General features: G+C 69.1%; 52 protein-coding genes, 2 tRNA genes and 1 pseudogene (1 of these 55 only partly in view). 22 read left to right on the top strand and 33 right to left on the bottom strand.

The features are described from left to right. The 3 genes from mlaD to DXK32_RS13670 all read left to right on the top strand — a co-directional run. On the top strand, positions 1–284 hold the 3' portion of the coding sequence (gene mlaD / locus DXK32_RS13680) for an outer membrane lipid asymmetry maintenance protein MlaD (protein ID WP_114859011.1). 202 nt of this gene lie to the left of the window's left edge; only the last 284 of its 486 coding nucleotides appear in the window; its start codon lies off the left edge, out of view; the stop codon is at positions 282–284. Between the two features lie 171 nt (positions 285–455). Continuing rightward, entirely contained in the window at positions 456–725 is a 270-nt protein-coding gene (locus DXK32_RS13675) for a hypothetical protein (RefSeq protein WP_114859010.1), read from the top strand. Positions 726–829: 104 nt separating this feature from the next. After that, complete coding sequence (locus DXK32_RS13670; RefSeq protein ID WP_247877134.1) at positions 830–1,297, top strand: DUF2155 domain-containing protein; 468 nt, start codon at positions 830–832, stop codon at positions 1,295–1,297. Between the two features lie 21 nt (positions 1,298–1,318). Here DXK32_RS13670 and aat read toward each other — a convergent pair whose 3' ends face one another. Then, a complete protein-coding gene (gene aat, locus DXK32_RS13665; RefSeq protein WP_114859009.1) occupies positions 1,319–1,960 on the bottom strand; it encodes a leucyl/phenylalanyl-tRNA--protein transferase in 642 nt (213 codons plus the stop codon). A 125-nt stretch (positions 1,961–2,085) separates the two neighbouring features. Between aat and DXK32_RS13660 the strand changes: the two genes are divergently transcribed. Continuing rightward, on the top strand, positions 2,086–2,739 hold the full coding sequence (locus DXK32_RS13660) for a ribonuclease T2 family protein (RefSeq protein WP_114859008.1): 654 nt from the start codon (positions 2,086–2,088) through the stop codon (positions 2,737–2,739). 289 nt (positions 2,740–3,028) lie between these two features. Here the strand turns inward: DXK32_RS13660 and accC are convergent, their stop codons facing one another. The 5 genes from accC to DXK32_RS13635 all read right to left on the bottom strand — a co-directional run bounded on the left by accC (position 3,029) and on the right by DXK32_RS13635 (position 7,719). Next, entirely contained in the window at positions 3,029–4,372 is a 1,344-nt protein-coding gene (gene accC / locus DXK32_RS13655) for an acetyl-CoA carboxylase biotin carboxylase subunit (RefSeq protein WP_014241156.1), read from the bottom strand. 20 nt (positions 4,373–4,392) lie between these two features. Next, a complete protein-coding gene (accB, locus tag DXK32_RS13650) occupies positions 4,393–4,842 on the bottom strand; it encodes an acetyl-CoA carboxylase biotin carboxyl carrier protein (RefSeq protein WP_114859007.1) in 450 nt (149 codons plus the stop codon). A 23-nt stretch (positions 4,843–4,865) separates the two neighbouring features. Beyond that, positions 4,866–5,315: a type II 3-dehydroquinate dehydratase gene (gene aroQ / locus DXK32_RS13645; RefSeq protein WP_014241158.1), complete on the bottom strand. Its 450-nt coding sequence runs from the start codon at positions 5,313–5,315 to the stop codon at positions 4,866–4,868. A gap of 125 nt (positions 5,316–5,440) precedes the next feature. Continuing rightward, a complete protein-coding gene (locus DXK32_RS13640) occupies positions 5,441–6,193 on the bottom strand; it encodes a substrate-binding periplasmic protein (protein ID WP_247877133.1) in 753 nt (250 codons plus the stop codon). A 62-nt stretch (positions 6,194–6,255) separates the two neighbouring features. After that, positions 6,256–7,719, bottom strand: coding sequence for a dynamin family protein (locus tag DXK32_RS13635; RefSeq protein WP_114859005.1), 1,464 nt, complete (start codon positions 7,717–7,719; stop codon positions 6,256–6,258). Between the two features lie 185 nt (positions 7,720–7,904). Here DXK32_RS13635 and DXK32_RS13630 point away from each other — a divergent pair, with 185 nt between their 5' ends. Together DXK32_RS13630 and DXK32_RS13625 are read left to right on the top strand one after the other, a co-directional pair. Then, complete coding sequence (locus DXK32_RS13630; RefSeq protein ID WP_247877132.1) at positions 7,905–8,918, top strand: cation diffusion facilitator family transporter; 1,014 nt, start codon at positions 7,905–7,907, stop codon at positions 8,916–8,918. A 69-nt stretch (positions 8,919–8,987) separates the two neighbouring features. Further along, positions 8,988–9,539 carry a hypothetical protein gene (locus tag DXK32_RS13625; RefSeq protein WP_114859003.1) on the top strand — a complete coding sequence of 184 codons (552 nt, stop codon included), beginning with the start codon at positions 8,988–8,990 and terminating at the stop codon, positions 9,537–9,539. Between the two features lie 196 nt (positions 9,540–9,735). Here the strand turns inward: DXK32_RS13625 and DXK32_RS32140 are convergent, their stop codons facing one another. Both DXK32_RS32140 and DXK32_RS13615 read right to left on the bottom strand, forming a co-directional pair. Then, entirely contained in the window at positions 9,736–10,128 is a 393-nt protein-coding gene (locus DXK32_RS32140; RefSeq protein WP_162801173.1) for a hypothetical protein, read from the bottom strand. A gap of 103 nt (positions 10,129–10,231) precedes the next feature. Beyond that, positions 10,232–12,670 (bottom strand): methyl-accepting chemotaxis protein, encoded by a 2,439-nt coding sequence (locus DXK32_RS13615; protein WP_114859001.1) that lies wholly within the window; start codon positions 12,668–12,670, stop codon positions 10,232–10,234. A gap of 501 nt (positions 12,671–13,171) precedes the next feature. On the opposite strand from DXK32_RS13615, the pseudogene DXK32_RS13610 reads away from it, so the two are divergent. Continuing rightward, positions 13,172–13,453: pseudogene (locus DXK32_RS13610) on the top strand (helix-turn-helix domain-containing protein); the annotation flags it as partial. 504 nt (positions 13,454–13,957) lie between these two features. Here DXK32_RS13610 and DXK32_RS13605 read toward each other — a convergent pair. Beyond that, positions 13,958–15,133, bottom strand: coding sequence for a hypothetical protein (locus DXK32_RS13605; protein ID WP_114859000.1), 1,176 nt, complete (start codon positions 15,131–15,133; stop codon positions 13,958–13,960). A gap of 173 nt (positions 15,134–15,306) precedes the next feature. Further along, positions 15,307–15,903 (bottom strand): DUF882 domain-containing protein, encoded by a 597-nt coding sequence (locus DXK32_RS13600; RefSeq protein WP_051657771.1) that lies wholly within the window; start codon positions 15,901–15,903, stop codon positions 15,307–15,309. Between the two features lie 332 nt (positions 15,904–16,235). On the opposite strand from DXK32_RS13600, the gene DXK32_RS13595 reads away from it, so the two are divergent. Continuing rightward, on the top strand, positions 16,236–17,474 hold the full coding sequence (locus DXK32_RS13595) for a L,D-transpeptidase family protein (protein WP_114858999.1): 1,239 nt from the start codon (positions 16,236–16,238) through the stop codon (positions 17,472–17,474). A 66-nt stretch (positions 17,475–17,540) separates the two neighbouring features. Here the strand turns inward: DXK32_RS13595 and DXK32_RS13590 are convergent, their stop codons facing one another. After that, the gene (locus tag DXK32_RS13590; protein WP_114858998.1) at positions 17,541–18,125 is read right to left on the bottom strand and encodes an HPF/RaiA family ribosome-associated protein; all 585 of its coding nucleotides are present in this window, start codon (positions 18,123–18,125) and stop codon (positions 17,541–17,543) included. A 48-nt stretch (positions 18,126–18,173) separates the two neighbouring features. Next, entirely contained in the window at positions 18,174–18,467 is a 294-nt protein-coding gene (locus tag DXK32_RS13585; protein ID WP_114858997.1) for a DUF2934 domain-containing protein, read from the bottom strand. A 215-nt stretch (positions 18,468–18,682) separates the two neighbouring features. Between DXK32_RS13585 and DXK32_RS13580 the strand changes: the two genes are divergently transcribed. Continuing rightward, positions 18,683–20,014 (top strand): polysaccharide deacetylase family protein, encoded by a 1,332-nt coding sequence (locus DXK32_RS13580; protein WP_247877131.1) that lies wholly within the window; start codon positions 18,683–18,685, stop codon positions 20,012–20,014. Between the two features lie 30 nt (positions 20,015–20,044). Here DXK32_RS13580 and DXK32_RS13575 read toward each other — a convergent pair whose 3' ends face one another. From DXK32_RS13575 to treZ, 5 genes are all read right to left on the bottom strand, one after another. After that, positions 20,045–20,410, bottom strand: coding sequence for a hypothetical protein (locus tag DXK32_RS13575; protein WP_114858995.1), 366 nt, complete (start codon positions 20,408–20,410; stop codon positions 20,045–20,047). A 102-nt stretch (positions 20,411–20,512) separates the two neighbouring features. After that, positions 20,513–20,845, bottom strand: coding sequence for a hypothetical protein (locus tag DXK32_RS13570; RefSeq protein ID WP_162801172.1), 333 nt, complete (start codon positions 20,843–20,845; stop codon positions 20,513–20,515). 516 nt (positions 20,846–21,361) lie between these two features. Next, positions 21,362–22,537, bottom strand: a complete 1,176-nt coding sequence (locus DXK32_RS13565; RefSeq protein ID WP_162801171.1) for a PAS domain-containing sensor histidine kinase — start codon at positions 22,535–22,537, stop codon at positions 21,362–21,364. 260 nt (positions 22,538–22,797) lie between these two features. Then, complete coding sequence (locus DXK32_RS13560) at positions 22,798–24,858, bottom strand: amylo-alpha-1,6-glucosidase (RefSeq protein ID WP_114858992.1); 2,061 nt, start codon at positions 24,856–24,858, stop codon at positions 22,798–22,800. Continuing rightward, positions 24,851–26,818 (bottom strand): malto-oligosyltrehalose trehalohydrolase, encoded by a 1,968-nt coding sequence (treZ, locus tag DXK32_RS13555; RefSeq protein ID WP_247877130.1) that lies wholly within the window; start codon positions 26,816–26,818, stop codon positions 24,851–24,853. The genes DXK32_RS13560 and treZ overlap by 8 nt, the downstream gene beginning before the upstream one ends. A gap of 113 nt (positions 26,819–26,931) precedes the next feature. Between treZ and DXK32_RS13550 the strand changes: the two genes are divergently transcribed. Further along, positions 26,932–27,678: a ThuA domain-containing protein gene (locus DXK32_RS13550; RefSeq protein ID WP_114858990.1), complete on the top strand. Its 747-nt coding sequence runs from the start codon at positions 26,932–26,934 to the stop codon at positions 27,676–27,678. 5 nt (positions 27,679–27,683) lie between these two features. On the opposite strand, the gene DXK32_RS13545 is transcribed toward DXK32_RS13550, so the two are convergent. From DXK32_RS13545 to DXK32_RS13530, 4 genes are read right to left on the bottom strand one after another with little or no spacing between them, the layout of a single operon-like run. After that, the gene (locus tag DXK32_RS13545) at positions 27,684–27,938 is read right to left on the bottom strand and encodes a hypothetical protein (RefSeq protein WP_114858989.1); all 255 of its coding nucleotides are present in this window, start codon (positions 27,936–27,938) and stop codon (positions 27,684–27,686) included. A 14-nt stretch (positions 27,939–27,952) separates the two neighbouring features. After that, positions 27,953–29,131 carry a zinc-dependent alcohol dehydrogenase gene (locus DXK32_RS13540; RefSeq protein WP_114858988.1) on the bottom strand — a complete coding sequence of 393 codons (1,179 nt, stop codon included), beginning with the start codon at positions 29,129–29,131 and terminating at the stop codon, positions 27,953–27,955. After that, positions 29,128–29,868, bottom strand: coding sequence for an SRPBCC family protein (locus DXK32_RS13535; protein WP_114858987.1), 741 nt, complete (start codon positions 29,866–29,868; stop codon positions 29,128–29,130). Before DXK32_RS13535 ends, DXK32_RS13540 begins: the two co-directional genes overlap by 4 nt. After that, a complete protein-coding gene (locus tag DXK32_RS13530) occupies positions 29,865–30,299 on the bottom strand; it encodes a DUF3775 domain-containing protein (protein WP_114858986.1) in 435 nt (144 codons plus the stop codon). Before DXK32_RS13530 ends, DXK32_RS13535 begins: the two co-directional genes overlap by 4 nt. A gap of 231 nt (positions 30,300–30,530) precedes the next feature. On the opposite strand from DXK32_RS13530, the gene DXK32_RS13525 reads away from it, so the two are divergent. The 4 genes from DXK32_RS13525 to leuA all read left to right on the top strand — a co-directional run bounded on the left by DXK32_RS13525 (position 30,531) and on the right by leuA (position 34,447). Next, positions 30,531–31,190: an alpha/beta hydrolase gene (locus DXK32_RS13525; RefSeq protein ID WP_114858985.1), complete on the top strand. Its 660-nt coding sequence runs from the start codon at positions 30,531–30,533 to the stop codon at positions 31,188–31,190. A gap of 75 nt (positions 31,191–31,265) precedes the next feature. Then, positions 31,266–31,640: a CidA/LrgA family protein gene (locus DXK32_RS13520; RefSeq protein WP_114858984.1), complete on the top strand. Its 375-nt coding sequence runs from the start codon at positions 31,266–31,268 to the stop codon at positions 31,638–31,640. Continuing rightward, positions 31,637–32,359: an LrgB family protein gene (locus DXK32_RS13515; protein ID WP_014241185.1), complete on the top strand. Its 723-nt coding sequence runs from the start codon at positions 31,637–31,639 to the stop codon at positions 32,357–32,359. Before DXK32_RS13520 ends, DXK32_RS13515 begins: the two co-directional genes overlap by 4 nt. A gap of 390 nt (positions 32,360–32,749) precedes the next feature. Next, positions 32,750–34,447: a 2-isopropylmalate synthase gene (leuA, locus tag DXK32_RS13510; protein ID WP_114858983.1), complete on the top strand. Its 1,698-nt coding sequence runs from the start codon at positions 32,750–32,752 to the stop codon at positions 34,445–34,447. Between the two features lie 209 nt (positions 34,448–34,656). On the opposite strand, the gene glyS is transcribed toward leuA, so the two are convergent. From glyS to DXK32_RS13495, 3 genes are all read right to left on the bottom strand, one after another. Beyond that, complete coding sequence (gene glyS, locus DXK32_RS13505) at positions 34,657–36,744, bottom strand: glycine--tRNA ligase subunit beta (protein ID WP_114858982.1); 2,088 nt, start codon at positions 36,742–36,744, stop codon at positions 34,657–34,659. A gap of 4 nt (positions 36,745–36,748) precedes the next feature. Further along, on the bottom strand, positions 36,749–37,651 hold the full coding sequence (locus DXK32_RS13500; protein ID WP_114858981.1) for a glycine--tRNA ligase subunit alpha: 903 nt from the start codon (positions 37,649–37,651) through the stop codon (positions 36,749–36,751). Positions 37,652–37,740: 89 nt separating this feature from the next. Further along, positions 37,741–38,010, bottom strand: coding sequence for a hypothetical protein (locus DXK32_RS13495; RefSeq protein ID WP_114858980.1), 270 nt, complete (start codon positions 38,008–38,010; stop codon positions 37,741–37,743). A 193-nt stretch (positions 38,011–38,203) separates the two neighbouring features. Here DXK32_RS13495 and DXK32_RS13490 point away from each other — a divergent pair, with 193 nt between their 5' ends. Next, on the top strand, positions 38,204–38,431 hold the full coding sequence (locus DXK32_RS13490) for a type II toxin-antitoxin system HicB family antitoxin (protein ID WP_038526563.1): 228 nt from the start codon (positions 38,204–38,206) through the stop codon (positions 38,429–38,431). A gap of 169 nt (positions 38,432–38,600) precedes the next feature. Here the strand turns inward: DXK32_RS13490 and DXK32_RS13485 are convergent, their stop codons facing one another. Genes DXK32_RS13485 through DXK32_RS13475 form a run of 3 tightly spaced genes read right to left on the bottom strand, consistent with a single transcriptional unit; the run spans position 38,601 to position 40,486 of the window. Further along, positions 38,601–39,473 carry a S49 family peptidase gene (locus DXK32_RS13485; protein WP_348981593.1) on the bottom strand — a complete coding sequence of 291 codons (873 nt, stop codon included), beginning with the start codon at positions 39,471–39,473 and terminating at the stop codon, positions 38,601–38,603. Between the two features lie 51 nt (positions 39,474–39,524). Further along, positions 39,525–40,268 carry a tRNA1(Val) (adenine(37)-N6)-methyltransferase gene (locus tag DXK32_RS13480; RefSeq protein WP_205215712.1) on the bottom strand — a complete coding sequence of 248 codons (744 nt, stop codon included), beginning with the start codon at positions 40,266–40,268 and terminating at the stop codon, positions 39,525–39,527. A gap of 2 nt (positions 40,269–40,270) precedes the next feature. Further along, positions 40,271–40,486 (bottom strand): DUF2007 domain-containing protein, encoded by a 216-nt coding sequence (locus DXK32_RS13475; RefSeq protein ID WP_094301984.1) that lies wholly within the window; start codon positions 40,484–40,486, stop codon positions 40,271–40,273. Positions 40,487–40,596: 110 nt separating this feature from the next. Here DXK32_RS13475 and DXK32_RS13470 point away from each other — a divergent pair, with 110 nt between their 5' ends. The 4 genes from DXK32_RS13470 (at position 40,597) to DXK32_RS13455 (ending at position 42,646) form a co-directional block, all read left to right on the top strand. Then, positions 40,597–41,613, top strand: a complete 1,017-nt coding sequence (locus DXK32_RS13470; RefSeq protein ID WP_114859030.1) for a polyprenyl synthetase family protein — start codon at positions 40,597–40,599, stop codon at positions 41,611–41,613. Between the two features lie 109 nt (positions 41,614–41,722). Beyond that, a tRNA-Pro gene (locus DXK32_RS13465) sits at positions 41,723–41,799 on the top strand. A gap of 221 nt (positions 41,800–42,020) precedes the next feature. Continuing rightward, positions 42,021–42,097, top strand: a tRNA-Pro gene (locus tag DXK32_RS13460). A gap of 135 nt (positions 42,098–42,232) precedes the next feature. Continuing rightward, the gene (locus tag DXK32_RS13455; RefSeq protein WP_114858977.1) at positions 42,233–42,646 is read left to right on the top strand and encodes a hypothetical protein; all 414 of its coding nucleotides are present in this window, start codon (positions 42,233–42,235) and stop codon (positions 42,644–42,646) included. 4 nt (positions 42,647–42,650) lie between these two features. Here the strand turns inward: DXK32_RS13455 and DXK32_RS13450 are convergent, their stop codons facing one another. Continuing rightward, on the bottom strand, positions 42,651–43,040 hold the full coding sequence (locus tag DXK32_RS13450; RefSeq protein WP_114858976.1) for a carboxymuconolactone decarboxylase family protein: 390 nt from the start codon (positions 43,038–43,040) through the stop codon (positions 42,651–42,653). A gap of 249 nt (positions 43,041–43,289) precedes the next feature. Between DXK32_RS13450 and DXK32_RS13445 the strand changes: the two genes are divergently transcribed. Then, complete coding sequence (locus tag DXK32_RS13445) at positions 43,290–45,425, top strand: hybrid sensor histidine kinase/response regulator (protein WP_114858975.1); 2,136 nt, start codon at positions 43,290–43,292, stop codon at positions 45,423–45,425. Between the two features lie 12 nt (positions 45,426–45,437). Here the strand turns inward: DXK32_RS13445 and DXK32_RS13440 are convergent, their stop codons facing one another. After that, a complete protein-coding gene (locus tag DXK32_RS13440; protein WP_114858974.1) occupies positions 45,438–45,626 on the bottom strand; it encodes a hypothetical protein in 189 nt (62 codons plus the stop codon). 161 nt (positions 45,627–45,787) lie between these two features. After that, on the bottom strand, positions 45,788–46,018 hold the full coding sequence (locus tag DXK32_RS13435) for an SMc00767 family acetate metabolism repressor (protein ID WP_014241201.1): 231 nt from the start codon (positions 46,016–46,018) through the stop codon (positions 45,788–45,790). A gap of 381 nt (positions 46,019–46,399) precedes the next feature. On the opposite strand from DXK32_RS13435, the gene DXK32_RS13430 reads away from it, so the two are divergent. Beyond that, positions 46,400–47,281 carry an NAD(P)-dependent oxidoreductase gene (locus DXK32_RS13430; RefSeq protein ID WP_114858973.1) on the top strand — a complete coding sequence of 294 codons (882 nt, stop codon included), beginning with the start codon at positions 46,400–46,402 and terminating at the stop codon, positions 47,279–47,281. Positions 47,282–47,528: 247 nt separating this feature from the next. On the opposite strand, the gene DXK32_RS13425 is transcribed toward DXK32_RS13430, so the two are convergent. The 3 genes from DXK32_RS13425 to DXK32_RS13415 all read right to left on the bottom strand — a co-directional run bounded on the left by DXK32_RS13425 (position 47,529) and on the right by DXK32_RS13415 (position 53,470). After that, positions 47,529–48,932 (bottom strand): FAD-linked oxidase C-terminal domain-containing protein, encoded by a 1,404-nt coding sequence (locus DXK32_RS13425; RefSeq protein ID WP_114858972.1) that lies wholly within the window; start codon positions 48,930–48,932, stop codon positions 47,529–47,531. Between the two features lie 264 nt (positions 48,933–49,196). After that, entirely contained in the window at positions 49,197–52,805 is a 3,609-nt protein-coding gene (locus DXK32_RS13420; RefSeq protein WP_114858971.1) for a hydantoinase B/oxoprolinase family protein, read from the bottom strand. Between the two features lie 110 nt (positions 52,806–52,915). Next, positions 52,916–53,470, bottom strand: coding sequence for a GNAT family N-acetyltransferase (locus DXK32_RS13415; protein ID WP_114858970.1), 555 nt, complete (start codon positions 53,468–53,470; stop codon positions 52,916–52,918). A 321-nt stretch (positions 53,471–53,791) separates the two neighbouring features. On the opposite strand from DXK32_RS13415, the gene DXK32_RS13410 reads away from it, so the two are divergent. Continuing rightward, complete coding sequence (locus DXK32_RS13410) at positions 53,792–54,529, top strand: TerB family tellurite resistance protein (RefSeq protein WP_114858969.1); 738 nt, start codon at positions 53,792–53,794, stop codon at positions 54,527–54,529. The last annotated feature ends 92 nt before the right edge of the window (positions 54,530–54,621 follow it).

Below are 54,621 nucleotides of genomic sequence, written 5' to 3'. Positions count from 1 at the left end.
TGACGCTCGACCCGAAGAGCTATCAGGCGGTCGTGCACATGTCGATCCACCCGGACATCAAACTGCCCAAGGACACCGCGGCGGTCATCGCGTCGGAAAGCCTGCTGGGCGGCAAGTTCCTGTCGCTGGAGCCGGGTGGCGAAGAAGACATGCTCAAGCCGGATGGTCGCGTCGAGTACACGCAGAGCACCCCCGGCATCGAGCAGCTCCTGGGGCAGGTCATCTTCTCGCTGCAGAACATGAGCAAGCCCGGCCAGGAGGGCGGCGAACCGCCCAAGCTGTAAGCGCCGCACACGGAAACGACGAACGAAGGGGCCTCGCGGCCCCTTTTTTCGTTTGCGCCATCCACTTTTTCCCAATCCCCTTCGGAACAGCCGCGGCCACGCTGACGTTTCTCTCCGCAGACCCAACACGGCACACCCATCACGCCAGACCCATCACAAAGGAGATCCGCGATGAAAGCCCGTTATCTGGTTCTCGGCCTCGCCCTGTTCGCCGCCGCCTGCGGCGTCAACACCGAGGAGAAGGCCGCCAGCGGCGCCCTGGGCGGGGCTGCGGCGGGTGCCGTGGTCGGCGGGCCGATCGGCGCGGTGGTCGGCGGGGCCGCCGGCGCCGCGGGCGGCACCGCCACCCAGAAGGTCGAGGAGAAGGATGGCACTGCTGGTCCGTCCACCACCAACGCTCCCTACGGCGGCACCCGCCCCAGCGGCAGCATCACCCAGTAAGCGGCTTCGACAAAGCGGTCACGGAGTAGACGGGGAGACGCTTCCGGGATAGAAGGCTGTCGGGTTTCGGCCCACGCCGTTCGACATCACGGAAGCGATCCCCAGTGACGACGATCCAAGTGACGACGACTCCGAGAAGCCTCATCGGCCCGATCGATGGCAAACGCGTTCGCGGCGCGGCCCTGGCGGCCGCGCTGCTCTGCCTTCCGGCCCTGGGGCTGAGCAGCCTGACCGGCCCGGCCGCCGCCGCTCCGGTGCCGGAGGAGATGGTCAGCCGCCCCGCCGCCAAGCTGCAGGGGCTGGACAAGATCACCGCTCGCACCTCCACCTTCACCATCGCGGTCGGCGAGACCAAGGCGCTCGGCAGCCTGCGCATCACCCTGCGCGCCTGCAAGGAGAACCCGCCGATCGAGACGCCGGAGACCGCCGCCTTCCTCGAAGTGATCGAGAACAAGCCCGGCGAGCAGGCCGAGCCGGTGTTCAGCGGCTGGATGTTCGCCTCCAGCCCCGCCCTGTCGGCCATGGAGCACCCGATCTACGATGTCTGGGTGCTGTCCTGCGAGGGCGACTGAGCCCAGACCGGGCCCCCGCCTTCAGCCCCCCGGACCGAACAACGCCGTGACGGCCGCCTGCTGGTCGACGCCGACGAAGTCCGTCGGCACCGCCAGGGCCGCGGCCAACCGGCGGCGGTACTCGGAGCGCGGGATCTCCACGGCGCCGAACTGGCTCAGATGCTCCGTCACGAATTGCGCGTCCAGCAGCGTGTAGCCCGCCGCCCGCAGCCGGGCGACCAAATGCACCAGCGCCACCTTGCTGGCGTCGGTGACGCGGCTGAACATGCTTTCCCCGAAGAAGGCGCCGCCCAGCGCCACGCCGTAGAGGCCGCCGACGAGGTGGCCGCCGCTCCAGCATTCCACGCTGTGGGCGCAGCCGCGCTCGTGCAGTTCGGTGTAGAGCCGCAGGATGTCGCCGTTGATCCAGGTCTTGGGTCGCTCCGGCGTCGGTTCCGCGCAGGCTTCGATCACCGCGCGGAAGGCCGTGTCGAAGCGCAGGTCGAACGGACCGCGCCGCACGGTCTTGCGCAGCTTGCGCGGGACGTGAAAGTCCTCCAGCGGCAGGACGCCGCGCCGTTCCGGATCGAACCAATACAGCTCCTCGGAGTCGGCGTTCTCCGCCATCGGGAAAATGCCGGCGGCGTAGGCGCGCAGAAGCAGCGATGCGGACAGTTCGATCATCGCGGACACTATAGCCGCTCGCCCCCTCGCCCCAGCAACGCTATCTCAGCGCACCACTTCCGCGCGACAGCCCGCCCCCACCATGGTATGCAATTTCAGAGCGTTCCCTTGGAAGGAATTCCATCATGAAGACGGTTCTGTCGGCCATCACCGTCGCGGTGGTTGCGCTTCTCTCAATGACCGGCGCGTCATGGGCGCAGCGCAGGGCGGAGCCCGGCACCTTCGACTATTACGTGCTCAGCCTGTCCTGGTCGCCCACCCACTGCGCCAAGAATCAGGGCGATGCCGATCCCGACCAGTGCGGGGTGGAGCGCAAGTTCGGCTTCATCGTCCACGGCCTGTGGCCGCAATACAGCAACGGCGGCTACCCGGCCACCTGCACCCGCGACCGCACGGTTCCCCGCGCCGTGGTGGACGCCACCATGCCGGTGATGCCCAGCGTCGGGCTGATCGTGCACCAATGGACGAAACACGGGACCTGCAGCGGCCTGCCCGTCACCGACTATTTCTCCCAGGTCCGCAAGGCCTTCGCCAAGGTCAAGATCCCCGAGGCGCTCCAGGCCCCGAAACCCGACCTGTCGATCCCGGCGACGCAGGTGGAACGCCTGTTCGTCCAGGCCAACCCGGGGCTGGAACCGGAGTCGGTGGCGCTGGTCTGCTCCAAGCGCGACGTGGCCGAGGTGCGACTGTGCCTGAGCAAGGACCTGTCCTTCATGCCCTGCGGCGCCAAGGTGGTCGACCGCTGCCGCCGCGACGCCCTGCTGACCGCGGCGCCGTGACGGGGTGTCGAATTCTCGCGGGCAACAGGGGCTTCACGGATTGCGCGGATTTAGGCACGGATTTCACGGATGTCTTTGGGCTTGCTCAGCGCGCGCTGATCGAACAGGCCCGCACTGGGCACGGATATAAAAATCCGTGAAATCCGTGCCCAGGTCCGTGAAATCCGTGAAGACCTTGTCACCCGAGAAGCCCACACTCACACAAACGAAAAGAGCCCTTCCCCCATTGGGAGGAAGGGCTCTTTTCATTGACCCGCTCAGCGAACCGTTCGGCGAACCGTTCGACGGCTTACTTCTTCATGCCCATCAGCTGTTCGAGCCAGTGGATGTCGTAGTTGCCGTCGATGAAGGCCTGCTGCGCGATGATGCGCTGGTGCAGGGGCAGCGTGGTGTCGACGCCGCCGATCACATACTCCTCGATCGTCCGGCGCAGCCGCATCAGGCACTCGTTGCGGGTGGTGCCGTGGACGACCAGCTTGGCGATCAGGCTGTCGTAGTGCGGCGGGATGCGGTAGCCGTCGTACAGCGCCGAGTCGACGCGAACGCCCAGCCCGCCCGGCGCGTGGTAGCCGTCGATCTTCCCCGGCGACGGGATGAAGGTCTCCGGATGCTCCGCGTTCACGCGGCACTCGATCGAATGGCCCTGGAAGCGGATGTCCGCCTGCCCGTAGCCGAGCGGGGCACCGGTCGCCACGCGGATCTGCTCGCGCACCAGGTCGATGCCGGTGATCATCTCGGTGATCGTGTGCTCGACCTGCAGGCGGGTGTTCATCTCGATGAAGTAGAACTGCCCGTCCTCGAACAGGAACTCCATCGTGCCGACGCCGCGGTAGCCGATGGCCGCCGCCGTCTTGGCCGCCAGATCGCCGATGAAGGCGCGCTGTTCGGCGTTCAGGGCCGGCGAGGGGGCTTCCTCGATGACCTTCTGGTGACGGCGCTGCACGGAGCAGTCGCGCTCGCCGAAATGCACGCAGTTGCCGTGCTCGTCGCCGAGAAGCTGGATCTCGATGTGCCGGGGCTTGCCGAGATACTTCTCGATGTAGACCTCGTCGTTGCCGAAGGCGGCGCGCGCCTCGCCACGGGCGAGCTGGTAGGCTTCCTTGAGCTGGTCGGGGTTGCGGGCGACCTTCATGCCCTTGCCGCCGCCGCCCGCCGCCGCCTTGATGAGGATCGGATAGCCGGTCTCGCGACCGATCTTCTCCGCCTCCTCCAGCGTCGGCACCGGGCCGTCGGAACCGGGGACCACGGGCAGCCCCTGCTCCATCACCGTCTTCTTCGCGGTGACCTTGTCGCCCATGATGCGGATGTGCTCCGCGGTCGGGCCGATGAAGGTGAAGCCGTGCTCCTCCACCATCTCCGCGAACTGGGCGTTCTCCGACAGGAAGCCGATGCCGGGATGGATCGCGTCCGCCCCGGTGATCGACGCCGCCGACAGGATCGCCGGAATGTTCAGGTAGCTTTCGCGGGCCGACGCGGGGCCGATGCACACGCTCTCGTCCGCGAGGCGGACGTGCATGGCGTCGGCGTCGGCGGTGGAATGCACCGCCACGGTCTGGATGCCCATTTCGCGGCAGGCGCGGTGGATGCGCAGAGCAATCTCACCGCGGTTCGCGATCAGGACCTTCTCGAACATCGCCAAGGGATGATCCCCGCTCACTCGATGATCATAAGGACTTCGCCGAACTCCACCGGCTGGCTGTCGGAGATCAGGATCTCGACGACCGTGCCGCCCCGCGGGGCCTTGATGGGGTTCATGACCTTCATCGCCTCGATGATGAGGACGGTCTGGCCGGCCTTCACCGTGTCGCCGACGCGCACGAAGGGCGTGCCGCCCGGTTCCGCCGCGGCGTAGGCCGTGCCGACCATCGGCGAGGTGACGGCGCCGGGATGGCTGGCGGGCTTGCCCGCCGGGGCGGCGGCCGCAGCGGCGACCGGAGCGGGAGCGGCGACCGGAGCGTGCACGGCCACCGCCTGGGCGGCCGTCGGGCGGGTGACGCGGATCCGCTTCTCGCCCTCGGCAAACTCGATCTCGCTCAAGCCCGTCTCACGCAGGAGATCCGCGAGCTTGCGGACCAGATCGCCGTCGATGTCGAAGCTTGCCATGGTGTTCGTTTTTCCCGTGTTCCTTAGTCGCGCTCGAGGATATTCGCCATGGCGTCCAGCGCCAGCAGATACCCGTGAGGGCCGAAGCCGCAGATCATCCCCTTGGCCACCGCGGAAATGTGCGAGTGGTGGCGGATGGCCTCACGCTTGTAGATGTTGGAGAGATGCACCTCGACGATCGGCAGCTCGGACAGGATCAGCGCGTCCATGATGGCGACGGAGGTGTGGCTGTAGGCGCCGGCGTTGATGACGATGCCGTCATGCTCCGTCCGCGCCTGCTGAATCCAGGAAACGAGTTCGCCCTCGTGGTTCGACTGCCGGAAGTCGATGGCCAGCCCGAGCTGTTCGGCGCGTTCCTGGCACGCGCCTTCCAGATCGTCGAGCGTCATGGAGCCATAAATGTGCGGTTCGCGCACGCCCAGCATGTTCAGGTTCGGTCCGTTCAGGACCAGAACGGAAGCGTCGATGGCCACGGGCCACGCCCCTTTTCCAAGATCGAGTCCGCGCGTTTATAGCACTTTGCGTCGCGCTGGCAATGCCGCATGGCGCAAACGTTACGCCCATTCGGCGTGTTCTGCCCCCTTCGGCGCCAAACGCCTCACGGCGCGGCGGACAGATGGCGGCGCAGAATCTCCTCGAAGGCGCCGCCGTCCTTCAATTTCCTCAATCCGGCGTTGAAGGCGGCCAGGACGGCCTCCGCCTCCGGCAACGAACGCGAGAGAATCAGGTGCTGCCCGGCACGGGCGTAGGGCAAGGGGGCGACGCGGATCTCGTCCCCAACCATCGCCCTCGCCACGGCGCTCCGCCCGGTGAACTCGTCGATGACGAAAGCGTCCACCCGGCCCGAGGCGACCATCCGCACGCAGGCCGGCAGATCCGCCGGGCTTTCCCGGGTCAGCGCGCCCGCCGCGGCCAGTTCCGCCAGTTCCGGCGGCAGGGCGTAGCCGACCGGCGCGCAGACCGTGCGGCCGCGGAAATCCTCCGGCCCGCGGAAGGTCATGCCGCCGTGGGCGGACAGGTAGACGAGTTGCCGCACCTCCAGAAGCGGGTCGGAGAACAGCATCTCCATCGCGCGGTCCGCCGTGCGGACATAGGGGAAGGTGCCGAGGAACTTGCCCGCCAGGACGCCGTCGTAGCCGCGGCGCCAGGGCATGAAGCGCACCTCGTAACGCAGCCCGACCTCACCGAAGGCGCGGCGCACGATCTCGGTCAGCAGGCCGCCCTCCGGCAGGTCCTCCCCGGTGAAGGGGGCGAAGTCGTTGCCGGTGACCAAGTCCAGGGCCATGCCGAGGGGCGCCGAGTCGAGCGGGGCCGCCCGGACAGGACCGGCCGCCACCAGCAGAAGGAGCATGGCCAGAAGGCACCGCCGCCCCGCCATCGTCCGGCCCCCGCCCCTCTTCCGCGGCCGCCCGCTCACTCCGCCGGGGCGCGGTTGCGCCGCCCGGCGGGGTCGGTGAACAGGTCGTTGATGCGCTGGACATGCTCCGCCACCGCCTCGCGGATGGAGAAGATGCGCTTCTCCGCTCCGCCGCTCCAGCCCACCGGCTTCTTGCGGAAGATCGAGCGGAAGAAGCGGGTGTTGCGCAGGAAGCCCTGCTGCAGGTTCAGGTCCACGTCGCCGTAGCGTTCCGGCAGGCTGCGGGCGACCCGCTTGGCCATGAAGGAGCGCAGCCAGAAATGGCCGGCGCCGAACAGGCCGCCCAGCACCACCAGCGCCGCCAGCACCCCGACCGGCAAGCCGCCGGTCCAGGCCGGCCGCGACTGGGTCAGCCATGTCAGGAAGGCCGACACCGTGTCGCCGCCGGCGAGGCTGGCGATGCCGCCGAACAGCAGGGCGAGCAGGACCAGCCACACCACGTCGCCGATCAGCACCAGCTTGCGCCAGCGCTTCATCGCCGCGGCGAGCTGCGGGACGATCTCGCCCTTCAGCTCCTTCACGAGGCTGTCGATCATGCCGACGATGCGGTAGGCGCGGGCGACCTCCACCTCGTTGATGCGCACCTGGAGTTCGGCGAGGTCGGAGTCGCGTCGCGCCTCGTAGCGGGCCCGCACCGCGTCGTCGGCGATGGCGACCGCCGATCTGCTGTCGTAGAGCGCGTAGAAGCGGCCCGACACCAGGCCGGCCTGGGCGATGGCGCGCTGCCACGCGCCGAACACCGCCTCCAGATTGTCCTCCTTCGCCGTGGTGTCGATCTGGTTCAGGATGTAGCAGACCTTGCGCGCGTCGGCGCGGTCCACCGTCTTCGCGACCAGATGCTTCAGCGTGTCCTGCATCGCCCCCGGCTCCGGGTGGCGCCCATCGAAGAAGACCAGCACGAGGTCGGACAGCTCGACGATGTGGTCGACCAGCCGCAGCACCGAGCGGCGCTGGTCGTCGGCGTCGAAGCCCGGCGAGTCGATGAAGATCTTGCCGCGCGCCCGGTCGCCGGACAGCGTCTTGAGCTGCAGGTAATTGTCGATGCGCTTGCCCTCGCCCGCCGCGACCTTCTCGATCTCGTCGGCGATCCGGTAGAAGGGAAAGCGCGGGTCGGCGTTCAGCGCGGTGCCCGGCAGGGCCTCGCGCCGGGTCTCCTGACCGTGGCAGATCACCGTGAACTTGTCGTCCACCGCCTGATTGCCGGTGTTCTGCAGCGGCGCGCCGAGATAGCCGTTGAGGAAGGTGGACTTGCCCGCGGAGAAGGTCCCCAGCACCGCGATCATTGGCCACCACGGAATGCGCGTGGTCAGCGACTCGTGCGGCCCCAGCAGGCCCAGCCGGACCAGCACCCGGTCGAAATTGCGGAAGGTCGGGATGACCGGGAGGAGGTTCGGGTTTTCCGCGCGGAGATGCGCGTCCAGGGCGGCGAGGCGCTGCTGGAGGGCTTGCCTGGGGGTCATGGCCGGCCGGGTCCCGTCTGCTGTGAAATGGGTGACGTGTCGTGTCGAAGGCATTCTCTAGCACGAGGGGCCGTTGCGATGGACAGCGAAATCGCGGTGACCGGAAACGCCGTGACGGCGGCGCGGCATCGGTCCTATCCTGACGCCGTCGTCCTATTCCAAGCATGACCGCGAGGGGGCAGGCAGTGACGCAGGGACCGCAGGGCCACGGTGCCCATCATCACGATCACGACCACGATCACCAGCATCATAACCATGGCGATGGACATGACCACGGGCACGGCCATGACCACAGCCACGGGCATGCCCACACCGCGACGGTGACGGCCGACAGCGAGCGGCGGATTCTGCTGGTCCTGCTGATGACCGCCAGCCTGATGGTGGTGGAGGTGGTGGGCGGCGTGCTGTCCGGGTCGCTCGCCCTGCTGGCCGACGCCGGGCACATGCTGACCGACGCGGCGGCGCTGGCGCTCGCCTGGCTGGCCTTCCGGCTGGGGCGGCGCCCGTCCGACCGGCGGCGCAGCTTCGGCTACCACCGGCTCCAGGTCCTCGCCGCCTTCGTCAACGGCCTCAGCCTGTTCCTGCTCTCCGCCTGGATCCTGTGGGAGGCGGCACAGCGGCTGATGGAGCCCCAGCCGGTGCTGGGCGGCACCATGATGGCGGTGGCGGTGCTGGGCGGGCTGGGCAACCTCGCCGGCTTCTACATCCTGCACCGCGGCGACCGGGAGAACCTGAACGTCCGCGGCGCCGCCCTGCATGTGCTGGGCGACCTGCTCGGCTCGGTGGCGGCGGTCGTGGCGGCGGGCATCATCCTGGCGACCGGTTGGACACCCATCGACCCGATCCTGTCGGTGCTGGTCGCCCTGCTGATCCTGCGCGGCGCCTGGGAGGTGGTGCGGCAGAGCGCGCACATCCTGGTGGAGGGCACGCCGGTCGGCATCGACGTGGACGAGCTGCGCAACGCCCTGCACGAAGCGGTTCCGGCGGTCACCGACATCCACCACGTCCATGTCTGGTCCCTGACGGCGGAACGGCCGCTGCTGACCATGCACGCCGTGGTGCCGCCGGGAACCGACCGCGACGCGGTGCTGCGCGATCTGGTCGAGACCCTGCGCGGACGCTTCGGCATCGGCCACGCCACGGTCCAGGTTGAAACCGGCTCCTGCCCGGACGGCCGGGAGATGCACCACGCGGCCTGACGCGCCTCCCGACTGTGACCTTCTTTGGTGGTATGGATCGGAAACGGCGCCTGAAACGTTGCTTTCGGCATGACTGCCGAAAACGACCCCGACACCGACTCCCTGCGCCTGACCGCGGAGGAGCTGGCCTTCCTGCTCAGCGATCCGCAGAGCCACGCGGATCGGGAGGAGCGCAACGCCCGCTCCAACCGGGCCCGCACCGAGCGGCGGCGCAGCGACCCCGCCTATGCGGAGCGCCTGCGCAACGACGACCGGCTGCGCCAGCGACGGCACCGCGCCAAGGCGGCCATCGGCCGGCCCGAGCGGGAGCCGGAGTCCCCCGTTCCCCTGCCCGCCCTGACGGCGGCGGACGCCCTGCGCCGCCTGGAAGCCCATCTGGAGGCGGCCGCCACCCCGCAGGCCGCCCAGCTCCGCCGCCGCGCGGACGCCTTGCAACGCTACGCCGCGGCGTTCGAACTGTACCGCGCCCTGTCGGACCGGGGGGAGCGCCCGACGCGCGGCGCCCTCGCCGCCGCCTTCGCCGCGCGGCTCGGCCTCTCCCTCACACCATCGCAGATCCAAAAGCTGCGCGATCACGTGGAAGGCTTCGCCCGCCCCGGAGGCCCCTGGCACGCCGGCTGACCGGCGGAGCGGAAAAGGCCGATACAGCGCGTCACGCAGACCGCCCCATGCGGCCTCTGTTCGGCCCGCGAACGGTCGTTAACCTACCGTTAACTATGAATTAAGGGAGCGTTAAGGCCGTTCGGCGGCCTCGCCACGCATCGAAGGCCACGCCGGCGCGCTGCGTGACACGCTGTATCGGGCTTTGCCGCTGGCCTTAGAGGTCGGTTGGTGCGTTCGGCACCGGCGGTTCGAACTTCGGCGGTTCGGACTTCGGTGGTTCGGACTTCGGCGGCGCCGGTTCGGCCGGCCCGGAGTTGGGTGGTGCCGGGCGGGACCGGTCGAGCCGCCGGATGACGATGTCGCCCTCCGGCGTGACTTCGGGGGGAGCGAACATGGGCACCTGCCGCACCCACCCCTCCAGAGCCTTCATCAGCAGTTCCACCCCCTGGCGGGCCTGCTCCCCCGGCGTGCTGGGCGCACCGGGAGCCGGCGGCGTGGCGCCGGGCGGGGACGGCGTGTCGGCAGCGCCCGCCGGCACCGTCCACAGGGCACCGGCAAGGAACAGAGGCGCCATGAGGCTTACGGGGATGGGGCGGCGCGCGGTCATGGGTTCGTCACTCCCGGTTGGTGAAGGAGGCCGGTGTGATGGCCTACCCTGACAAACGTCCGCGCCGCCTTTTCCATCGCACGCTTTTTTCAGCGCTCTCCGATCAGAACTCCTTCCAATCGTCCTCGTCGGCCGACGCACGCTGCAGGGTTGCCGAGGCCGCCTTGCCCGCCGCCACCGGACGGGCCGCAGGCGCCGCCTTGCGCGCCGCGGGCTTGGCCGGTGCCGGCTTGGTCGGAGCGATGCTGCGCCGCAGCGACTGAACACCTCCGCCATGATGGGCGGCGGGCGCTGCCGCGAAAGCCGCGGCGTCCAGCTTGAAGAAGCTGACCAGGGAGCGCAGGTCCGTCGCCTGATTGGCGAGCGACTGCGCCGCCGCGGTGGTTTCCTCGACGAGCGCGGCGTTCTTCTGGGTCATCTCGTCCATCTGCGAGACGGTGGCGTTGATCTCGTCGAGCGCCGCCGCCTGCTCCGAGGAGGCCGAGGCCATCTCGGCGATCAGCCCGGCGACCTGCTGGACGCCCGACACGATGCCCTCCAGCGCGTCGCCGGCCTTCTTGACCAGCTCCACCCCGTCCTTGACCTGGCTGTCGCTGTCGAGGATCAGCCCCTTGATCTCCTTGGACGCCTGGGCGGAGCGCTGGGCGAGGTTGCGCACCTCCTGCGCCACCACGGCGAAGCCGCGCCCGGCGTCGCCGGCCCGCGCCGCCTCCACCGCCGCGTTCAGCGCCAGCAGGTTGGTCTGGAAAGCGATCTCGTCGATCACCCCGATGATGTCGGTGATCTTGCGGCTCGACGCCTCGATGCGCTTCATCGCCTCGATGGCCGAGCCCGCCACCGTGCCGCCGGACTCCGCGGCGGTGCGGGCGTCGGCGGCCATGCCGTTGGCGCGCTGGGCGTTGTCGGCGTTGGAGCGCACGGTCGCCCCCAGTTCCTCCATGCTCGCCGCCGTCTCCTCCAGCGAGGAGGCCTGCTGCTCCGTCCGCTCCGCGAGGTCGCTCGACCCCAGCGAGACTTCGGAGGCGGCGCCGGAAATCGCGTCGGTGGCGCGCAGGATCTGGCCGACGATCTCCGACAGCTTGGCGGAGGTCGTGTTGACGTCGGTCTTCAGCGTCTGGAAGGCGCCCTGGTAGTCGCGCTCCACCCGCTTGTTGAGGTCACCCTGGGCGAGCGCGCTGAGCACCGCGCCGAGATCGGCGATGACCGCCTCCACCGTGTCGGTCAGGCGGTTGATGCCCGCCGACATGGTCTTGTAGAAGCCGTCCTTGCCGGCCAGCTCCAGGCGGCGCGACAGGTCGCCCTTCGACACGCCGTCGATCAGCGCGGCGATCTCCTCGCCGATGGCGGTTTCGCGGGCGCGCTGCGCCTCGTCGGCCCGGCGCTCCGCCTCCAGCCGCTCGCGCTCGGCCTCGTCCATCGCCTTCTTCTGGATGGCGTTGTCCTTGAACACCTGCACCGCCTGGGCCATCCGCCCGATCTCGTCGCGGTTGGCCAACGCCGGGATGGTCACCGCCAGATCGCCGCCGGCGAGGTTGGTCATCGTCTCGGTCATCGACACCACCGGCTTGACGATGGAGCGCGCCACCGCCCAGGCCAGCAGCAGGCCGAACAGGAAGGCGCCGGCCGCGATCGTCACGTTGGCCGACAGGGTGCGGTCCATGCTGCCGGTGGTTTCGGCCAGAACGCCATCGCGGTCCTTGCCCTCGATCGCGACGGTGCGGTCGGAGAGGTCGGCGAACTCGACGCCGCGGGCGCCCATCACGTCGACCAGCCGGGTGTTTTCCAGCATGACGGCGGCGGTTTCGCGGAACAGCGAGACGTAGCGGTCGGAGAGCTGGTCCGCGGCCAGCGCCGCGGCCCGGCGCGCCGGGTTGCTCAGCCGGTCCGTCGCCCGGCGGATGGCCTCGCCGAAGGCGTCGTCGCGGGCCGACACCTCCGTGATGATCGACTCGTTCGGGCTGGTGAAGAAGCGCGACGCGGCCAGCCGCGCCAGCAGAAGCTGCTCCTGCGCGAGGGCGGCGTTGGCCGCGGCCTCGTGCTCGCCGTCGGCGATCAGGGTGGAAACGAGCTGCGACACGGTCTCGCGCGCCTTCTCGCCCGCCGGAACGAGCTGCTCGGCGTACAGCCGGTCACGGCGCAGGCGAAGCTCCGCCAGCGTGTTGAAGTCGGTCACGTAGTTGGCGAAGACCTGGTTCATCCGCTCCAGCAGGGCGCGGCGTTCGCCGGTCGTGCCGTCCAGGGCGCTCCGCAGATCCTTGACGAGGGTCGCCTGGACGGCGCGCACCTGATCCGCCACCTTCGGGTCGCCGAAGGTGTTGAAGGTCAGGGCGAGGCGGCGCATCTGGGCGACCTGCGCGTCGATGGAGCTGACCTGGATCGAGTGGTTGCTCACCGCAGCGTAGGATTCGAAGCCGTCCCGCGCCACCCCGAGGCCCCGCACGCCGATGGCGACCACCACCGCCAGCAGCAGCAACACCACGAGGAAACCAAAGTAAATGCGGGTCCCGACCTTGAAGCGTCCCGCCAGACTGCTTGTCTGCATCGACCTGATCCTTTGATTGCGACGCGGCGGCGCAAGGAAATCCGCCGCCGACCGTCGCAGCCGACCGTCGCCGCCACCCGGCCCCGCCGGCCCGGAACCCCGGACCCGACGCAGCCTGTGACGCGAACTCTATCTCATCCGGCCTATCCGAATTTGATTATCAAAGTGTTTCCACACCAGCGGGAGGCGGCAAAATCACCATAAATTGAGTTATTCAAGATGCTCAGAGGCGGTATTTTGTTTTTTTATTGCTAATGCATCCCTCCGAGCAAGCGCGCAACCCTCACGCGCGATGCGCGCAAGGCGCCGCAATCAGTGCCTTCAACACAGTGAGGCAAAAGGGAGCTGGGGAATTCATGCGCTCTGATGCATGCCTATATAATAACCATCGCTCAGTAATTTCAGAGATTCCGCTTGCGCACCGGAAAGTTCTGTGTGAACAATCTCTTTAACATAATCAAATCCTACATATTTATTCGCAAGCATTGGAGTTCCGGGTCCATGAGCGAACCTGCGGTGCGCAAAAGGGGGCGGCGCGGATCGCCCGAATCCTGGTCGGTCGACGCGCATGTCGGGCAGCGCGTTCGTATGCGCCGTACCTTGTTGGGGATGAGCCAGGAAAAGCTGGGCGAGGCCATTGGCCTGACGTTTCAACAGGTCCAGAAATACGAGCGCGGCTCCAACCGGATCTCGGCGGGAACTCTGTACCGCCTGGGACAGGTACTTGACGTTCCTGTCAGCTTCTTCTTCGATTGTTACGACAACCCGCCAGCCCCCGCGACGAAGACGCCCGGCGCGGACGACGCCCGAATCAGCGACAGCTCCATCAGTCGCCGCGAGGCGCGCATGCTGCGCTTGTGGCGGGCCGCACCGGACAGTGTTGGCGACGAACTCTTGTCCCTTCTCAGCTCCTTGTCGCCCCACCTGCAGGAGGGTCGGGACGAGCAGGACGGTGGACCGGCGAGCGCCGCGCTCACCAGAATCGCGCCGAACGGTTTTCAGGAGGAGAAAGGCGCTCTGACGGTCCCTACGGCGTCGAAAGCACTGCTGGGCAAGGCGCCTGGCACAAAGACGACTGGCACAAAGACGATCGCGAAAGCACCGGCCAAGCCCCGCATCAAGGTCGAGGCGAACGGCGGAAAGCGGCGGCGCCACGGCGCGGTCTGGGACCCGGCCGACATTTACCACGCCGGCAAGCCCGGCAAGGCGCCCACCTGACGGCGGAACGCCGGTGGGGCGCCGTCACAGGACACCGCCCCACCGGCTGAAAGCCTCCCGGCACGGGGATCAGAAGCGCAGGATCGCCGCGGTCGAGGCGCCGGAGGGCAGCTCCTCCTTGGTCACCACATGCACCTCGCCGCCGCGCAGCAGCGTTTCGGTGGCGGCCTCCTCGACGAGGTCGATGGCGCCGTCCGTTTCGTGGTGCAGCGGGAAGGCCCGGTGATAGTCCTCCCGGAAATGCCCCCAGACCTTCTCGTTCCCGGCCACCAGAAGAACCCCGACCCGACCCTCGCGCGCCGCCACCATCACATCCTCGGCCCGCGTCGTCGTCCGTTCCGCGGTGCTGCGGTCGCCGTACAGGGCGTTGAAGCGTTCCACGGCCGTCCGCCGGGTCGACTCGAACGTCGGCTGGACCACCGCGTAGGCGCGCCGGTGCAAAGCCTCCACGTCCAGGGCATCGGGGTTCGTCACCACCCCCTCGCCCAGCAGTCCCTGAAGACGCGCGTCCTTGCGCAGATGCCCCTGGATTTCCTCGTCGGCGACCAGGACGAGCGGGCCGCGGAAGGGCTTCAGGTGATCGCGCACGCGGCCACCGACCCGACCGAGATACTCGATGAGGTGGGCCTTGCGCAGTTCCTCGGGGTCTTCGCCGAAATTGTGGGTCTTGACCATCGACACGCCGCCGCGGTCCGTGCGGTCGGCGTGGCGGGCCGGCGGGGCTGAGTGCAGGTTGTTTTCGTAATTGGTTTCGGCATGGATTTCCGCGACGCCCTGCGGCAGGCCGGCATCCTCCTCGGCGATGCCGTGGCGGGTCGCGCAGAACAGCCGGGCCCGCCCGGCGGTGACGGCCAGGATCATGAAGGTTCCGTCGTCCGCCAGCAGCGGCAGCAACGGTCGCAGCGTGAAGCGCGCATTGACGACGACCTCCTCCGGCAGTTCGACGGGCACGCGGTGGATGGCCGACACGCCCTTGGCCAGGAAAATCGCCAGCCCACGGTCCATGTGGCGCCAGAACTCGTTCTGCTCCAGCAGGTCGGAGGCCGGCTTGAGGAACGCTTCGGCGTCGGGCCGGCGCAGGCCGTGCTTCTCGCACAGCTGGTCCTGGGCCTTGGCCAGCAGGTTGCGCAGCCGGATCACGTCTTGGCGGATGTCGCGCCCGGCGATGTGGGTGGGCAGGAAGATGGACACCGCCGGGGCGGCATCGACGGTCAGGAGTCGTTCCAGATCGTGTTTGCAGAACATCGCCTTCGTCGCCCTCCGTGTTGCTCGTTCGGGGAATTCCGATTGGAGCAACCGGCGCGTCGGGCCATGGTTCCGGGGTGCCTACCGACTGGGCAGGCGCCCGGACCAGGGCGTACGGCAACCCGGCCTATGACGCCGGTGACGAGGATCGCGGTCCGCCTCGGGGTAGGACGTCACCAGGTGCGGACCGGCCCGGTGTCGATGTGCACGAAGCCGCTGCGCGGGTAGTAGCCGACGCCGCCGGCTTCCATGCCGCGGGCCGCGGTGGCGATGGCCTTCAACTCGACATCCGGCAGCATCACGTCGATGGCCATGCCGCGGGTGTGGTAGCTTTCCTTCGCCACCCCGCGCGAGCGGCGGCGGGCCATGGCGTTGGTGCGGCGCGAGCGGTAGCCGCAGATGACCCGGAAGGGTTCGTCGCTGTCCAGCGTCTGGTGCAGACGGGCCAGCACGTCGAACAGGCGCGGGTCGTAGCGGCCGACCTGCTTGGCCCGGTGATCGCGCAACAGCACGTCCAGCCTCTTCAGCGCGTCCGGTCGGTAGGCGCCATCGGCCCAATAGACGCCGCTGAACTGCTCGTTGGTGTTGATGTTGTGCAGGGCCAGTCGGCGGACGCCCCCGGCCAGGGGGGCCGCAAGGGCCGGCGCGGCGGGCACCAGGACCGGAACGGCCAGGGCGGTCAGGGTCGCGGCGGCGAAGGTCAGAAACCCACGGCGGCCAGTCTCGCGCCCATTCATCGGCGCGGCACGGTCGTCACTCCCCAAAAGCATCACTCCCTATGCATTTTGGTGATCGGGCCGCACCGTTCCAGCGCCGGACGGCCCCCTAGGGATTGTTCGGATAGGACCAAAATATTGTGGTCATAGCGAACGACTATTCCCTATAGGCTAGGGCTTGGCCGGGATCAACCCGAAAATGGCCCGAATCGGTCACAAATCGGCCCCCGATGCCCTCACCCGCACTGGTTGCCCCCTGGCCGGAGGCCGTACGCCGATTTCCCGACCCCTGGAACGCCCGTCCCCGCCTCGCCGGACGGGGGTTCACGTACTACATTCGATAGAAAGGACAGGGGATCGGACCACCTGCCAGCCGAGGACGGATCATGCACGCATCCCAGACGCTTACCGACCACCGACGCCGCCCGGCGCCGGTCCTGGCCGCGCTGACGCTGGCGCTGTCCGTGATCGCCGGCACGGCCGCCACCCTGGCCGCCACCCCGGCCACCGCCGAGGCGGCCCCCTACCGCGACACGCTGACCGGCTGGGCCGACCGGCTGGACGCCGCCGCCACGGTGCTGGAGGCGGAACCGGAGCGTGCCATCACCCGCATCGGGTCCGGCCCGCTGCTCAAGAAGGGCAGCAGCGGCGAACGCGTGGAACGCCTGACGCAGCGATTGGCCGAACTGGGTTTCCTCGACCCGCTGCGCCGGGGCGATCTGTACGATGAGGAGGTGGACACCGCGGTGCGCGCCTTCCAGTTCAGCCAGCGCATGAAGGTCGACGGCCTGGTCGGCGGCGGCACGCGGGTGGCGCTGGACCGCAGCCCGCAGGAGGCTGCCGCCCAGATGCGGCGCAGCGCGCTGTCCATGCGCGCCTTCCGCGATACCGCGCCGGACACCGTGATCCTGGTGAACCTGCCCAGCCAGACCACCACGCTGGTCCGCGACGGGGAGGAGGCGCTGACCATGCGCTCGATCGTCGGGCGCCCGTCGCGCGAGACGCCGCTGCTCCAGGACCAGATCACCCACGTCATCGTCAACCCGACCTGGACCGTGCCGCCCACCGTCCTGAAGGAGGACAAACTGCCCCTGCTGCGGGCCAAGGGCACGCCGGGCATCGCCAACGCGGTGGTCTATCTGGATGGCGCCCCGGTGGAGCCGGCCGTGGTGGACTGGCGCAACGTCTCGCCGCGCCGCGTGCGGATCGTCCAGCAGCCGGGCGACCACAACGCGCTGGGCCGCTACCGGTTCAACATGACCAACCCCTACAACATCTATCTGCACGGCACCAACGAGCCGAGGCTGTTCGACCGCGAGATCCGCACCGTCAGTTCCGGTTGCGTCCGCCTGGAGGACGCGCGCGGCATGGCCGAGGCGCTTCTGGCGACCGAGCATGTCTCAACGGCGCGGCTCGACCGCATGCTGGACCGGCAGGAACCGCAGTGGATCAAACTGTCGCAGCCGGTGCCGGTGCGCTTCGTCTACTGGACCGCGACGGTGGATGACCGCGACGCCGTCCGCCTGCATCCGGACATCTACGACCTGAACGAGGACCTCGTCCCGGCCGCGGCACCGGACGCGACCGCCCCCGGCCCGGCCGATCCGATGCCCCAGGGAGCCTGACCCGAGAGCCTGACCCGAGAGCCGTTCAAAGAAAAAAGCCCCCGCCGTTTGGCGGGGGCTTCTTCGTCAGGTGGCCCGCAATTCGGTGTCGGACCCGGAGGCCCGCCACACCTTGGCGGCGGTCGGGCCGGTGTCGCCCGTCGCCTCCACATATTTCACCGGGTCGCCGGTCCTGAGTTGGTCCATGTCCACGTTCAGGCAGCTGTTCCGGTGGAAATAGAGCTGCGTCCCGGTGTTGGTGGTGATGAAGCCGTGGTCCTCGGTCGGGTTGAGCTGCGAGACGCGGCCGGGCTGCTCCGGATCATGGACCTTCACGTCGCGGCGCATCTTGTCCTTGTACTCCTTCAACTGCCGATCCGCGGCTTCGAAGGCGTCGCGGATCGAGGTGCGGGCATCGGGGTTGGCGTAGCGCTCCTTCGCCTTGTTCGGCTTGCGGCTGACCACGATGTCCTGGCCCGGCACCATCAGCTCAATGTGGACGTCGAAGACGTTGCCGGTCTTGTGTTGGCGGTGCTGGGCTTCCACGGCGACCCGCATGCCGACCAGCCGGTCGAACAGCTTTTCCGTCTTCTCCGCCCGTTCGCGGATGTAGGCCTCCAACTCGGGCTGGGAGTCCATGTTGTGGAAGGCGATTTCCAGGTTCGTGTCCATGGGGGATCCTCTCTAAGCACGACGTGAGGAAAGCGGTGGGAGCCGCCGTCAGGAGTCGCGGGACCGGCCGGGAATGCGGAATTCCTCGCCCTGGTCGGCGATGCCGGGCATTTCGCCCTGGCTTTCCATGCTCAGCACGGGCTCGACCGGCTCGGTCCGTTCCGCGACGTCGTCGGGGCCGCGCGCCGGATTCGGGCGCAACGTGTCCCGGTAATTGTCCTCGATGGCGATTTCCTCGCTCGCCAGTTTCCAATGGTCTTCGGCGCGATCCTCCGGACGGCCTTCACGCTCCCAGATCTGGTGAGCGCGCGCTCTGATCCGGCTTTCCAAATCGTCCGCCATCCGGGCTGCCTCCTGTCCGTTCCTGTTCCGCGCCGCCCGCCCCCTCTGCGGAATGGGGCCTTTGGGCCGGGCGCGCTCCCCGTCAACCGCGGCGGAACACCGAAGGTTCCTCCCGAAGGGATGATCGGAGCGGGCGGACCGGCAAAAGCCGCGCCGTTTGAATTAATCCCGAAGGGGTGGTATTCGACGACGGCGACGATCCGGAGGAGAAACGTGTGAAACGGCCTGAACACGGACGCTCCCTCACGTCCTCCCTTCCCACGGGCCTGCGCCGCTTCCGCTCCTTCCTGTTCGCGTTGCCGCTGGCCGCGGGAGTGCTGGCCGCCCTCCCGGATGGCGCCGCCCGCGCCGCCGATGGGCCGTCGCTGCTGCAACTCGGCCTTTTCCAAAGGGAAGGGGATGCCTGGTGGGCGTGGGACAGCCTGCGCCGCCGCTCCCCCGATCTGGCGGACGGCCTCAGCCCGGCGGTCGTTCCGCTCGACGCGCGGCGCCAGGGCGAGGGTGTCGCCCTGCGGGCCACCGCCCCGGTGGGGCTGGACGTGACGGCGCTGTGCCGCCGCATGCTCGGCGCCGGGTTCGGCTGCCTCGTCCTCGACGCGCCGCCGCCCGCGCCTCCCCTGCCGGCACCGCCTCAGGCTTCGCCCCAACAGGCACCGGAGATCAGACCAGCCGCCGACAGCGCGCAACTCGCCCCGCCCCGGCCCGGCGGGGACGGCAAGGCCGACGTCGCGATCACCTACCCCCCGGAGGCCGCCCGGACCATGGCCGCCATCGAGAAGTCCGGGCGCCGCAAGGGCCGGCTGGGCGCGGTGGTTCCCGACACGACGCTCGACGTCATGCCGGCGACGCTGAAGGAAGAGGGCTGGAATCTCTGCGCCCTCACCTTCGACGACGGGCCGCACCGGGTGGTCACCCGCCAGATCCTGGACGTGCTGAACCGCGAGAAGATCCCCGCGACCTATTTTCCGGTCGCCAGCGTCGCCGAGAACCAGGGCGAGGTGATCCGCGACTTCATCGCCGCCGGGCACGAGATCGGCAACCACAGCCTGACGCACGCCGACCTGCGAGCCATGGACCCCGAGGCGCAGCGCCACGAGATCGCCGAGGCCAACCGCATCCTGCGCGGCTTCGGCGCCAACCCGGTGCTGTTCCGGCCGCCGTACGGGCGCTACACGCCGGACCTGCTGGCCATCGCCCGCGAGGAGAGCATGAGCCCGGTCCTGTGGACCGTGGACACCCGCGACTGGCAGGTCCGCGACCCCGACCGCATCGTGCAGCATGTGAAGACCGAGGCGGGAACCGGCAGCGTGCTTCTGCTGCACTCCACCTACCCGTCCACCCTCAACGCCCTGCCCCGCGTGATCGCCGCGATGCGCGCCAAGGGCTGCGAGTTCGTCACCCTGTCGGAATGGATCGAGCGGATGCACCAGCTCGCCACGCCGGCCATGGCCCCGACCCTGGTCAACGCTGGGGTTAACGCTGGGGCGAACGCCGCTGTGAAGGCCGGAGGAAAAGCCGGCGACGCGGCGCTCCGCACCGCCAACTGAACGGCGGTCGCCCGGTCAAGACCGTCCGTCTTACTTTCCGGTCTTCTGCTTGCGGATCTGCAGGTACTTGCGGATGGTCGTCTCGACCTCCGGCGGCAGCATGTTCCAGGCACCGGACACCGACCCGCCCTTGACCTCCTCGATGGTCACGGTGGCGGCGAAGGTGAACTTGCCGCAGGCGTCGTCGATCCGCACCGTGATCCGCGCGGTCTGGCTGGGAATCAGCGAGCCGTCGAAGCCGGTCGCCACGAAGCCCTTGTGGCTGACCCCGGCCAACGGAAAGCTCTTGCCGTCGAACTCGATCACGTTTGTCGGGCCGCCGGGTGGATTGGGCCGGCGCGGCGCCGCCTTCTTCTCATCCTTGACGGTGACTTTCAGAAAATCGAACAACCCCATGCACAGCCCCCGCCGAACAGCGCCGTTCATCGCCACGGCGTCATCACTTTATGCGCGGACTTACAAAAGGGGGCAACCGGGATTTCCCCGACCGGCGCCGCTTCAACCTTGTGGCGAAACCGTCCTCCCACGGCGATCCGAACCGGCCGCCAGCGCTTCCTGAGCCCGCCGGGTACACAGCAGGGCAAAGGGAAGCAAAACCACCAGCACCGCCGCCATGCCCACCGCCACCGCCAGCACCCCAGCCATGTCGGCCCCGCCCAGATGAGCGGCGAGCGTCAGCAGGAGATGGAGGATCAACGCGGACAGCATCACCGCCGCCAGAGCCGGAGCGGCAAATCCCTGCACGCGTCGGCCGCGTGTTTCACCGGTCGCCGCGCGCCATGACCGGCGTGGACGCGCCGCCGGGCAAGACGTCCCATAGACATCCAGCATGGGCACTCCTCCCGTCACTGCTCACCCGGTGCCGGTTGGACTGGAGCAACACGGTGGGATGAGGCACAACCACTATAGCGGCAAAAATGCGCGGCGCCTAAAATCTGAAGTACTTATTCTGAATGGATGGCCCTCCCGCCAAAGGTTATGGGGCGGGGCGCCTCTCCCTTCACCTCCCGCGTAGGCTCTCCACAGAGTCTGTGGATAACTGTGTTGACAAGGCCCGGCTTTCCCCGATTCGAGTCAAGCGCGACAAGGCCATAGCGCGATTTGCCCATTTTTTGAGCATGTCACACAAACCATTGAAATGCATTGCCTTTCCCGATTCCGGAGGGTGTTGCAGCGCTCACGCCTGTCAATTGGATTCTGATGCCGGACTCGCGACGCGGCGATTTCGCGCGGGTCTGTGCCCTGTTGACAACTGAATGTTCGGATTCCCCGCATGGGGCACCCCGATCCCGCCACCCCTCACCCCGGCCGGGGGAAACGGTTGGGAGAGCCATCCGTTTGCCGGTGTTACAATCCGGCGCAAACCCCTTGGGTCAGGGTCAGGGTGACCGCGGTTCCGCCGCCCGCCTTGCTGAAGACGCGGATGCCGCCGCCCATGCGCTCCACCAGCGCCTTGCAGATCAGCAGGCCGAGGCCGCTCCCCATCTCACCGTCGGCGCCGGGGGCGGCGTGGTGCGGATCGATTCGGAACAGATGGGGTTGCAGATCCTCCGGAATGCCCAGCCCGTTGTCCTGGATCCGCACGTTCACCCGTCCGTCGGTCATCGCGGCGGACAGCATGACCATGCTTCCCGAAGGGGAAAAGCGCACGGCGTTCTCGACCAGATGCTTCAGCACGGTGCTCAGCGCGGACAGGTCGCCCAGCACCGGGGTGGCGACGATGCGGTTGACGATCAGGATGTCGCGGGCGCGGGCGCGCGGCGCCAGCTCCTCCAGCACGTCCTGGAGCAGGCCGCCCAACTCGTAGCTCCGCAGATCGAGCGGCACCTGATTCAGCTGCAGGCGGGACCACAGCGACAAATTCTCGATGGTCCGCATCATCTGCCGCCCGGCGTCGCTGCACAGCGCGGCGTAGGCGCCCAGATGCGCGGCCCCATGGCCGGGCGCGCCATCCGGCGGAGCGGGAGACGCCACGTCGGAGGAAATCATCTGCGTGGCGCCCAGTATGGCGTTCAGAGGGTCCTTCAACTCCTGGCAGATCTGCCCCAGGAAGCGGTTCATGCGCGCGACCGCGTCCGCCAGCTGGTCCACCCGCAGGGCGCGCTGCATCTCCTCCTCGACGCGGCGGGTGATGTCGGTGACGAAGATGCAGAAGCCCGGCGCCGGCCCATCGTCCGAGTCGGCATCGCCGTCCAGCCACGAGTCGTTGAAGATCGCGCGAACCGGCTTCCCGTCGGAGCGGATCAGGGTGACGTCGTAGCTGCGGTGCGGCGTCAGGTCGCGGATGGCCGCCTGCCGCTCCAGGACGCTCCGGCTTTCCTCGGCCACATAGGCGAGAAGATGGGTTCCGACCAGCTCCCCGGCCCGGTAGCCGAGCAAGGCGCACAGCGCCGGGTTGACCCCGACGGTGACCAGTTCGCGATCCACCACCCAGCAGGCCTGCGCGCTCCGATCCAGAATCCGTCGGCTCAGGCGGTCCCAGTCGATCGCCGGGCGTGTGGTCTTCGACAGCAGTGCCAGCATGATCCCTCCCGTCCTCATCCTGGGCGGGTCGGTCACACGGCCGTGTGTTCGTCCGTTTTCTTTTCGACCCGCCACCAATGATAGGCACGGGCGGCAAAAACCTTCAACAAAATGTGGGTTTCGCGAATATTATAGCGCGGTCATCGATTCGCGCTTTATCCACCCCGCCGCTTTCTGTTCAGTAACCAAACGGCTTTCGCACTCTCTCTGCTTAAGTTCTTATGACGCTTTTCATAGGCGTTGTGTTGGAAAGACCGGCGTCACCCATCCTCCGCCGTCGCCGCCCAGCAGCGAAGGACCTCGGCCACGCTCCAGGCCTGCGAAATGCAGCCGCGCGGGCTGAAGGGCGGGTCGGCGTCGAAGATCTCCGAGATGGTGCCGATCCCCGCTTGGTCCAGATGCGGCAGGAAGCCCTGGAGCAGCGCCCGCGCTCCGGCCTTGTCCTCCGGATGCAGCTTCAGCCACGCATCGACATAGGGACCGATCAGCCACCCCCACACCGTGCCCTGGTGATAGGCGGCGTCGCGGGCGCGCAGGTCGCCGAAGTATTTCGGCTTGTAGTCGCGGTGCCCCGGCGCCAGCGAGCGCAGCCCGACCGGGGTCAGCAGCCGTTGCCGCACCGTCTCCACCACCGGGTCCCAGCGGGCGCGGTCGAGAACCGGGTTGTCGAGCGAGACGGCGAAGATCTGGTTGGGCCGGCAGGCGTCGTCGTCCCCCCGCTCCCCGTCCACCACGTCGTAGAGATGCCCGGCGTGGGAGCACCAGAAGCGCGCGTTGAAGGAGGCGCGGGCCCGTTCGGCCAGATCTTCCAGCGGGCGGGCGGCCTGGGCATCCCCCTCCTCGGTCAGCCAGCCGGCGGTCAGGCACAGGGCGTTGTACCAGAGGGCGTTGATCTCCACCGCCTTGCCCCGGCGCGGGGTGACCACCCAATCCTCGACCTTCGCGTCCATCCAGGTGAGCTGGTAGCCCTCCCGCCCCTGGCGCAGCAGCCCGTCGCCGGGGTCGACGGCGATGCCGAAACGGGTGCCGCGCCGGTGATGGTCGATCACCTCGACCAACCGCGGCAGCAGCAGTTGCAGCGTGTGCCGGTCCCCGGTCGCCCGGACGTAGCGGTTCAGCGCGTGGAAGAACCACAGGGTGGCGTCGGCGGTGTGGTACAGCCCCTCGTCCTTGCCGTCGGGGAACATGTTGGGGATCAGCCCGTCGCGGATGTAATGCGCGAAGGTGCGCAGGATCCAGCCGGCCTCCATGTGACGCCCGGTGGTCAGGGTCAGCCCCTCCAGGCTGATCATGGTGTCGCGGCCCCAGTCGGTGAACCAGTGGTAACCGGCGATCACCGTGCGCACCTCGTCCCCCTCGGCGCGGGCGCGCATCTGGTCGGCGACGCGGCCCGCCGGCACGAACAGGAAGCTGTCCGCCGACAGAACCAATTCCGCCATCGCACCCTCGCGCAGCGACGGATGCGCCGTTCCGACGATGCGCCGCCGCCGCTCCTTCTCGAAGCGCAGGACGTCGGCGGGCGGCAGCGCCCACAGCCGTTGCCAGGGCTCGGTGGCGGCAACGAAGCTCAACGTCTGGCCCTGGCTGAGCGGGCCGCTGAAATAGCCGGGCGTCCACAGCGAGCCGCGCGATTCGTAGCCGCGCTCCGCCTCCACCGGATAGACGATGTCGCGCCGCGCACCGCCGTCCAGGGTCAGGGGAAGCTCCGCCCCCTCGATGGTCATGCGCAGCACCGGCAGTTCCGGCCCGGCCCATATCTCATACTCGTGGCCGCGGGCGGTGACGCGGTAGTCGCGGGCCAACGGCTCGTCCACCGCCGATTCCAGTTTGCGGAAGGCCATCACCGGGCGGAGCCGAAGGCAGATCGGCTGCGGCGCCTTCACCACCCGGTAGGTGACATGGACGATGTTCTGCAGGTGCGGCAGCACGATCTGCTTTTCGATCACCACGTCGCCGATCTCGTAGCGCCAGACCGGCAGGCCGGATTCCATGCGGAACTCGGCGAGGCCGGAGGGCGCGGCATCGGACGGGTAGTTCGGGTCCGGCCACTGGTCCGCCTGCGGGTTGTGGCCGGTCAGCCGCCGCTCGGTCCCGTCGCGCTCGATCAGCACGTCGTTGAGCTGGCTCAGCATCACCACCCGGCCCAGCGGCGCCGGCAAAGCCGCCACCAGAAGCCCGTGGTAGCGCCGCGTCACCGCCCCCGACAGGGAGGAGGAGGCGTAGCCGCCCAGCCCGTTGGCGACCAGCCATTCGCGGGACAGCGCGGCGTCCGGCGCGGATCGCAGGGCGTCGCGGGTGATCTTGCGGATGTAATCAGCCATGGGTCTCCTGAGCGCTCGCGCCGTTGCCTTCGCCCGGCTCTTGGTTCGGATCGGCGTCCTTGACGGTCAGGACCACCGCCGCATGGCCGGGAAGCCGCCAGGAGCCGTCCGGCGACCCCAGCGGGGCGATGCCGCAGCCGCCGTAGCGGGCGTCCTCGCTGGACCACAGGGGCGTCCAGTCCATGCCAACCGGCGGCGCCAGCAGCGGTTCCGGCAGGATGTCCAGCCGCAGGTCGCGGCCGAGATTGACGAGCAGCAGCCGGTCGTCCCCACCGCCCCCCGCTCCGAAGAAGCGCAGGACGAACGCCTCCGCCCCCAGCACGGCGCCGTCCAGCCCGCCATCCCCCTGCGTGCGGAACACCGGATCTTCCCGGCGCAGGCGCAGCAGGTCGCGGTGCAGCGCCCAGACGTCCGCGTGGGTCTCCCGCTCCGCGTGGTCGAGCTTTGAGCGGCGGAAGGTGTCCTCGTCCTGTGGGCGTTTCAGGTGGGCGCGCATCGCCGGGGTGGCGAGGCTGCGGAACTGGGACAGGAACTCCGCCCGCCCCGCCTCCACCTTGGCGGCCAGATCGGGGTCATGGTCGGCGAAGTAGTAAAAGGGCGCGCTGGCCGCGAACTCCTGCCCCTGGAACAGCATCGGCGTGCCGGGACCCAGCAGGGTCAGCGCGGTCAGCGCCCGGAAGCGCCCCGGCGTGGTCAGGGCATGGACCCGCAGGCCGCGGCCGGAGTTGGCGATCTGGTCGTGGTTCTGGAGGAAGGTGACGAAGGCCGGCCGCGGCAGGCCGCGGGCCGGCGTGCCCCGCCGCTTGCCCTGCCAGCGGTACCATTGCCCCTGGTAGAGGAAGCCGTGCCTGACGGCCGACAGCAACTCCTGCGGCGTGCCGTGATAGTCGGTGTAATAGGCCTCGTTCCGCCCGGTCAGCGCGACCATGGCCGTGTGGTGGAAATCGTCGTTCCACAGGGCGTCCAGCCCGCAGCCGCCGCGCTCCACCGGGGTCGCCATGGCCGCCTCCTGGCACTCGTTCTCCCCGATCAGAAGGGTGCCACGCCCGCGCGCCGCCCGGCGGACCGCCTGCCCGATCTCCTGGATGATGTGCGGGGTGGAGCGGTCGAAAATCTGCTGGGTGGCGTCCAGCCGCAGCCCGTCCAGATGGTACTCGTCGATCCAGAAGGCGGCGTTCGCCAGGAAGAACTCCCGCACCGGGGCGCAGTTCGGACCGTCGAAGTTGAGCGCGTCCCCCCACTCGTTCCTGTAACGGGTGGTGAAATAGTCCGTGGCGAAGTGGGACAGGAAGTTCCCGCTGGGTCCGAAATGGTTGTAGACCACGTCGAGGATCACCGCGAGGCCCAGAGCGTGGGCGCGGTCCACGAAGCGGCGCATGTCGTCCGGTCCGCCGTAGAGCCGGGTCGGGGCGAACAGGTCGACCCCGTCGTAGCCCCAGCCGAAGCGGCCGGGAAACTCGGCCACCGGCATGAGTTCGAGGACCGTCACCCCCAGCGCCACCAGATCCGGCAGCGCGCGCGCCGCCGCCTCCCAGGTCCCCTCCGCCGTGAAGGTGCCGATGTGCATCTCGTAAATCACCTGCCCGCGCAGGCCGCATCCCTCCCAACCGGCGTCGGTCCAGGCGAAGGCGGTGGGGTCGACCACCTGCGACGGCCCCTCCGGCCCCTCGGGCTGGAAGCGGGACGCCGGATCGGGAAAGGCCGGGCCGCCGTCCAACCGGAACCGGTAGAGGCTGCCCACCGGCACCCCCTCCACCGTCGCCGAGAAGTAGCCGCCGCCCTCCGCGTCCAGCGCCACCGCGCGCTCCTCCGGCCCGACCAGAAGGCTGACGCTGCGGCACGCGGGCGCCCAGACACGCGCCCGCACCCGGTCACCCGCTGCGGGTTCCACGCCTACGGGGCAACGGCGGACGGTGAAGGCCGAGCCGCCGGCCTGCGCTGCATCGGGAGGACTCGACACGGAACGCTCCCACCGCGATGTTTCGATCATCGGCCCCCAACAGGCGTCGCCTCCCTTCGTCCCACGGGCGATCCATCGGAGCCGGAGCCATCCTCCCGAAAAGGTCACCCGCCATGCCACACCCCTCGCCGCGCGTCCTGATCTGGAACGAGTTCCTTCACGAGCGCCGGGACGAGACGGTGAGGGCCCATTACCCCCAGGGCATCCACGAGGCGCTGGCCGCCCCCCTGCGTGCCGCCGGCCTGACCGTGGAGACCGCCACGCTGGACGAGCCGGAGCATGGCCTGACCGAGGAGCGGCTGAACGCCGCCGACACGCTGGTCTGGTGGGGCCACCGCGCCCATGCCGAGGTGTCGGACGCGGTGGTGGAACGGGTGAAGCGGCGAGTGACCGAGCAGGGCATGGGTCTGGTGGCGCTCCATTCCAGCCACTTCGCCAAGCCCTTCCTGGCCTTGATGGGCACCGGCTGCTTCCTGAAATACCGTGTCGCGGCGGAGAAGGAGCGTTTGTGGGTCGTCGATCCCGGCCACCCCGTGGCGGCGGGCATCGCGGATTGCATCGAGCTGGACCATGAGGAGATGTACGGCGAACCCTTCGACGTGCCCCCGCCCGACGACCTCGTCTTCCTGAGCTGGTTCCAGGGCGGGGAGGTGTTCCGCAGCGGTTGCGGCTGGCGGCGGGGGCTGGGCCGCGTCTTCTACTTCCGGCCCGGCCACGAGACCTACCCCACCTATCATCACCCGCAGATCCAGCGCGTCATCCTGAACGCCGTCCGCTGGGCGGCACGTCCGGAGGGGCTGGAGGCGCCGGTACGGGGACGGCGAACCACCCCGCCGGAGCCGCTCACGCCCCGCTCATAAGAGACTCAGACCCGCTCTCCGAAGCTCTCGGCGGCGGCGTCGATCACCGCAGGGTGGGCGCGCAGCCGGTTGAGGGCGGTGTCCCGCTGGGAATCGTCCAGTTCCAGCGTGACGACGACATCGACGGCACCGCCGCGCTCCGCGTCGCGTTCCTCCCGTCCGGTCTGGACGACGTGGCCGCAGCGGTCGCGCAAGCCACCGACGACCTCCGCCTCGACGCCGCGCCCCTTTTCCGCCGGGTAGGCGTAGACGATCCTCATGACCCTTCTCCCCATCACGGTGCGAAGACGACCCTCATGCAGTCGTCGGCCTTCTCCTTGAACATGCGGTAGCCCTGCGGCGCGTCGTCGAGCACCCATTTGTGGGTCAGCAGGTAGGCGGGATCGAGCTCGCCCTTCTCGATGTGCTCGAACAGGCGCTTGACGTAGCGCTGGCCGTGCTGCTGGCCCATGCGGAAGGTCAGCGCCTTGTTCATCGCCGCCCCCATGGGGAATTTGTCGATGAGGCCGCCATAGACGCCAACGATGGACAGGGTGCCGCCCTTGCGGCAGCACTGGATCATCTGGCGCAGCACGGCGGGCCGGTCGCTCTCCAGCCGAAGGACCTGCTTGCCGCGATCGTACAAATCCTCGATGGCCAGCCCTTTGATGGACGGGGCGCCGCTGTCCGCCTCCATGCCCACCGCGTCGATGCAGACGTCCGGGCCACGCCCGCCGGTCATCGCCAGCAGGGCGTCGTAGACATCGACGCGGCTGTAATCCAGCGTCTCCGCCCCCGCCTTCATCTGGGCGGCGCGCAGCCGGTCGGGAACGCGGTCGATGCCGATCACCCGCTCCGCCCCCATCAGGAAGGCGCTCTTCATCGCCATCTGGCCGACGCCGCCGCAGCCCCAGACGGCCACGACGTCGCCCGGCTTGATGGAGCCCATGTCGGCGGCCATGTAGCCGGTCGGCACGGCGTCGGAGACGAAGACCGCCTGTTCATCCGTCACCCCCTCCGGCACGCGGAAGCAGTTGGTGTCGGCGAAGGGGACCCGGATGTATTCGGCGTAGCCGCCGAAGGCGTGGCTGTAGCCGAAGATGCCGGCGGTGCAGTGCCCGTAGGCCGCCTCCTCGAAGGCCGGTTGCGGGTTGGAGTTGTCGCAGAGCGAGAATTCCTCGTGCTCGCAGTGCCAGCACTTGCCGCAGCCGATGATCGACACGGTGATCACCCGGTCGCCGCGGTTCAGCCGCGTCACCTCGGGACCCTTCTCCACCACCTCGCCCAGGAACTCATGGCCGATGATGTCGCCGGCCCGCATGGTGGGGACGTGGCCGCCGATCAGATGCAGGTCCGACCCGCAGACCGAGGACAGGCCAACCTTTATGATCGCGTCCTGCGGGCCGAGGATCGTGGGGTCCGGCACCCGCTCCACCCGCAGGTCGTTCACGCCGTTCCAGCAGAGCGCCCTCATCCCGTCACCTCCTGCGTTCGCGACCGCGACTCGCCCCGTCCGCTCGGCTGGCCGTCGATGGTGGGAAGCTCGCCAACCTCCATGAGCCGCTTCAGACAGCGCAGCGCCTCGCGCGCCTGCTGCTCCGGCGCCACGCCGAACAGGCGGGACACGTCGTCGCCACCCGCACCGCCCGGCGGGTGGTAGGCCAGGGTCAGGCTGACCTCCGTCCCGCGCCCACCCGGCGCCGGACGGAACAGGACGATGCCGCGGTGCGGCAGGTCCGCCCCCTCCAGCGTGTGCCAAGTGATCAGCTCGTTCTCCCGGACCTTGTCGATCCGGCTGTTCCAGACCACCGGAACACCGCCGGGGCCGTGGGCCTTCCAGCGGCTTTCCGTGTCGGACAGGATCTCCACGGCGTCGAGGTGGGGGAACAGCGCCGCCAGATGGCGGACGTTGCGCCAATGGCGGAACAGCTTCTCGGCCGGGACCGCGACGGTGACGTTCGCCTGGGTGGTCGCCTGGGTGGTTGTCGGCTCCCGGCGCAGCGCCGGCAGCGCCGCCCGCCGCAGCGGGCTGGACAGGGGAACTCCCGCCGCGCCGGCGAGGAACAGCCCACCGCCGAGCGCGGCCAGCGCCCAGCTTCCCCGCCGCGCCCCGGCGAACCCGAGCGCCGTGCCGCCGAGGATGGCGGCCCAGCGTTCGAGCGTCCCGGCGGAGCCCTCCGGGCGCCAGCCGCCGTCCCGGCCCCGGCTCATGGACCGTCCTTCTTCTTCAGCAGGTCCAGCTCGTACAGCCCCTTCATCAGGTCGTCGTGCAGGTCGATGCGTTCGGCGATGTCGGTGTAGTGGGTGGCGTCGGGCGCCCGCCCGGCCTCGTCCAGCGCGCGATCCCACTGGTTCCCGGCGAAGTCGCCACGCCCCACGAACATGACCGCGCGCAGCTCCATCCGCTGCTCGGGGGTCAGGTCCTCCAGCATCTTCTGAAGCTGGTTCAGCGCGCCGCTGGCGTCGGAGGACAGGATGCTGAGGGCGTCGAGATCGGTCGGGTTCCGCGAACCGCGTTCGCTGGTCTGTTCCCCGAGGTCGATGTTGCGCATCCCGGCGAGGAAACGCTGGCGATCGGCCCCGGCCTCGTACGCGAGGTCGGCGGCCTGCTTCACGGTGTCGACCGAAATCTGCTTGAGCATGTGTCGCACTTCTTTTCAGTTGCACGGCTTTGCCCGACGCCGACAGCCGGGGCTGCGGGCCGGGGCTGCTGGTTCGTCGGAAAGCGGTCCGCGTCACGAACCGCCTCCCGGCACAACCGGAGACGGTGCGGCGAGGTTCCGAAGCGACACGTCGAAGCAACACCTCGAAGCAACACGGGCACCCGGTGGCCTGTTAACGCCCGCGAGACCCTGGCAAGCCGGAGAACACCCATGCCGCTCCTGTCGGCGCAGATCGGTGACACCATGGACGAGGGATTCGCCCCCGTCCGCCTGGAGACCGACCGCGGCACCGTGGACGCCCGCCTTTATCCCGCCCCTGACGGGCACAAGGCGGCGGGAACGCTGGGGGTCATCTGGCTGGGCGGTGTCGGCGGCGGCTTCGACTCGCCGGCCCGCGGCCTTTACGCGCGGCTGGCGGAGGACCTCACCCCGGACGGCATCGCCTCGCTGCGCATCCGCTACCGCAACCCGCGCGCGCTGGACGAGGCGGTGTACGACGCGCTGTGCGGCCTGACCTTTCTCGGCCGGATGGGCATCCACCATGTCGCGCTGGTCGGCCATTCCTTCGGCGGGGCGGTGGCGATCCAGGCCGCGGCCTCCAACCGCGGCGCGGTCTGCACGGTGGTGACCCTGGCGACCCAGGGGCTGGGCACCGACGCAGTGGCGGACCTCCGCTGCCCGGTGCTGCTGGTCCATGGCGAGGCCGACGAGGTGCTGACGCCGATGTGCTCCATCCACGTCCACCGCATGGCGCGCGAGCCGAAGAAGCTGGTCCTGATGCCCGGCGCCGGCCATGGGCTGGACGAGACCGCCGAGGCCGTCTGCCGCGAGGTGCGCGACTGGCTCAAGGCTCAACTGCTGGCGCGGTAGGGCATATCCTCTCCCACCGCGGCAGGCTCCGGGATTAGGCTGCGGCCATCACCCCGAAACGCCCGGAGCCTGCCGATGCTCGGCACCCTGACCCTTCTTCTCTCCTGCCAGCTGGTGGGGGAATTGACCGCCCGCCTGCTGCATCTGCCCGTGCCGGGGCCGGTGATCGGCATGGTTCTGCTGTTCGTCGGCCTGCTGGTCCGCGGCGGCGTGCCGGAGCCGTTGCAGGAGACGGCGGGCGGCATCCTGCGCCACCTCTCCCTTCTCTTCGTTCCGGCGGGCGTCGGGGTGATGGCGCACCTGAACCGGCTGGAGGCGGAGGCCCTGCCCATCGCCGCCGCCCTGCTGGGCAGCACGCTGATCGGCGTCGCGCTGACCGCCTGGGTGATGAGCGCGCTGAGCCGCCGTGGCCCCGACGCCGAAACCGGCAACGGAGAGGACGCGTCATGAGCCCCGATTTCCATGAGATCTGGGTTTATCTGTCGGCCAGCCCGCTTGCCGGCCTGACCCTGACGCTGGCCGCCTATCAGGCGGGGATGTGGGTGTTCGAGCGGTTCGGGCGGCGGCCCGCGCTGAACCCGGTGATGATCGCGGTGCTGCTGATCGCCGCGACGCTGATGGTGGCGGGGATCGACTACCGCACCTATTTCGACGGCGCGCAATTCGTGCATTTCCTGCTCGGCCCGGCCACGGTGGCGCTGGCGGTCCCGCTCTACCGCCAGTTCCAGCAGGTCCGCCGCTCCGCCGTCGCGCTGCTGGTCGCCCTGCTGACCGGCTCCGCCGCCTCGGCCTTGAGCGCCGTCGGCATCGCCTGGGCGCTGGGCGCGTCGGAGCGGACCATGCTGTCGCTGGCGCCGAAATCGGTGACCTCCCCCATCGCCATGGGCGTGTCGGAACAGATCGGCGGCCTGCCGTCCCTCACCGCGGTCTTCGTGATCCTGACCGGGATCATCGCCGCCTCCTTCGGCACCTGGGTCCTGAACCTCGTCCGGGTGACGGACTGGCGGGCGCGCGGCTTCGGCCTGGGGGTGGCCGCCCACGGCATCGGCACCGCCCGCGCGCTCCAGGTCAACGAGGTGGCCGGAGCCTTCGCCGGGCTGGGGATGGGGCTGAACGGGCTGGTGACGGCGATCCTTCTGCCGGTCCTCTACCGCCTGTTCTTCACGTGACGCCCCGTTCCGCGAAAGAAGATTTCATGGAATCGTGGCTTGACAGAGCAAGCCTGCCTGCGCACAGTGTCGCCCATGACTCGCATCGACCACACGAACGCCCTTCTGCGACTTATCACCCCGGCGCTTTAAGCGTCCGGGTCGTCTGCGTTCGTCCGCCCTGTTCCCTGGTCGAAGTGTCTGTTTTCCCATGAGCACCCATTGCACGCGTCCATTCGGCACGCGCCCTTGCGGGGCGAAACGTGTCTCCCGGCTGGGGCCGGGGCTGCGACTTAGGAACGGTCGCTGAGCCGCCCGGCAGCTCGGCGACCGTAGTCCCGCCGGTCCCCACACGACACGAGACAACGCCCCGCCGCACAAACCGGGGCTCCCAAGGGATCACGAAGCGTCATGAACCACATCGCCACCCCCGCCGCCGCCACGTCTGCCAAGCATGAGAAGTACGTCCCCTTCGCCCCGGTGAAGCTGACCGACCGCCAGTGGCCGAACCGGACCATCGAGAAGGCGCCGGTCTGGTGCTCGGTGGACCTGCGCGACGGCAACCAGGCGCTGATCGAGCCGATGGGTCCGGACCGCAAGCGCGCGATGTTCGACGCGCTGCTGAAGATGGGCTTCAAGGAGATCGAGATCGGCTTCCCCGCCGCCTCGCAGACCGATTTCGACTTCTGCCGCGAGATCATCGAGGGCGGCAAGATTCCCGACGGCGTGACCATCCAGGTCCTGACCCAGGCCCGTGAGGAGCTGATCCGCCGCACCTTCGAGGGCATCAAGGGCGCCGAGCGCGCCATCGTCCACCTGTACAACTCGACCTCGGAGCTGCAGCGCCGCGTCGTCTTCGGGCTGGACCGCCAGGGCATCGTCGACATCGCCGTCGCCGGCACCAAGCTGATCAAGCAGCTGGCCGCCGAGCATCCAGAGACCGAGATCGTCCTGCAGTACTCGCCGGAGAGCTTCACCGGGACCGAGCTGGAATTCGCCCTGGAGATCTGTGAAGCGGTGATGGAGACCTGGGGCGCCGACGCCGGCAACAAGGTCATCCTGAACCTGCCGGCGACGGTGGAGATGTCCACCCCGAACATCCACGCCGACCAGATCGAGTGGTTCTGCCGCAACATGAAGAACCGCGACGCGGCGGTCATCTCCCTGCACCCGCACAACGATCGGGGCACCGGCGTCGCGGCGGCGGAGCTGGGCATGCTGGCCGGCGCCGACCGCGTGGAAGGCACCCTGTTCGGCAACGGCGAGCGCACCGGCAACGTGGACGTGATCACGCTGGCGTTGAACCTGCTGACCCAGGGCGTCGATCCGGAGCTGCGCATCGACGACATCAACGAGATCGTCCGCGTCGCCGAATACTGCACGCAGCTGCCCGTCCATCCGCGCCACCCCTACGCCGGCGAGCTGGTCTTCACGGCCTTCTCCGGCTCGCACCAGGACGCCATCAACAAGGGGCTGAAGGCGCTGGCCAAGTCCAACCACGGGACCTGGGAGGTTCCGTACCTGCCCATCGACCCGCAGGACCTGGGCCGCAGCTACGAGGCGGTGATCCGCATCAACAGCCAGTCGGGCAAGGGCGGCATCGCCTATGTGCTGGAGAAGGATTACGGCATCCAGATCCCGCGCCGCCTGCAGATCGAGTTCTCCAAGACGGTGCAGCGCATCGCCGACGAGACCGGCAAGGAGCTGGCCCCCGCCGACATCCACAACGCCTTCAAGGCGGAGTATCTGGACATCGACGCCCCGCTGGCCCTGATCGAGCATTCGACCGAGCCGCGCGGCCCGAACTCCGGCGCCCGCGTGCTGAACGTGGTGGTGTCGCGCGACGGCGTGGTCAGCACGCTGAAGGGCTCGGGCAAGGGTCCGATCGACGCCTTCCTGGACGCGCTGCGCCAGGGTGCGGGCATCGACCTGCATGTGGTGGACTACCGCGAGCACGCCGTCGGCGAGGGTGAGGATGCCCAGGCCTGCGCCTATGTCGAGGTGAAGACCAACGACGAGCGCACCCTGTTCGGCGTCGGCATGGACGCGGACATCGTGACCGCCTCGCTGCGCGCCTTGGTCAGCGCCGCCAACCGCGCCTCGCGGTAAGGGGAGCTTGGGGACATGAGAAAGGGGCGCCCGGTGGGGCGCCCCTTTTTTGTTGGGGTGGTGGGGAGTGTCCGAGACGGGCCCCCACCCTGACCCTCCCCCGCTGCGCAGGGGAGGGGAACTTGGCCCTCCCCTGCGCAGCGGGGGAGGGAGGGACCCACGCGCAAGCGTGGGAGGGTGGGGGCACCGCGACGGCACCCCCTGCCCCATCAACCCTCGATGCGCGAGAAGTCCGCCACCGCGTTCAGCGTCGCCCGGATCTGGCTGAGCAGCCGCAGGCGGTTGGCGCGCAGGTCGGCCTGCTCGGCGTTCACCGTCACCTTGTCGAAGAAAGCGTCCACCGGGCCGCGCAGGCGGGCCAGCGCCGCCATGGTGCCGGTGAAGTCCTCCTTCGCCAGCAGCGGCCGGGCCGTCTCGCCGGCACCGGACAGGGCGCCGTAGAGGTCCTTTTCCTCCGCCAAGGTCAGCAGGGCCGGATCGACCGGCTGGTCGTAGGCCTTGCCGTCCTTCTTCTCCTCGATGCGGACGATGTTGCTGGCGCGCTTGTAGGCGGCGATCAGGTTCGCCCCCTCCTCCGACCCTACGAAGGTCTGGAGCGCCTTCACGCGGGCCAGCAGGCGGACGAGATCGTCCTCGCCGCCCAGCGCGAACACCGCGTCCACCAGATCATGCCGCACGCCCTGGTCGCGCAGCGTGACCTTCAGGCGGTCGGCGAAGAAGGCCATCAGGTCGGTGGCGACGCCGTCGGCAGCGGCGAAACCGCCGACCGTGTAGGCGCCATGCGCGGCCTTGAAGAGCTGCGTCAGGTTCAGCCGCAGCCCGTTCTCCAGGATCAGCCGGATGATGCCCAGCGCGGCGCGGCGCAGCGCGTAGGGGTCCTTGGAGCCCGTGGGCTTCTCGTCGATGGCGAAGAAGCCGACCAGCGTGTCGAGCTTGTCGGCCAGCGCCACGGCGACCGACACCGGCGCCGTCGGGCAGGAATCCGACGGCCCGAGCGGCTTGTAATGCTCGGCAATGGCCTCGGCCACCGCCGGGTTCTCGCCTTCGCCCAGAGCGTAGTAGCGGCCCATGATGCCCTGGACCTCGGGGAACTCGCCGACCACTTCGGTCACGAGGTCCGCCTTGGACAGCAGGGCGGCGCGGGTCGCGGCGTCCGCGTCGGCGCCGATGGAGCGGGCGATCTCGGCGGCCAGCACCTGGACGCGCGTGACCTTCTCCGCCACCGTGCCGAGCTTGGCGTGGAAGGTGATGGCGCCCAGCTTGGACACACGGTCTTCCAGCTTGGTCTTGCGGTCCTGGTCCCAGAAGAACTTGGCGTCAGACAGACGGGCGCGCAGAACGCGCTCGTTGCCGGCGACGATGGCCCGGCCGCCGTCCGCCGTCACCGTGTTGGCGACCACGACGAAGCGCGGCGCCATCTTGCCGGCCTTGTCCAGCAGGGCGAAATACTTCTGGTGCGTGCGCATGGAGGTGATGAGAACCTCCGACGGCACGTCCATGAACTGCTCGTCGATGGTGCCGACCAGGGCGACCGGCCATTCGACGAGGCCGGCGACCTCCTCCAGAAGCCCGTCGTCGGGGGAGAGGGTCAGGCCCTCCTGCGCGGCCAGCGCCTCGGCGTCGGCCTTGATCTTGGCCTTGCGCTCGGCGCGGTCGAGCACGACGTGGGCGTCGCGCAGCTTGGCCTTGTAGTCGGCGAAATTCGTGACCGTGAAAGCGTCCGGCGACAGGAAGCGGTGGCCGCGGGTGCTGTTGCCGAACACCAGCTTGCCCTGCGCGCCGCCCAGGTCGAACGAGCCCTCCAGCACCGCGCCGCCGAACAGCGCGATGATCGAGTGCAGCGGGCGCACCCAGCGCACCGTGCCGGTGCCCCAGCGCATCGACTTCGGCCAGGGGAAGTCGCCCATGACCGCCGGAGTGATCTCGGCCAGCACCTCGGCGGTGGCGCGGCCCTTCTTCTCCGCCACGGCGAAGTAGAAGACGCCCTTGCCGGTGTCGCGCTGCTCGCACTGGTCGAGGCTGGTCAGGCCGGCGGACTTCAGGAAGCCGGCGACCGCCTGCTCGGGCGAGCCGACGCGCGGCCCCTTCTTCTCCTCGCGGACGTCGGCGGTGCGCTCGGCCAGGCCGTCGATCACCAGCGCGAGGCGGCGGGGGGTGGAATGGGCCTCGACCGACGCGAAGGTCAGGCCGTTGGCGGCCAGCTTCTCGGTGACCAGACGCTTGAGGTCGTCCGCCGCGCGCGCCTGCATGCGGGCCGGGATTTCCTCGGAAAAGAATTCGATCAGTAGTTCGGGCATGATCTTACTTGGCCCCCCCGGCGGTCCACGCCTCGCAGCAGGCTTTCGCCAGCGCGCGCACGCGGCCGATGTAGGCGGCGCGCTCCACGACGCTGATGACGCCGCGCGCGTCCAGCAGGTTGAAGAGGTGCGACGCCTTGATGCACTGGTCGTAGGCCGGCAGCGCGACGCCCTTGGCGATCAGCGACTGGCACTCCGCCTCGGCGTCCTTGAAATGCTGGAGCAGCATGTCGGTGTTGGCGTGCTCGAAGTTGTGGGCCGAATACTCGACCTCGGCGCGCTTGAACACGTCGCCGTACTTCACGCGATCCTTTTCATTCTGGGCGCCGTTGAAGTCCAGGTCGTAGACGTTCTCCACGCCCTGCACATACATGGCCAGACGCTCCAGCCCGTAGGTCAGCTCGACCGCGACCGGGTCGCACTCGATGCCACCGACCTGCTGGAAGTAGGTGTACTGGGTGACCTCCATGCCGTCGCACCAGACTTCCCAGCCGAGGCCCCAGGCGCCCAGCGTCGGGCTTTCCCAGTCGTCCTCGACGAATCGGATGTCGTGCAGCGACGGGTCGATGCCCAGCACCTTCAGGCTTTCCAGGTACAGCTCCTGCGGGTTGGCCGGCGAGGGCTTCAGGATCACCTGATACTGGTAGTAGTGCTGGAGCCGGTTCGGATTCTCGCCGTAGCGGCCATCCTTCGGGCGGCGCGAGGGCTGCACATAGGCCGCCTTCCACGGCTGCGGGCCAAGCGCGCGCAGCGTCGTCGCCGGGTGGAAGGTGCCCGCACCCACCTCCATGTCGTAGGGCTGGAGGATCACACAGCCCTGCTCCGACCAGAACTGGTGGAGCTTGAGGATCAGGGCCTGAAAGGACAGGCCGCGGCTGTCTTGGGAAGACCCGCTCGGGGAGGCCATCGGCGGTCACTTATGATTGGTGTGGAAAAACGCGCCGCACGATACGCGGCGGTATCCCCGGAATCAAGCGCCCGCCAAGGGTTACAGGTTCAGCGGCCGTAGGGGCAGACCGGCCGGCCGCAGGCCACGGCGGAGCGCGGGGCGACGTAGGCGCCGCATTCCGGGCACTTCTCCATGTCCTCGGCGGCCACCTGGGCCTGCCCGCCGCCGCTGGTGGGGGTGGGCTTTCCGGAACCGCGACGTTCCCGCTCGCGCAGGCGCTCCCGGCCGACCGCGCCGACACGGTTGTACCAGCGCCAGCCGAACCACACGGCGCCGATCACCAGGACCAGGAACAGGATCTTGGAGAGACTGAACATGGGAGGAGGATTAGGGGGTGCGGGGCCGCCCGGTCAAGAGCGGCCTTCACCCCAAGCGCACCCCGAACGGTTGAAGCAACGAAAATGGATCGAACATCGAAAGAAGCGCCCGTCCAGCACAAAGAATCCTTGTCGTCCGCAGCGGAAGCGGCACCTAATGGATGAAAACCGTGCGCAGAGGAGACGCAACGTCATGAACGCCAGCGCCTATCCGGTCATCGTCCGCCCCCTGCCCCCGGAACAGGGTGTCGGCTATGTGGCCGAGGTGCCCGACCTGCCGGGCTGCACCGCGGGCGGCGCCACCCCCGCCGACGCCAGCACGGCGGCGCTCGACGCCATCGCCGCCTGGATCGAGAACGCCCGCCGCACCGGCGCGCCGGTCCCGCCCCCGTCCGAACGCCTGCGCGAAGTCACCCAGTGAGAGTTTGGGATATTTTCAACGGGGCATAAGCCCTCGCACAGGGCCCCCACCCTAGCCCTCCCCCGCTATCGCAGGGGAGGGAACTCCGCCACACGCCCTCAATCCCCTCCCCTGCGCAGCGGGGGAGGGTCAGGGTGGGGGCCTCACGGCGACCACAAACCGAAAAAACTCAGAGGCCGTAGCGCGACCACAGCGCGCGTTCCTCGACGGCGGACAGAGCCGCCGCGGGGAGGTCCGCCGCAAGACGGTCCAGCGCGCCCGTGCCCACCGGCGCGTCCACGCGGAAGCCCATGCGGCGGAACCAGCGCCGGTCCTCCTGCACCACGCGCAGCCGGACCTTCTCGCCGAAGCGGCCGCGCAGCACGCTGCGCAGGTCGCCGATGCCGTCGATCAGCCCCAGTTCCAGCGACCGCCGCCCCGCCCAGAAGGCACCGGAGAACAGCTCCTCCTCCGCCCCGGACAGGCGGGCGCCGCGGCGGTCGCGCACCATGGCCTTGAACGCGTCGTGGATCTCCGCCTGGATCGCCTTCAGATGGGCCACCCCGTCCTCCCGCTCCGGCGAGAAGGGGTCGAGGATCACCTTCTTGTCGCCCGCGGTGTAGAGCCGCCGCTCGATGCCGTAGCGCTCGATGAATTCGTGCGCACCGAAGCCGGCGGACACCACGCCGATGGAGCCCAGGATGCTGCTCTCGTCCGCCCAGATCTCGTCCGCCGCGCAGGCCAGCCAATAGCCGCCGGATGCCGCCGCGTCCTCGCAGAAGGCGAAGACCGGCACCTTCTTCTCGGTGGCGAGGTCGCGGATGCGCTTGGCGATCAGCGCCGACTGCACGGGCGATCCGCCCGGCGAGTTGACGACCAGCGCCACCGCCGCCTGACCCTTCGGCGCGAAGGCGCGTTCGATCAGCCCGGCCATGCTGGACATGGTCAGGCCCTGGCGGAAGGCTCCGGCCTGACCGATGACACCGGACAGGCGGAGGACGGACACGATCGGCCCGGCGTCGCGCCAGGGGCCGAACGGGAGTTTGGCGAGCAGCTTCGTCATGTTCATCGCCGGTTGAAATGGTGCCGCTGAGGCTGGATTGAAAGAACCGGCTTAAGCGATCAGCGGGTCCATGTCGCGCAGAATCCTCTGCGCCTGCGCGCTGTAGGCACCGTCGGGGCCGTGCAGCACCAGCCCGGCGGTGAATCGCGCCGGCGAACGCCCCCCCTTCTGCGCCGCCAGCAGGAGGCGCCGCGCCTCCTCCCCCGCCTTCGGCCAAAGCGGGACGAGGGTCAGGGAGCCGAATCGGGCGCCGTGCAGGGCGGCCAGGATCTCGTCCACCCGGTCGGCCCGATGGACCATGGTCAGCGTGCCGCGCGGCTTCATCATCGTGGCGGCGAAGCGCACCCAGTCGGCCAGCCCCGCCTCCCCTTCCACATTGGCGGCGGCCTTCCAGGGGTCGGGCGGCAGGCTGGCCGCCCCGGCGCGCAGATAGGGAGGATTCATCATCACCCGGTCGAAGCTCCCCGGCACCAGCTCCGGCGGCGGGGCCAGCAGGTCGCCCTCACGGACGATCACCCGGCTTTCCAGCCCGTTGAGGGCGGCGTTGCGCCGGGCGAAGTCCGCCGCCTCCGCCCGCTTCTCCAGCCCGACGACCGTCACCCCCGGCACCCGGGCGGCGAGGCACAGCGCCGCCGCCCCGGTGCCGGTGCCGACGTCCAGCACCCGCTCCCCCGCTGCGGCGGCGGTGACGGCGGCGAGCAGCACCGGGTCGATGGCGGCGCGGTAGCCGGCCTGCGGCTGGTGCAGGCGGACGCGCCCGCCGAGAAGCGTGTCGAACGCCGTGTCGCTCTCCATCGTCACGCCCCCAGCTCCTCCCCGGCGTCGCGCAGCAGGCGGCAGGCGGCGGCGTGATCCTCCTCGGCCACCATCAGGCGGCGGGGGATGGCGCCGATGGAGCCCTCCAGGATGCTGGTGTGGGTGTCCAGCACGATCCCCTCGATTCCCGCGTCGGCCAGCAGGGCGAGAAGCCAGCTCAGACGGACCGGATCGGTGGTGCGCAGCAGTTCCTTCATGAAATCCCGGCTGTTCTGTGCCCTTATTCGCCTTGCGGACTTGACCGAAGAGGCTATGCCGTTATGCTCCCTGCCGGAATTCGTCACGTCAATCATCATTGGAGTCGACCTTGGCGGTCGTGACCAACCTCGAGCCGAAACGGCGGAAGTCCACCCCGCTCGACGATCTGACCGCCCTGGTGGCCGATGACCTGAGCGCGGTGAACGAGATCATCGTCCAGCGGATGCATTCGTCCGTCGATATGATCCCGCAACTTGCCGGCTATCTCATCGCCGCCGGCGGCAAGCGCCTGCGCCCCGTCCTCACCCTCGCCGCCGCCGAGCTGTGCGGCTACAAGGGCGAGGATCACAAGATGCTGGCCGCGGTGGTGGAGTTCATCCACACCGCCACCCTGCTGCACGACGACGTCGTGGACGAGAGCGACCTGCGCCGCGGCCTCGCCTCGGCCAACGCGGTGTTCGGCAACAAGGCCAGCGTGCTGGTCGGCGACTTCCTGTTCTCCCGCAGCTTCGAGCTGATGGTGGAGGTCGGGTCGCTGGACGTGCTGCGCATCCTGTCCAAGGCGTCCGCGGTGATCGCCGAGGGCGAGGTGCTGCAGCTGCGCACCACCAACGACACCGAGACCAGCGAGCAGGCCTATCTGGAGGTCATCAAGGCCAAGACGGCGGAGCTGTTCGCCGCCGCCTGCCGCGTCGGCGCCGTGGTGGCCGAACGCCCGCAGGCGGAGGAGCTGGCGCTCTACGACTACGGCATGAACCTGGGCATCGCCTTCCAGCTCGTCGACGACGTGCTGGACTATTCGGCCTTCCAGGCGAAGCTGGGCAAGACGGTCGGCGACGACTTCCGCGAGGGCAAGATCACCCTGCCGGTCGTTCTGGCCTTCCGCCGCGGCAACGACGAGGAGCGGGCCTTCTGGCGCCGCACCATGGAGGAGCTGGACCAGCAGGAGGGCGACCTGGAGCGCGCCCAGGAGCTGATGGCCAGGCACAACGCGCTGAAGGACACCGTGGAGCGCGCGCGCCACTACGGCTCCATCGCGCGCGACGCGCTGGGCCTGTTCCCGGACACGCCGGTGAAGGCCGCCCTGCTGGAGGTTCTGGATTTCGTGATCGAGCGCGATTTCTAAGCGTCGGGAACTTTTTCGCCGCCGGGGGTGATTTTCACGTTGCAGCCCCCGGATCGAGCGGCTATATACGCGGCCCACGGTGACGCCGGCCACGGCGCCACCGACGGACCGGAGAGTAGCTCAGCCTGGTAGAGCACTGCTTTCGGGAGGCAGGGGCCGGAGGTTCGAATCCTCTCTCTCCGACCAACACGAAAAGGGCCGATGCGGCAACGCATCGGCCCTTTCGCTTTTGGCCCTTTGGCTGTTCCAGCCCGGCCAACCAGCCGTTGCAGCGTCCCTTCCCCCCGCCTTTCGCAGCCCCGGCAAAAAAACATTCCGCAAATGCCGCTTATTCCCATTGCAGCCCGCGGGCAATGGGTCTATACACCCGCTCCACGGCGACGCTGGCAACGGCGGCACCGACGGACCGGAGAGTAGCTCAGCCTGGTAGAGCACTGCTTTCGGGAGGCAGGGGCCGGAGGTTCGAATCCTCTCTCTCCGACCAAAATGAAAGGGCCGATGCGGCGACGCATCGGCCCTTTCGCTTTTGACCCTTTCGCGTTTCCGCTCCACCGCCGCGGCACAGGCCGCGCTCCCGCCTGTTGTCCCTGGTAAGCGACACAAGACGGGGAGCGGACCCATGGAACAGGCGATCGGACAGGAACCCCAGGCGGCGGGCGGCCCGGTGGGGACCGAAATCGACCCCAAGGCCGTGGTGGTGTCCCGCGCGGTGCGCGACCTGCTCCAGCCCCACGGCTTCCGTCCCCGCGACATCGGCAGCGGCCTGGGCGGCGGCATGGCCTGGAACCGGCGCGGCGGCGACGACACCCACGAGATGATCACCTGCAATGGACGGTTGTCCGGCGACCCCGACCGGGCGGAATGGACCGCCGGACGCTACGGCAACCGCGGCGGCTTCGTCGAGGTCACCGGCCTGACGCTGCGCGGCGCGCTGGACGCCGTGGCGGTCCTGCCCCGGCCGGTGCGGGTGGACGGGTCGCTGGCCGAGGGCATCTACCCGTCGCTGGACGACGCCCTCGACGACATCGCGTGACGCGCTACTTCAGCGCCTCGTCGATCTCCACCTGATAGCCCTTGGCGAGGCGATTGGTCTCGTTGGCCATGCCGATGACGGCCATCAGCTCGCCGAACTGGGCGTCGGTCATGCCGGCGCGGCGCGCCGCCGCCTCGTGCGAGCGGATGCAATAGTCGCAGCCGTTGGTGACGCTGACCGCGACGAAGATCATCTCCTTGACCAGCGGGTCCAGCGCGCCGGGGGCCATCACCTCCTTCAGGCTCTCCCAGGTGCGCTTCAGGGTGGGCGGGTGGTGGGCGGTCATCTTCCAGAAATTGTTGACGTCCGGCACGTTGCGGGCCGCCTTGATGTCGTCGTAGACGGCGCGCACCTCGGGAGGGGCGTCGGCGTGCTCGATGGGCTTCAGGGGCATGGGTGATGGTCTCCGCGGCAGCAGGGCACAGATGAGGGGAACGATCCCCCGGCATTGTCGCCGCTTCCGCCCCGCGGGGCCACCGCGAAGGGTCCCGGCGTCCTATCTCCCCCGCTGAAGGTCATAGGGGCGCCGGAAAGTTCGGGTTGCTCCGGCTGCCGCGGACCGGCATAGCTTCCTGATTCCGATGGCCCGCGCACGGCGTCCCGCCCTGTCGCGCCCTCCCCGCCTTCACTTTCCCCAGAGCCCATGCCCCTCCGCCACCTCGACGCCCTGGCAACCGAATCGGAAGGAATGGTGCGCCTGCTCCGCATCCTTCTGGTGGCCGCCGTCCTGGTTCCCACACTGCTGTTCACCGCCATCGCCTGGCGCGACTTTCACGAGGAGGAGGCGCAGGCGGAGCGCAACATCCGCAAGACCGTGCTGATCCTGCATGAGCACATGCAGAAGGTCTTCGACACGGTCGAGCAGGTGCTGGACCGACTGGACGAGCGGACCGCCGGCATGAGCTGGGACGAGATCGGCCGTTCCAACGACCTGCACGGCTATCTGAGGACGCTGGTCGAGGAGCTTCCGCAGATCGGCGTCGTCGGGCTGGTCGATCCCAACGGCGCGGTTCGCAACGACAACCGGCTGTTCCCGGCCTCCCCGATCAATGTGGGCGACCGGGAGTATTTCCGCACCCAGGCGGCGGCCGACGCCGGCCTCCTGGTCAGCGAGGCGATCACCGGGCGCGGGTCGGGCAAGCGGCAGTTCAACGTCACGCGCCGCCGCTCCGCCGCGGGGGGACCGGAAGGGCCGTTCGACGGTGTGCTGCTGACCGCGGTGCTGACCGATTACCTGACCGATTTCTATCGGCTCGTCGTCGCCGGGCCGAAAGAATCGATCTCCCTCGTCCGCCGCGACGGCTCGGTCCTGGTCCGCTTCCCCCCGATCGGCGACCGGCAGGCCCGCCATGCCGCGGACAGCATTCTGCTCGGCGCGATGGCGGCCGGACAGACCGATGGCGTGTTCCGCACGCGGGGCCGCATCGACGGCGTGGCGCGGCTCAACGGCTTCATGCATGTGGCGCCGTACCCGCTCTACGTGACCTACGGCATCCCGATCAACGAGATCCGGGCCGGCTGGGCGCGCAACGTCCTGCTCTACGCGGCCTTCACCGTGCCGGCGGTGCTGGCCCTGGTCGGCATCACCCTGCTGGCGCTGCGCCGCGCGCGCAGCGAGATGCAGGCCATCCGCCGCTGGACCGAAGAGGCGCGCGCCCGCGAATCCCTGGAGAACGCGCTGCGCCAGTCGCAGAAGCTGGAGGCGCTGGGCCAGCTGACCGGAGGCGTCGCCCATGATTTCAACAATCTGCTGACCGCCGCCCTGGCCAACCTGCATCTGATGGAGCGGCACCTGCCGGCGGACGGCACGCGCTACCTGGATGGCACCCGCACCGCTCTGGAGCGGGCCCGGACGCTGACCGGGCAATTGCTGGCCTTCTCGCGCCAGGAGGCGGTGGACCCCAAGGTGATCGATCTGGGGGACGCCCTGCGAGGCATGGCCAATCTGCTGGAGCGGTCCATCCGCGCCGACATCGCCCTGGACTGGGCGCTTCCCAGCGCTCCGCTGCCGGTGGAGGTGGACCCGGTCCAGCTGGAGCTGGCGGTGCTGAACCTCGTGGTCAACGCCCGCGACGCGATGCCGTCGGGCGGGCGCATCCGCATCGCCGTCCGGCAGGAGGAAACGCCCGACGGCCCGTTGGCCGTTCTGGAGGTCACCGACACCGGCGGCGGCATGCCGCCGGAGGTCGCCGCCCGCGCCTTCGAACCCTTCTTCACCACCAAGCCGCACGGGAAGGGAACCGGCCTGGGCCTGTCGATGGTCTACGGCTTCGCCCGCCAGTCGGGCGGCAACGCCACCATCTCCAGCGCGCCGCGCCGCGGCACGGTGGTCCGCGTCGGCCTACCGGTGTCCAGCCGGGCGCCGGAGACCGAAGCGGTGCCGGACGCGACGGAGGCGATGCCCGCCGGCCCGGTGCGCCTGCTGGTGGTCGAGGACAACGCGCTGGTCCTGATGGCCACCGTGGAGGGGCTGGAGCAGGAGGGGTTCGAGGTGGTGACCGCCGACCACGGCGCCGCCGCGCTGGAGATCCTGGACCGGGACGCCGCCTTCGACGCCATCGTGACCGACGTGGTGATGCCCTACGGGGTGTCGGGGATCGATCTGGCGCGGCGGGTCCAGGAGCGCTGGCCCGGCATCCGGGTCCTGCTGATTTCCGGCTATAGCCCCGAATCGCTGAGCGGGCTCAAGGCCGACGCCGCCGTCCTGCCCAAGCCCTTCACCCCGGACCAGCTCGCCGCCCGCGTCCGCACCCTGCTGCGCACCGCGAAGACCGCCTGACGGCCGGAAGGGTCAGAGCAGAACGCTGATGAACATCGGCGCCCACAGCACCGCCGACCAGATCAGCCCCAGGAAGATGCCGTGGGTGAGGTCGGTGAAGGTCGGTTCCGACAGGCAGTGCATGCGCCAGAACGCTTCGCGGTCGTTCATGCCCTGACGCTGCCCGTGACGCTGCGGGGCGTGGTTCTGAGCGTCCTTCATGACCGTTTCCTTGCTGGGGCCAAAAGGAAGGAACCGGCGAAAGGCGCCGCGGTTCCGCACCACGGCGGGAACAATGGTGGGACGGAATGGGTCATGCTGAAAAGGAAAAGGCCCCCTGTCCTTTCGGACGGGAGGCCTTCCGGTCGGATGGGATGAGCCGCTTACTTGGTGCGGATCATCGGGGTGAGCTGGTCGCCCCAGTTGCCCGTCGCGTTGTGATAGCGGGCGGTGCGCATCAGCTCGACCGTCACGCCGGCTTCCACGGCCTTGACGACGGCGTCGTTCAGGCGGTGCAGGCTGTTGGCGAGGACGCGGATGGCGCTTTCCTGCTCGTCCGTGAGGTTCGAACGCTCGTCCGGCGGCGCATCCTGGAAACCCGACTGATTCGTCATGCGGCTATCCTTCCCTTGTTCTCCGGCCCGGGTCTTGCGGCCCCGGCTCTGCCCTGGTTCACCGGCACCGTTGCGCCGGCATGGCCGGGTGCTGCGCTGCAAACCCGGCATTAACGTCTTAACACATCACGCGCCGGTAGCAAGGGCGCGGCAAGACAACCTCGTTCGAAAGAGTCATGCCTCCCGCGGCAGAGTGCCGCTCCCCGGTGATGCAGGATGGGGGAAGGACCGCCGCGCTCTTCAATCGCGCGGCACTCGGCGGACGGCGTTTGATCGGGACGCGCTCCCGGCCTAGCTTGGCGATCCAAGGGCAGACGCCGACCGAAGGCGATCGCCGACAAGAAACGATCCGCAGCCGATACAACGAAGAAAGACAGGACCATGGCCGACACCGCGACCGATTCCCGCTCCGTCGCCTTTCTGGGGCTTGGCACGATGGGCTTTCCCATGGCCGGCCATCTGGCCGTCCGGGGCGGCCACCGGGTGACCGTCTTCAACCGCACCGCCGCCAAGGCCGGCGCCTGGACCGCCCGCTTCGGCGGCGCCAGCGCCGCCACCCCGGCCGAGGCCGCCCGCGACGCCGATGTGGTCTTCCTCTGTGTCGGCGGCGACGACGACGTGCGGGCGGTGGCCGGCGAGGCGATGACCGCCATGAAGCCCGGCACGATCATCGCCGACCACTCCACGGTGTCCGCCACCGTTTCGCGCGAGATGGCCGAGCTGGCCCGCGAACGCGGCCTGTTCTTCCTCGACGCGCCGGTGTCCGGCGGGCAGGCCGGGGCGGAGAACGGGGTGCTGACGGTGATGGTGGGCGGCGACGCCGACGCCTTCGCCCGCGCCCAGCCGCTGATGGCCTGCTATGGCCGCTCCGTCACCCACATGGGGCCGGCGGGCGCCGGTCAGCTGACCAAGATGGTCAACCAGATCTGCATCGCCGGGCTGCTCCAAGGGCTGGCCGAGGGCATGGCCTTCGCCCAGAAGGCGGGTCTGGACGGCCACAAGGTCGTGGACGTGATCGGGAAGGGAGCGGCCCAGTCCTGGCAGATGGACAACCGCGCCAAGACGATGCTGGACGGCAAATTCGACTTCGGCTTCGCCGTGGACTGGATGCGCAAGGACCTGGGCATCGTGCTCGGCGAGGCCCGCAACAACGGCGCCAGCCTGCCCGTCACCGCCCTGGTCGACCAGTTCTACGCCGAGGTCCAGGCGATGGGCGGCAACCGGCTGGACACCTCCAGCCTGATGACGCGCCTGACGCGCTGAACGGAGGGGCAGGGGCGCTCGCTTGAACGCGACGCGTGGGACATGTGGGCAAAAATCGACACGGATTTCACGGATCAAAACCGGATTTCACGGAACTGTTCGGCTTGGTCCATTTGAGACGCAGCCCGATCAAAGAGTCCGTGAAATCCGTGATCGAATCCGTGAAATCCGTGTCAATCTTGTCAGGCAACTGCGCGGCTTACCTCGTAGAACGAGGGCGCCGCGTCACGCACGCCCCGCCCTCGCCTCAGATGCGGACGACCTTGCCGGGGTTCATCCGGTTCTCCGGGTCGAAGGCGCGCTTCAGCTCGCCCATCACGGCGAAGGCGTCGCCGGCCTCCTTCTCCAGGAACTCCATCTTGCCGTAACCGATGCCGTGCTCGCCGGTGCAGGTGCCGCCCATGGCGAGCGCCCGGTCGACCATACGGTCGTTCAGGCGCTTGGCCTCGGCCATCTCCTCCGGCTTGTCGGGGTCGATGACGTAGACGAGGTGGAAGTTGCCGTCGCCGACATGGCCGACCAGCGGGGCCAGCATCGAGGATTCGGCGATGTCCTTCTTGGTCTCCAGGATGCAGTCGGCCAGCCGCGAGATCGGCACGCAGACGTCGGTCGGCCAGCCCTTGGAGCCGGGGCGCAGCGCCAGCGCCGCGTAATAGCCGTCGTGGCGGGCCTGCCAGAGCTTGGAGCGGTCCTCCGGACGGGTCGCCCAGGTGAATTCGCTGCCGCCGAACTCCGCGGCGATGGCCGCGACCATCTCCGCCTGCTCCTTCACCCCGGCGGCGGTGCCGTGGAACTCGAAGAACAGGGTCGGGGCGACCTTGTAGTCCAGTTTGGAATACTTGTTCACCGCGTCCATCTGGACCTCGTCCAGCAGTTCGATGCGGGCGACCGGGATGCCGGACTGGATGGTCTGGATCACCGTGTCCACGGCGCCGCGGATGTCGTTGAACGGGCAGACCGCCGACGAGATGGCCTCCGGGATGCCGTAGAGACGCAGCGTCACCTCGGTGATGATGCCGAGCGTGCCCTCCGCCCCGACGAACAGGCGGGTCAGGTCATAGCCGGCGGCGGACTTGCGGGCGCGCCCGCCGGTCTTGATGATCCGTCCGTCGGCCAGCACCACGGTCAGCCCCAGCACGTTCTCGCGCATGGTGCCGTAGCGCACGGCGTTGGTGCCGCTGGCGCGGGTGGAGGCCATGCCGCCCAGCGAGGCGTCGGCGCCGGGATCGATGGGGAAGAACAGGCCGGTGTCGCGCAGATGCTCGTTGAGCTGCTTGCGGGTCACGCCGGCCTGGACGGTGACGTCGAGGTCCTCCGGGCTGACGCGCAGGACCTCCTTCATGGTCGACACGTCGATGCAGACGCCGCCGGCCAGCGCCGCGACGCCACCCTCCAGCGAGGTGCCGGTGCCGAAGGGGATGATCGGCAGCTTGTGCTTGGCGCAGAGCGTGACGATGGCGCTGACCTCCTCGGTGGAGGCGGCGAAGGCGACGCCGTCGGGCGGGAAGTTGGGGTGGTAGGACTCGTCCTTGCCGTGATGCTCGCGCACCGCCGCGGCGGTGGTGAAGCGGTCCCCAAGCAGGGCCTTGAACTCGGCCTTCATCTCGTCGGTGAAGGCGACGCGAGGCTGGGCGGCGGGTACGGCGGTCATGGACGAATCTCCCCGGGAGTCCTTTTGGCACGGTGACGTGCGGTGGTAGGACCGGAGAAGCTAAGCCCCGCCGCCCGCGCAGACAAGCGACTCGCGCGCATGGGTGGGTGCCACGGCAAAGGCCCTCTCCCCCCTGGGGAGAGGGAGGGGACCCGCGCCACAGGCGTGGGGAGGGTGAGGGGGTTGTTCTTGTGCCGGACGTATCGCCACGCGCACCCCCCTCACCCTAACCCTCTCCCCGGAGGGGAGAGTGGATTGGCGCCGTCACGCCTCCTCGTAGCCACCGCCGCCCGGCGTCTCGACGACCAGCACGTCGCCCTCCCCCATGGCGGTCTTGTCCTGGGGGCCGAGTTCCTCCACCGAGCCGTCGGTGCGCTGGACCCAGGTGCGGCCGATCTGGCCGGGGGCGCCGCCCTTCAGGCCGAAGGGAGGCACGCGGCGGTGGTTGGACAGGATGGCGGCGGTCATCGGCTCCAGGAACTTCAGGCGCCGCACTACCCCGTCGCCGCCGCGCCAGCGCCCCGCCCCGCCCGATTCGCGGCGGATGCGGAAGCTGTCCAGCAACACCGGGAAGCGCCATTCCAGCACCTCCGGGTCGGTCAGGCGCGAGTTGGTCATGTGGGTGTGCACCGCGTCCGTCCCGTCGAAGCCGGGGCCGGCGCCGGAGCCGCCGCAGACCGTCTCGTAATACTGGTAGCGCTCGTTGCCGAAGGTCGTGTTGTTCATCGTCCCCTGGGCCGAGGCCAGCACGCCGAGCGCGCCGTACAGCGCGTCGGTGACGCACTGGCTGGTCTCCACGTTGCCGGCGACCACTGCGGCGGGGTAGCTGGGCGACAGCATGGTGCCCGGCGGGATGACGATCTCGATGGGCTTCAGGCAGCCCTCGTTCATCGGGATCTCGTCGTCCACCAGCGTGCGGAAGACGTAGAGCACCGCCGCCCGGCACACCGCCGTCGGGGCGTTGAAGTTGCTGGTGAGCTGCGGGCTGGTGCCGGTGAAGTCCACCCTGGCCGACCGCTCGTCCTTGTCGATGGTGATGCGGACCTTGATGACCGCGCCGTTGTCCAGCTCCTGCACGAACTCGCCGTCGGTCAGCACGTCGATGACGCGGCGGACCTGCTCCTCGGCGTTGTCCTGGACCAGCTTCATGTAGGCGTTGACCGTGTCCAGCCCGAACTGGGCGACGATGCGGCGAAGCTCCCGCGCGCCCTGCTCGTTGGCGGCGATCTGGGCCTTCAGGTCGCCCAGGTTCTGCGCCACGTTGCGCGCCGGTTGCGGTCCGGCGGTGAAGAGGGCGACGACCTCCTCCTCCAGGAAGCGGCCCCGCTCGACGAGCTGGATGTTGTCGAGGAGGACACCCTCCTGATCGATGGTCGTGCTGTCCGGCGGCATCGAGCCGGGGGTGATCCCGCCGACGTCGGCGTGATGCCCGCGCGAGGCGACGTAGAACAGCACGCGCTCGCCGGCCTCGTCGAAGACCGGGGTGATGACGGTGATGTCCGGCAGATGCGTGCCCCCGTGGTAGGGGTCGTTCAGCATGTAGACGTCGCCGGGATTCATGTCCCCTTGGCGCCGCTCGACGATGGCGCGCACGCTCTCGCCCATCGAGCCGAGATGCACCGGCATGTGCGGGGCGTTGGCGATCAGCCCGCCGTCCGCGTCGAACAGGGCGCAGGAGAAGTCCAGACGCTCCTTGATGTTCACGGAATAGGCGGTCTTCTCCAGCGTGAAGCCCATCTGCTCGGCGATGGACATGAAGAGGTTGTTGAAGACCTCCAGCATCACCGGGTCGGCCTTGGTGCCGATGGCGAGGCGCTGCGGCAGCTCCTCGAAACGGGTGAGCACGAGGTGGTTCTTGCGCGTGACCTCGGCGATCCAGCCGGGCTCGACTACCGTCGTGGCGATCTTCTCCCGGATGACGGCTGGGCCGGTCACGCGGTTGCCGGGCTGGAGCCGGTCGCGGTCGTAGACCGGTGCCTCGCGGTCGGCGCCGCCGGTGTGCAGGGTGACGGTGGCGAGGCGGCGCGGCAGCGCGCCGGTGACGCTGGGCAGGTCCTGGTCGTCGGCGCTCTCGGTGCGGCCCACCGCCTCCACCGACACGGCCTCGACCACCAGGGCCTTGCCCTCCATCATGAAGCCGTAGCGCTGGCGGTGCGCCGCCTCGAAGGCCGCGGCCATGGCGTCGAGCGGCCCGAAATCGACGACCAGCGGGCTGTCGGAGCCCTCCACCTTGATGTGCGCCTTGCGCAGGACGGCCAGCCGGTCCTCCGGCACGCCCTGGCGGAGCAACTCCATGCGCCCCTCGGCCTCCAGCGCGGCGAGCGTGGCGGTCAGCTCCTCGACCAGGGCCTCGTCGAGCCGGGCCTCCACCGCGCGCTCGCGGATCGCCACCGTGTCGGCGAGGCCGATGCCGTAGGCGGACAGCACGCCGGCGTGCGGGTGCAGGAAGACCTTGCGCATGCCCAGCGCGTCGGCGACCAGACAGACATGCTGCCCCGCCGCCCCGCCGAAACCGTTCAGCGTGTATTGGGTGACGTCGTAGCCGCGCTGGACCGAGATCTTCTTGATGGCGTTCGCCATGTTGTCCACGGCGATCTTCAGGAAGCCCTCGGCCACCTGATGCGGGGTCATCTCGGTGCCCAGCGCCTCGTTCACCTCCTCGGCCAGAGCGGCGAATGTCTCGCGCACGATGGCGGCGTCGAGCGGCTGGTCGGCGTCCGGCCCGAAGACATGGGGGAAGAAGTCGGGATGGAGCTTCCCGACCATCACGTTGCAGTCGGTCACGGTCAGCGGCCCGCCGCGGCGGTAGCAGGCCGGGCCGGGGTTGGCCCCGGCGCTCTCCGGCCCGACGCGGAAACGGGTCCCGTCGAAGAAGCAGACCGAGCCGCCGCCCGCCGCCACCGTGTGGATGTGCATCATCGGGGCGCGCATCCGCACCCCGGCCACCACCGTGTCGAAGGCGCGCTCATACTCCCCGGCGTAGTGCGACACGTCGGTGGAGGTGCCGCCCATGTCGAAGCCGATGACCCGGTCGAAGCCGGCCATGCGCGCGGTGCGCACCGCCCCGACAATGCCGCCCGCCGGGCCGGAGAGGATGGCGTCCTTGCCCTGGAACCAGCGCGCGTCGGTCAGGCCGCCGTTCGACTGCATGAACATCAGCCGCACGCCGGAGAGGTCCCCCGCCACCTGCTCCACATAACGGCGCAGGATCGGCGACAGGTAGGCGTCGACAACGGTGGTGTCGCCGCGCCCGACGATCTTCATCAGCGGGCTGACCTGATGGCTGACCGACACCTGGGTGAAGCCGATGGAGCGGGCCAGCGCCGCCACCTGCTTCTCATGGTCCGGGAAGCGGTAGCCGTGCATCAGCACCACCGCGGCGGCGCGGAAGCCGTCCTGGTAGGCCTGCTCCAGCTGGACCCGTACGGCGCGCAGGTCCACCGCCTTCAGCACCGTGCCGTCGGCCTTGACCCGCTCCGGCACCTCGGCCACCCGCTCGTACAGCAGTTCGGGCAGGACGATATGGCGGGCGAAGATTTTCGGGCGGGCCTGGTAGCCGATGCGGAGCTGGTCGCCCAGCCCCTCGGTGATCAGCAGCAGCGTGCGCTCGCCCTTGCGCTCCAGAAGCGCGTTGGTGGCGACAGTGGTGCCCATCTTCACCGCCTCGACCGCCTCGGCCGGGATCGGCTGGCCGGCGGCAAGGCCCAGCAGGTCGCGGATGCCCTGGATGGCGGCGTCACGGTAGCGTTCCGGATTCTCCGACAGCAGCTTGTGCGTGACCACCGACCCGTCCGGGCGCTTCGCCACGATGTCGGTGAAGGTGCCGCCACGGTCGATCCAGAACTGCCACCGGCCCTGCGCTTGGGACGCCATACCCCACTCCCTGATGTTTCCGATTTCCGGGGAGTGTGACGATACGCCGCCGCAGGTCAAGCCGGGGAGGACGAAAGGGTGGGATGCGTCCCTTTTCCCTCTCCGTCCGGTCAGGCCGCCTTGAGCAACGCCGGCAAACCGTCCAGCACGGCGTTCACGGCCCCCGCCCCATCCTCGAACGCCTCCAGCGCCAGCGAGAACTGCGAAGGACGCGGCAGGTCGATGGTGATGGCGAACTCCCCGCCGTCACGCTCCATGCGACCGCCGAAGCGGCGCGACAGGGCCCGCATGCGGGTGTTGTCGGACAGGCACATCATATGGACCTGCCGGATGCCCCGGTTGGCGGCGATGGACAGCGAGCGGCGGACCAGGGTGGAGCCGACGCCCCGCCCCTGAAAGCCGTTCTCGACGCTGATCGCCAGCTCCGCGGCACCCGGCCACAGCAGCCGGTCGAAGCACAGCTCCACCGCGCCCCGCAGTTCACCGCGGTCGAACAGGCCGAGCAGCGCGGTCCGCGTCCAGTCGAGCGACTCGCAATGCTGGGTGATGACCGCGTCGGAGACGGTGCCGGTGAAGCGGGCGTAGCGGTCCGCCTTGTCCAGCCGCAGCAGATGCGCGCGGTAGTGGCCGCGCTCGGCGGGGAGAAGCTTGCGGATGGCGGACATGGGGGGACTCGTGGCGCTGGTGATTCGGGACATCGCACCGCTTCGCGTCGTCCGCTTCCCCATCGGCGGCCTGGACCGGCCGCCCGTCTTTGTTGCGGCGCAACATGGCGAAGGAGCGGCCGAAGGGCAAGGCCCCTGAAGACGACGGCACGACTCTGTTGCAGTGCAGCAACATCTCGCCTCGCCGGAAAATCCCATACCCCCAATGGATGAAAAGGGCGCGGCGCGCGAAGATTTTGGGAAACAACGAAAAAGTATGGGCCGGTTGGCGCGGTGCCGGACTGCCGGTATGCTGCTCCCGCGGGCGAAAGGCGGATAAAAATGAGCATCTGGGGCAGCGTCCTGGGCGGGGCGGCCGGTTTCACCATCGGCGGCCCGATCGGGGGCCTGATCGGCTTGGCCGCCGGCTACGCCGTGGGACGCGGCATCCGCGGCCTGTGCGGCCCGGCGGACGCCACCAAGTCCATCGCCTTCACCATCGGCGTGATCGCCCTGTCGGCGAAGATGGCCCGCGCCGACGGCGTGGTGAAGCGGGTGGAGGTGGACACCTTCAAGCGCCTGTTCCGCGTCCCGCCGGAGGAGCTGGACACGGTGGGCCACGTCTTCGACCTCGCCCGCAAGGACACCCACGGCTTCGAGGACTACGCCCAGCAGATCGCCGGCCTGTTCGAGGACCGCCGCGCCGTGCTGGAGGAGCTGCTCGACAGCCTGCTGGCCATCGCCGAGGCCGACGACGAGCTGCACGAGACGGAGGTCGAGTATCTGCGCACCGTCGCCCACATCTTCGGCTTCACCGACGAGGAGTTCGAGCGCATCGTCGCCGGCCACCACATCGCCGGCACGCCGAACGAGACCGATCCCTACGGCGTGCTCGGCGTCTCCCGCCGGGCGAGCGACGAGGCGGTCAAGGCCGCCCACCGCCGTCTGGTGCGCGAGCATCACCCGGACCTGCTGATCGCCCAGGGCATGCCGCAGGAGTTCGTCGATCTGGCGACGCAGAAAATCGCCGCCATCAACGCCGCCTTCGACCGCATCGAGAAGGAGCGCGGGCGGGGGTGAGAGGGGGTTTCATTGCCCCTCTCCCAACCTCCCCCCGCTTCGCAGGGGGAGGAGCCGTTCCCTCCCCTGCGAAGCGGGGGAGGGTTAGGGAG

It is taken from the genome of Azospirillum brasilense, from assembly GCF_003349955.1.
Taxonomy (GTDB): Bacteria; Pseudomonadota; Alphaproteobacteria; order Azospirillales; family Azospirillaceae; genus Azospirillum; species Azospirillum brasilense_B.
This window is presented reverse-complemented; position numbering and strand designations above follow the sequence as displayed.

What these genes read in the sequence shown, in the direction of transcription:
- DXK32_RS13675 (WP_114859010.1), top strand. Translation starts at nt 456, where the DNA reads ATGAAAGCCCGTTATCTGGTTCTCGGCCTCGCCCTGTTCGCCGCCGCC.
- aat (WP_114859009.1), bottom strand. Translation starts at nt 1,960, where the DNA reads ATGATCGAACTGTCCGCATCGCTGCTTCTGCGCGCCTACGCCGCCGGC.
- DXK32_RS13660 (WP_114859008.1), top strand. Translation starts at nt 2,086, where the DNA reads ATGAAGACGGTTCTGTCGGCCATCACCGTCGCGGTGGTTGCGCTTCTC.
- accC (WP_014241156.1), bottom strand. Translation starts at nt 4,372, where the DNA reads ATGTTCGAGAAGGTCCTGATCGCGAACCGCGGTGAGATTGCTCTGCGC.
- accB (WP_114859007.1), bottom strand. Translation starts at nt 4,842, where the DNA reads ATGGCAAGCTTCGACATCGACGGCGATCTGGTCCGCAAGCTCGCGGAT.
- DXK32_RS13640 (WP_247877133.1), bottom strand. Translation starts at nt 6,193, where the DNA reads ATGCTCCTTCTGCTGGTGGCGGCCGGTCCTGTCCGGGCGGCCCCGCTC.
- DXK32_RS13635 (WP_114859005.1), bottom strand. Translation starts at nt 7,719, where the DNA reads ATGACCCCCAGGCAAGCCCTCCAGCAGCGCCTCGCCGCCCTGGACGCG.
- DXK32_RS13625 (WP_114859003.1), top strand. Translation starts at nt 8,988, where the DNA reads ATGACTGCCGAAAACGACCCCGACACCGACTCCCTGCGCCTGACCGCG.
- DXK32_RS32140 (WP_162801173.1), bottom strand. Translation starts at nt 10,128, where the DNA reads ATGACCGCGCGCCGCCCCATCCCCGTAAGCCTCATGGCGCCTCTGTTC.
- DXK32_RS13615 (WP_114859001.1), bottom strand. Translation starts at nt 12,670, where the DNA reads ATGCAGACAAGCAGTCTGGCGGGACGCTTCAAGGTCGGGACCCGCATT.
- DXK32_RS13605 (WP_114859000.1), bottom strand. Translation starts at nt 15,133, where the DNA reads ATGTTCTGCAAACACGATCTGGAACGACTCCTGACCGTCGATGCCGCC.
- DXK32_RS13600 (WP_051657771.1), bottom strand. Translation starts at nt 15,903, where the DNA reads ATGCTTTTGGGGAGTGACGACCGTGCCGCGCCGATGAATGGGCGCGAG.
- DXK32_RS13595 (WP_114858999.1), top strand. Translation starts at nt 16,236, where the DNA reads ATGCACGCATCCCAGACGCTTACCGACCACCGACGCCGCCCGGCGCCG.
- DXK32_RS13590 (WP_114858998.1), bottom strand. Translation starts at nt 18,125, where the DNA reads ATGGACACGAACCTGGAAATCGCCTTCCACAACATGGACTCCCAGCCC.
- DXK32_RS13585 (WP_114858997.1), bottom strand. Translation starts at nt 18,467, where the DNA reads ATGGCGGACGATTTGGAAAGCCGGATCAGAGCGCGCGCTCACCAGATC.
- DXK32_RS13575 (WP_114858995.1), bottom strand. Translation starts at nt 20,410, where the DNA reads ATGGGGTTGTTCGATTTTCTGAAAGTCACCGTCAAGGATGAGAAGAAG.
- DXK32_RS13570 (WP_162801172.1), bottom strand. Translation starts at nt 20,845, where the DNA reads ATGCTGGATGTCTATGGGACGTCTTGCCCGGCGGCGCGTCCACGCCGG.
- DXK32_RS13565 (WP_162801171.1), bottom strand. Translation starts at nt 22,537, where the DNA reads ATGCTGGCACTGCTGTCGAAGACCACACGCCCGGCGATCGACTGGGAC.
- DXK32_RS13560 (WP_114858992.1), bottom strand. Translation starts at nt 24,858, where the DNA reads ATGGCTGATTACATCCGCAAGATCACCCGCGACGCCCTGCGATCCGCG.
- DXK32_RS13550 (WP_114858990.1), top strand. Translation starts at nt 26,932, where the DNA reads ATGCCACACCCCTCGCCGCGCGTCCTGATCTGGAACGAGTTCCTTCAC.
- DXK32_RS13545 (WP_114858989.1), bottom strand. Translation starts at nt 27,938, where the DNA reads ATGAGGATCGTCTACGCCTACCCGGCGGAAAAGGGGCGCGGCGTCGAG.
- DXK32_RS13540 (WP_114858988.1), bottom strand. Translation starts at nt 29,131, where the DNA reads ATGAGGGCGCTCTGCTGGAACGGCGTGAACGACCTGCGGGTGGAGCGG.
- DXK32_RS13535 (WP_114858987.1), bottom strand. Translation starts at nt 29,868, where the DNA reads ATGAGCCGGGGCCGGGACGGCGGCTGGCGCCCGGAGGGCTCCGCCGGG.
- DXK32_RS13530 (WP_114858986.1), bottom strand. Translation starts at nt 30,299, where the DNA reads ATGCTCAAGCAGATTTCGGTCGACACCGTGAAGCAGGCCGCCGACCTC.
- DXK32_RS13525 (WP_114858985.1), top strand. Translation starts at nt 30,531, where the DNA reads ATGCCGCTCCTGTCGGCGCAGATCGGTGACACCATGGACGAGGGATTC.
- DXK32_RS13520 (WP_114858984.1), top strand. Translation starts at nt 31,266, where the DNA reads ATGCTCGGCACCCTGACCCTTCTTCTCTCCTGCCAGCTGGTGGGGGAA.
- DXK32_RS13515 (WP_014241185.1), top strand. Translation starts at nt 31,637, where the DNA reads ATGAGCCCCGATTTCCATGAGATCTGGGTTTATCTGTCGGCCAGCCCG.
- leuA (WP_114858983.1), top strand. Translation starts at nt 32,750, where the DNA reads ATGAACCACATCGCCACCCCCGCCGCCGCCACGTCTGCCAAGCATGAG.
- glyS (WP_114858982.1), bottom strand. Translation starts at nt 36,744, where the DNA reads ATGCCCGAACTACTGATCGAATTCTTTTCCGAGGAAATCCCGGCCCGC.
- DXK32_RS13500 (WP_114858981.1), bottom strand. Translation starts at nt 37,651, where the DNA reads ATGGCCTCCCCGAGCGGGTCTTCCCAAGACAGCCGCGGCCTGTCCTTT.
- DXK32_RS13495 (WP_114858980.1), bottom strand. Translation starts at nt 38,010, where the DNA reads ATGTTCAGTCTCTCCAAGATCCTGTTCCTGGTCCTGGTGATCGGCGCC.
- DXK32_RS13490 (WP_038526563.1), top strand. Translation starts at nt 38,204, where the DNA reads ATGAACGCCAGCGCCTATCCGGTCATCGTCCGCCCCCTGCCCCCGGAA.
- DXK32_RS13485 (WP_348981593.1), bottom strand. Translation starts at nt 39,473, where the DNA reads ATGACGAAGCTGCTCGCCAAACTCCCGTTCGGCCCCTGGCGCGACGCC.
- DXK32_RS13480 (WP_205215712.1), bottom strand. Translation starts at nt 40,268, where the DNA reads ATGGAGAGCGACACGGCGTTCGACACGCTTCTCGGCGGGCGCGTCCGC.
- DXK32_RS13475 (WP_094301984.1), bottom strand. Translation starts at nt 40,486, where the DNA reads ATGAAGGAACTGCTGCGCACCACCGATCCGGTCCGTCTGAGCTGGCTT.
- DXK32_RS13455 (WP_114858977.1), top strand. Translation starts at nt 42,233, where the DNA reads ATGGAACAGGCGATCGGACAGGAACCCCAGGCGGCGGGCGGCCCGGTG.
- DXK32_RS13450 (WP_114858976.1), bottom strand. Translation starts at nt 43,040, where the DNA reads ATGCCCCTGAAGCCCATCGAGCACGCCGACGCCCCTCCCGAGGTGCGC.
- DXK32_RS13445 (WP_114858975.1), top strand. Translation starts at nt 43,290, where the DNA reads ATGCCCCTCCGCCACCTCGACGCCCTGGCAACCGAATCGGAAGGAATG.
- DXK32_RS13440 (WP_114858974.1), bottom strand. Translation starts at nt 45,626, where the DNA reads ATGAAGGACGCTCAGAACCACGCCCCGCAGCGTCACGGGCAGCGTCAG.
- DXK32_RS13435 (WP_014241201.1), bottom strand. Translation starts at nt 46,018, where the DNA reads ATGACGAATCAGTCGGGTTTCCAGGATGCGCCGCCGGACGAGCGTTCG.
- DXK32_RS13430 (WP_114858973.1), top strand. Translation starts at nt 46,400, where the DNA reads ATGGCCGACACCGCGACCGATTCCCGCTCCGTCGCCTTTCTGGGGCTT.
- DXK32_RS13425 (WP_114858972.1), bottom strand. Translation starts at nt 48,932, where the DNA reads ATGACCGCCGTACCCGCCGCCCAGCCTCGCGTCGCCTTCACCGACGAG.
- DXK32_RS13420 (WP_114858971.1), bottom strand. Translation starts at nt 52,805, where the DNA reads ATGGCGTCCCAAGCGCAGGGCCGGTGGCAGTTCTGGATCGACCGTGGC.
- DXK32_RS13415 (WP_114858970.1), bottom strand. Translation starts at nt 53,470, where the DNA reads ATGTCCGCCATCCGCAAGCTTCTCCCCGCCGAGCGCGGCCACTACCGC.
- DXK32_RS13410 (WP_114858969.1), top strand. Translation starts at nt 53,792, where the DNA reads ATGAGCATCTGGGGCAGCGTCCTGGGCGGGGCGGCCGGTTTCACCATC.